Annotated in this window: 48 protein-coding genes; 14 read left to right on the forward strand and 34 right to left on the reverse strand. The window is 67.2% G+C overall.

The window, feature by feature from the left end:
- From ASC87_RS32080 to ASC87_RS22605, 7 genes are all read right to left on the reverse strand, one after another.
- Positions 1-119, reverse strand: a 119-nt coding sequence (locus ASC87_RS32080) for a carbohydrate porin (RefSeq protein ID WP_200954478.1), incomplete at its 3' end; no start/stop codon positions are given.
- A 452-nt stretch (positions 120-571) separates the two neighbouring features.
- Entirely contained in the window at positions 572-1,108 is a 537-nt protein-coding gene (locus ASC87_RS22580; protein ID WP_235582247.1) for a hypothetical protein, read from the reverse strand.
- 47 nt (positions 1,109-1,155) lie between these two features.
- Complete coding sequence (locus tag ASC87_RS22585; RefSeq protein WP_056667835.1) at positions 1,156-1,791, reverse strand: LysE family translocator; 636 nt, start codon at positions 1,789-1,791, stop codon at positions 1,156-1,158.
- A gap of 14 nt (positions 1,792-1,805) precedes the next feature.
- Positions 1,806-2,435: a LysE family translocator gene (locus ASC87_RS22590; protein ID WP_056667837.1), complete on the reverse strand. Its 630-nt coding sequence runs from the start codon at positions 2,433-2,435 to the stop codon at positions 1,806-1,808.
- A 16-nt stretch (positions 2,436-2,451) separates the two neighbouring features.
- Positions 2,452-2,904 carry a DUF2214 family protein gene (locus ASC87_RS22595; protein WP_056667841.1) on the reverse strand — a complete coding sequence of 151 codons (453 nt, stop codon included), beginning with the start codon at positions 2,902-2,904 and terminating at the stop codon, positions 2,452-2,454.
- Entirely contained in the window at positions 2,901-3,536 is a 636-nt protein-coding gene (locus ASC87_RS22600; RefSeq protein WP_056667844.1) for a glutathione S-transferase, read from the reverse strand. Before ASC87_RS22600 ends, ASC87_RS22595 begins: the two co-directional genes overlap by 4 nt.
- A gap of 73 nt (positions 3,537-3,609) precedes the next feature.
- The gene (locus tag ASC87_RS22605) at positions 3,610-4,011 is read right to left on the reverse strand and encodes a DUF488 domain-containing protein (RefSeq protein ID WP_056667847.1); all 402 of its coding nucleotides are present in this window, start codon (positions 4,009-4,011) and stop codon (positions 3,610-3,612) included.
- A 167-nt stretch (positions 4,012-4,178) separates the two neighbouring features.
- Here ASC87_RS22605 and dinB point away from each other — a divergent pair, with 167 nt between their 5' ends.
- A complete protein-coding gene (gene dinB / locus ASC87_RS22610; protein WP_255359225.1) occupies positions 4,179-5,414 on the forward strand; it encodes a DNA polymerase IV in 1,236 nt (411 codons plus the stop codon).
- A 72-nt stretch (positions 5,415-5,486) separates the two neighbouring features.
- The gene (locus ASC87_RS22615) at positions 5,487-6,629 is read left to right on the forward strand and encodes an alpha-hydroxy acid oxidase (protein WP_056667850.1); all 1,143 of its coding nucleotides are present in this window, start codon (positions 5,487-5,489) and stop codon (positions 6,627-6,629) included.
- Between the two features lie 57 nt (positions 6,630-6,686).
- Here ASC87_RS22615 and ASC87_RS22620 read toward each other — a convergent pair whose 3' ends face one another.
- Positions 6,687-7,601: a LysR family transcriptional regulator gene (locus ASC87_RS22620; RefSeq protein WP_369820783.1), complete on the reverse strand. Its 915-nt coding sequence runs from the start codon at positions 7,599-7,601 to the stop codon at positions 6,687-6,689.
- Positions 7,602-7,692: 91 nt separating this feature from the next.
- Here ASC87_RS22620 and ASC87_RS22625 point away from each other — a divergent pair, with 91 nt between their 5' ends.
- Positions 7,693-8,334: an NAD(P)-dependent oxidoreductase gene (locus ASC87_RS22625; RefSeq protein ID WP_056667853.1), complete on the forward strand. Its 642-nt coding sequence runs from the start codon at positions 7,693-7,695 to the stop codon at positions 8,332-8,334.
- A gap of 157 nt (positions 8,335-8,491) precedes the next feature.
- Here ASC87_RS22625 and ASC87_RS22630 read toward each other — a convergent pair whose 3' ends face one another.
- The 24 genes from ASC87_RS22630 to ASC87_RS22750 all read right to left on the reverse strand — a co-directional run bounded on the left by ASC87_RS22630 (position 8,492) and on the right by ASC87_RS22750 (position 34,206).
- Positions 8,492-9,517 carry a hypothetical protein gene (locus ASC87_RS22630; protein WP_157604233.1) on the reverse strand — a complete coding sequence of 342 codons (1,026 nt, stop codon included), beginning with the start codon at positions 9,515-9,517 and terminating at the stop codon, positions 8,492-8,494.
- 10 nt (positions 9,518-9,527) lie between these two features.
- A complete protein-coding gene (locus ASC87_RS22635; protein WP_082568854.1) occupies positions 9,528-10,538 on the reverse strand; it encodes an isopenicillin N synthase family oxygenase in 1,011 nt (336 codons plus the stop codon).
- 15 nt (positions 10,539-10,553) lie between these two features.
- A complete protein-coding gene (locus ASC87_RS22640) occupies positions 10,554-11,483 on the reverse strand; it encodes a polysaccharide deacetylase family protein (RefSeq protein WP_056667861.1) in 930 nt (309 codons plus the stop codon).
- A gap of 69 nt (positions 11,484-11,552) precedes the next feature.
- Entirely contained in the window at positions 11,553-12,632 is a 1,080-nt protein-coding gene (locus ASC87_RS31020) for a type III polyketide synthase (protein WP_082568855.1), read from the reverse strand.
- A 294-nt stretch (positions 12,633-12,926) separates the two neighbouring features.
- Entirely contained in the window at positions 12,927-13,805 is an 879-nt protein-coding gene (locus tag ASC87_RS22655; RefSeq protein WP_056667870.1) for a neutral zinc metallopeptidase, read from the reverse strand.
- A 95-nt stretch (positions 13,806-13,900) separates the two neighbouring features.
- The gene (locus ASC87_RS22660) at positions 13,901-14,440 is read right to left on the reverse strand and encodes a dCMP deaminase family protein (RefSeq protein WP_056667872.1); all 540 of its coding nucleotides are present in this window, start codon (positions 14,438-14,440) and stop codon (positions 13,901-13,903) included.
- Between the two features lie 168 nt (positions 14,441-14,608).
- Positions 14,609-15,481 (reverse strand): class I SAM-dependent methyltransferase, encoded by an 873-nt coding sequence (locus ASC87_RS22665; RefSeq protein ID WP_157604235.1) that lies wholly within the window; start codon positions 15,479-15,481, stop codon positions 14,609-14,611.
- A 49-nt stretch (positions 15,482-15,530) separates the two neighbouring features.
- On the reverse strand, positions 15,531-16,964 hold the full coding sequence (locus ASC87_RS22670; RefSeq protein WP_056667879.1) for an aminotransferase class I/II-fold pyridoxal phosphate-dependent enzyme: 1,434 nt from the start codon (positions 16,962-16,964) through the stop codon (positions 15,531-15,533).
- A gap of 11 nt (positions 16,965-16,975) precedes the next feature.
- On the reverse strand, positions 16,976-17,632 hold the full coding sequence (locus tag ASC87_RS22675; RefSeq protein WP_056667882.1) for an isoprenylcysteine carboxylmethyltransferase family protein: 657 nt from the start codon (positions 17,630-17,632) through the stop codon (positions 16,976-16,978).
- A gap of 48 nt (positions 17,633-17,680) precedes the next feature.
- Positions 17,681-18,769 carry an LLM class flavin-dependent oxidoreductase gene (locus tag ASC87_RS22680; protein WP_082568857.1) on the reverse strand — a complete coding sequence of 363 codons (1,089 nt, stop codon included), beginning with the start codon at positions 18,767-18,769 and terminating at the stop codon, positions 17,681-17,683.
- Between the two features lie 35 nt (positions 18,770-18,804).
- Complete coding sequence (locus ASC87_RS22685) at positions 18,805-19,698, reverse strand: hypothetical protein (protein ID WP_056667889.1); 894 nt, start codon at positions 19,696-19,698, stop codon at positions 18,805-18,807.
- The gene (locus ASC87_RS22690) at positions 19,695-20,900 is read right to left on the reverse strand and encodes a hypothetical protein (RefSeq protein WP_056667892.1); all 1,206 of its coding nucleotides are present in this window, start codon (positions 20,898-20,900) and stop codon (positions 19,695-19,697) included. The genes ASC87_RS22685 and ASC87_RS22690 overlap by 4 nt, the downstream gene beginning before the upstream one ends.
- Positions 20,897-22,330, reverse strand: coding sequence for an aldehyde dehydrogenase family protein (locus tag ASC87_RS22695; RefSeq protein WP_056667896.1), 1,434 nt, complete (start codon positions 22,328-22,330; stop codon positions 20,897-20,899). Before ASC87_RS22695 ends, ASC87_RS22690 begins: the two co-directional genes overlap by 4 nt.
- 136 nt (positions 22,331-22,466) lie before the next feature.
- Complete coding sequence (locus tag ASC87_RS22700; protein ID WP_082568864.1) at positions 22,467-23,846, reverse strand: cytochrome P450; 1,380 nt, start codon at positions 23,844-23,846, stop codon at positions 22,467-22,469.
- A 38-nt stretch (positions 23,847-23,884) separates the two neighbouring features.
- A complete protein-coding gene (locus ASC87_RS22705) occupies positions 23,885-25,288 on the reverse strand; it encodes an MATE family efflux transporter (RefSeq protein ID WP_056667899.1) in 1,404 nt (467 codons plus the stop codon).
- 53 nt (positions 25,289-25,341) lie between these two features.
- On the reverse strand, positions 25,342-26,331 hold the full coding sequence (locus tag ASC87_RS22710; RefSeq protein ID WP_056667902.1) for a methyltransferase: 990 nt from the start codon (positions 26,329-26,331) through the stop codon (positions 25,342-25,344).
- A gap of 28 nt (positions 26,332-26,359) precedes the next feature.
- A complete protein-coding gene (locus ASC87_RS22715) occupies positions 26,360-27,322 on the reverse strand; it encodes an SUMF1/EgtB/PvdO family nonheme iron enzyme (protein ID WP_056667905.1) in 963 nt (320 codons plus the stop codon).
- Positions 27,323-27,446: 124 nt separating this feature from the next.
- Positions 27,447-27,848: a VOC family protein gene (locus ASC87_RS22720; protein WP_056667908.1), complete on the reverse strand. Its 402-nt coding sequence runs from the start codon at positions 27,846-27,848 to the stop codon at positions 27,447-27,449.
- Complete coding sequence (locus ASC87_RS22725) at positions 27,845-28,870, reverse strand: DUF6687 family protein (protein ID WP_056667911.1); 1,026 nt, start codon at positions 28,868-28,870, stop codon at positions 27,845-27,847. Before ASC87_RS22725 ends, ASC87_RS22720 begins: the two co-directional genes overlap by 4 nt.
- The gene (locus ASC87_RS22730; protein ID WP_056667914.1) at positions 28,871-29,317 is read right to left on the reverse strand and encodes a glyoxalase/bleomycin resistance/extradiol dioxygenase family protein; all 447 of its coding nucleotides are present in this window, start codon (positions 29,315-29,317) and stop codon (positions 28,871-28,873) included.
- A gap of 132 nt (positions 29,318-29,449) precedes the next feature.
- Positions 29,450-29,989, reverse strand: a complete 540-nt coding sequence (locus ASC87_RS22735) for an NADPH-dependent FMN reductase (RefSeq protein WP_056667917.1) — start codon at positions 29,987-29,989, stop codon at positions 29,450-29,452.
- 60 nt (positions 29,990-30,049) lie between these two features.
- Complete coding sequence (locus ASC87_RS22740) at positions 30,050-31,744, reverse strand: WD40 repeat domain-containing protein (protein WP_056667921.1); 1,695 nt, start codon at positions 31,742-31,744, stop codon at positions 30,050-30,052.
- Positions 31,744-32,340: a GTP cyclohydrolase II RibA gene (gene ribA / locus ASC87_RS33345; protein WP_255359226.1), complete on the reverse strand. Its 597-nt coding sequence runs from the start codon at positions 32,338-32,340 to the stop codon at positions 31,744-31,746. The genes ASC87_RS22740 and ribA overlap by 1 nt, the downstream gene beginning before the upstream one ends.
- Before the next feature lie 450 nt (positions 32,341-32,790).
- Positions 32,791-34,206: a C13 family peptidase gene (locus tag ASC87_RS22750; protein WP_056667926.1), complete on the reverse strand. Its 1,416-nt coding sequence runs from the start codon at positions 34,204-34,206 to the stop codon at positions 32,791-32,793.
- 116 nt (positions 34,207-34,322) lie between these two features.
- Between ASC87_RS22750 and ASC87_RS22755 the strand changes: the two genes are divergently transcribed.
- Entirely contained in the window at positions 34,323-34,856 is a 534-nt protein-coding gene (locus tag ASC87_RS22755) for a DUF962 domain-containing protein (protein ID WP_200954476.1), read from the forward strand.
- 100 nt (positions 34,857-34,956) lie between these two features.
- Positions 34,957-36,498, forward strand: coding sequence for a M28 family peptidase (locus tag ASC87_RS22760; protein WP_157604239.1), 1,542 nt, complete (start codon positions 34,957-34,959; stop codon positions 36,496-36,498).
- A gap of 284 nt (positions 36,499-36,782) precedes the next feature.
- On the opposite strand, the gene apbC is transcribed toward ASC87_RS22760, so the two are convergent.
- Positions 36,783-37,874: an iron-sulfur cluster carrier protein ApbC gene (gene apbC, locus ASC87_RS22765; protein WP_056667934.1), complete on the reverse strand. Its 1,092-nt coding sequence runs from the start codon at positions 37,872-37,874 to the stop codon at positions 36,783-36,785.
- 113 nt (positions 37,875-37,987) lie between these two features.
- Between apbC and metG the strand changes: the two genes are divergently transcribed.
- The 3 genes from metG (at position 37,988) to ASC87_RS22780 (ending at position 42,748) form a co-directional block, all read left to right on the forward strand.
- Entirely contained in the window at positions 37,988-40,033 is a 2,046-nt protein-coding gene (metG, locus tag ASC87_RS22770; protein ID WP_056667969.1) for a methionine--tRNA ligase, read from the forward strand.
- A 10-nt stretch (positions 40,034-40,043) separates the two neighbouring features.
- A complete protein-coding gene (locus ASC87_RS22775) occupies positions 40,044-41,735 on the forward strand; it encodes a SulP family inorganic anion transporter (RefSeq protein ID WP_056667937.1) in 1,692 nt (563 codons plus the stop codon).
- A 116-nt stretch (positions 41,736-41,851) separates the two neighbouring features.
- Positions 41,852-42,748, forward strand: coding sequence for an amino acid ABC transporter substrate-binding protein (locus tag ASC87_RS22780; protein WP_056667940.1), 897 nt, complete (start codon positions 41,852-41,854; stop codon positions 42,746-42,748).
- Here the strand turns inward: ASC87_RS22780 and aqpZ are convergent.
- The gene (aqpZ, locus tag ASC87_RS22785) at positions 42,745-43,476 is read right to left on the reverse strand and encodes an aquaporin Z (RefSeq protein ID WP_056667943.1); all 732 of its coding nucleotides are present in this window, start codon (positions 43,474-43,476) and stop codon (positions 42,745-42,747) included. The two genes, ASC87_RS22780 and aqpZ, sit on opposite strands and share 4 nt — an antisense overlap.
- 143 nt (positions 43,477-43,619) lie before the next feature.
- On the opposite strand from aqpZ, the gene ASC87_RS22790 reads away from it, so the two are divergent.
- The 6 genes from ASC87_RS22790 to panC all read left to right on the forward strand — a co-directional run bounded on the left by ASC87_RS22790 (position 43,620) and on the right by panC (position 48,204).
- Positions 43,620-44,291, forward strand: a complete 672-nt coding sequence (locus ASC87_RS22790; RefSeq protein WP_056667945.1) for a hypothetical protein — start codon at positions 43,620-43,622, stop codon at positions 44,289-44,291.
- 122 nt (positions 44,292-44,413) lie between these two features.
- Positions 44,414-44,614 (forward strand): DUF3460 family protein, encoded by a 201-nt coding sequence (locus tag ASC87_RS22795; protein WP_056667948.1) that lies wholly within the window; start codon positions 44,414-44,416, stop codon positions 44,612-44,614.
- Positions 44,615-44,645: 31 nt separating this feature from the next.
- Entirely contained in the window at positions 44,646-45,482 is an 837-nt protein-coding gene (locus tag ASC87_RS22800; RefSeq protein ID WP_056667950.1) for a ScpA family protein, read from the forward strand.
- 68 nt (positions 45,483-45,550) lie between these two features.
- Complete coding sequence (bioB, locus tag ASC87_RS22805) at positions 45,551-46,546, forward strand: biotin synthase BioB (RefSeq protein WP_082568863.1); 996 nt, start codon at positions 45,551-45,553, stop codon at positions 46,544-46,546.
- Complete coding sequence (panB, locus tag ASC87_RS22810) at positions 46,543-47,361, forward strand: 3-methyl-2-oxobutanoate hydroxymethyltransferase (RefSeq protein WP_056667953.1); 819 nt, start codon at positions 46,543-46,545, stop codon at positions 47,359-47,361. Before bioB ends, panB begins: the two co-directional genes overlap by 4 nt.
- Before the next feature lie 9 nt (positions 47,362-47,370).
- Complete coding sequence (gene panC, locus ASC87_RS22815) at positions 47,371-48,204, forward strand: pantoate--beta-alanine ligase (protein WP_056667956.1); 834 nt, start codon at positions 47,371-47,373, stop codon at positions 48,202-48,204.
- The last annotated feature ends 396 nt before the right edge of the window (positions 48,205-48,600 follow it).

Genomic DNA, 48,600 nt, shown 5'->3' on the forward strand with positions numbered 1-48,600 from the left:
CCGAGACGCCACTTCGTGTCCGCGCCCGGCAGCTGGAAGCACACCTGGGTGCCGCCACGGGCGGTGACGCCCACGCCGGCGCGCATGTAGCCGGAGAAGTCGATCGCAGGGGCTGCCATCGCGGCGCTGCCGATGCCGGCCAGCCCCAGGGCAATGATGAGTCGGGTCTTGTTCAAGGTGGTTCCTCGTCGTGTGTGTGTGAGGTTGTTTTGTGCGCCACTCGCTGGATGCTGTGGACCGCGTCCTCACGATCACGCCACCACAATTCATCCAACCGACGAATTATTAATAACGCGTTAACCTTGATAACTTATCGTTAATGCCTAGGGGCAATTTCCAACGGGGCAGGAAGACCTGAAGTGGCGGAACGCCGCGCCTGTGATAAATGCAGGCCATGGTTTCGCTCGCTGCGGCCTGGCGGCCCAGCGGGCTGGCAAAGGCGTCCGCGGTGATGGCGCCCCGGGCTCGGGCCGGGCTGGCCGACAGGCATCCCATCTGTCGCGCCCACGTCCATGCCTCTTGACATGCCGCCGCGCCGCATCACGGGCGGCCGGCAAAATCGAACGGGGGTTCAGCCGGGCGCGCTGTGGATGCGGCCGAGCAGCACCTGGATGCCGGACCGCAGCAATTCCTTCACGGCCGGGTCCGACATGGCCGCCTCGTCGATCACGACGGTGAAGGTGACATAGGCGTCGTCGAGCCCGAGGCCGCCAGCGGTTTCCTGCACGCGCCCCCCGTCCTGCTCGGACACGACGGGCGGCTCGAGGTAGGCCACGCCACCGTTGCCCTCGACGGCGAACGTCTTCAAGCCCTTCTTGCCCGCCAGGTGTTCGATGAACTCGCGGCCCACCTTCGGGCGTTCCTTCACGTAGTCCTTCAGCGAGTGGTACGTGAAGCGCACCAGGAACTGCTCGGGGTTCGCAGGCGTGAGCACGAGCGTCTGGCCTTCGTCCTCGTATGCCTGGCGGTAGCCGTTGGGCACGTTCATGCGCCAGCCGGCGGATTCCTTGTCGGCCGCCTGGGCCTGGGGCATCCACGCCGTGCAGGCCAGCACCAGGGACATCATGCGCCGCACCCGCAGGAACCGGCTCAACCATCGATCCATCATCTTCGCCAATCCGCAGTTCATCCAGCCGCGATTGTGGCCCGGCCGCGTCAAGCCCTTGTTTCCGCGAAGGCGAGCCGCACGCCGAGGCCGATCAGCACGGCGCCCAACGACCGGGTGAGCCACGCCGCCACCCGGCGGTTGCTCGCCAGGGCCCGGGCGGCACGTGCCGCGAGCAGGGCGATGGCCACTTCGACGACCACGCTCACGGCGACGAGCAACAGCCCGAGGCCCAGGATCTGCCACGCGGGATCCCCGTGGCCCGGCCGCACGAACTGCGGCAGGAACGCGATGAAAAAGAGCGCCACCTTCGGGTTCAGCACGTCGATGAGCACCCCCTCGCGCCACGCCTGCCACGCGGTGGCGGGCGGCCGTGCCTCCGGGGCGGCCGGGTCACCCGACGCCGACGCCAATGCGCGCCAGCCGAGGTACACCAGGTACACCGCCCCCACGTACTTCAGCACGGTGAACGCCAGGGCCGAGGCCGCCAGCAGCGCCGACAGCCCGAGCGCCGCAGCCAGCGCATGGACCAGCGCGCCGGAACACACCCCGACCGCCGACGCCACGCCCACCCGCGGGCCCTGGTTCAGCGAACGCGACACGATGTACATCATGTCGGGACCGGGCGACACGTTGAGCGCCACCACCGCGCCGACGAACATCAGCCAGAACGACAGGTCGTGCATGGGCGCCCCCCAGGTCACGTGGCCGCGCGGCGCGCGAACGCGAGCGAGGCCGCCAGCGCCAGCAGCGCACCGCCGAACACGCGGTCGAGTGCACGCAGGCCGCCCCCGCCCAGCAAGCGCATCACCTTCGCGCCCGCGAACGCATAGCCGAGCATCACCACGACGTCGAGCACCACGAACACCGTACCCAGCGCGAGATACTGCGGCGCCTGCGCCAGGGACGGGTCGATGAACTGCGGGAAAAAGGCGGAGACGAACAGGTAGCCCTTCGGGTTCGTGACGGCCACGAGGAAGCTGCGGGCGAACAACTGGCGCGGCCGCGCCTCGCCCGCGTCGGCCGGCGCCTCGGGCAACTGCAGCGTGCGGTGCGAACGCAGCAGGCGCCAGCCCAGCCACGCCAGGTAGGCCGCGCCCACCCACTTGACCACCGAGAACCAGAACTCGGATGCGGCCAGCAAGGCCCCGAGACCCAGCGCGGATGCGGTGACCAGCACCACGTCGGACACCACGGCACCCGCCATGCCGGCAAGCGCGAGCCGCACGCCGTGCCGCGACCCGTTGCTCAGCGCCAGCAGCACCGTGGGGCCGGGCATCGCGATGGCGACGAAGGCGACGACGGCAAAGAGCAGCAGGGTCTGGACCATGGCAACACCTCGATTTTCAGGCGCCGATGCCCTTGGCCATCAGCGATGCACACACGAGGATGGCGAACAGCGCCATCAGCTCGATCTTCAGCAGCCGGGCGATCCACGCGTGTTGCGCCTCGGTCACCACGGGCGCGCGGCCGGCATTCAGGTCGTTCGACCAGCGGATGAATGCGACGGTGGGATAGATGGACAACAGGCCCACCAGCACGAACAGCGTCAGCTTCAGGTGGAAGAACGGGTTCGACAGGTAGTAGTCGAGGCCCTTCTCGAACCGCCAGGCCCGGATGCCCCCCGCCACGAGCAGCACCGTGGCGCTCAGCCCGTAGAGGCGGTCGAGCCGCTGCAGCTGGCGGGCCTGGGCCACCGTGGGCGCGCGGCTGAACACCAGCCATTCGCCCACCAGCGTGCCGAACACGCCGAACACGGCGGCGAAATGCAGGAAGGCGATGCCCGCGCTGGCGATCATGCCGCGCTCACCGTGCCGAGGCCATGCGGCGCGGCGCGAAAGGCCAGCAGCGTCTCGGCCTGGGCCGTGAACGCCACCAGCGCCGGGTAGTCGGCGGCAGGCACCACCTGCGGCACCATGGCCTGGATGAAGGTCCACGCAACGGCGGTGCTGATGCCGGCCTGGTCGATCGTGCCGGCCCCCGTCGCCAGCGGATGCCGGCGCAGCGCCGCATCCAGGCCAGCGCAGCCGTCGAGCAACTGACCGGTGATCCGGGCGAGCCAGGGGTCGTGCCGCTTCTCGGCAGGGCGCAACTCGTGCTCGTAGACGATCTGGATGCTCTTCTCGCACACCGCCAGCGCGAGGCCCACGGCATGCAGCGCGTGCTGGCGTTGCGGCAGCGTGGGCGGCAGCAGCGGGCGGGCCCCGGCGGCCAGCACCTGTGCGTAGTCGAGGATCAGCGTGGAGTCCATCAGCACCTCGCCGTCGTCGCAGACGAGCGTGGGGGCCTTCACCACCGGGTTGATGGCGCGGAACTGGTCGAACGTGCGGAACACCGACACCGCGTGGTGTTCGAACGGCAACCCCAGCAGCTGGAGCGACACGGCCACACGCCGGACGTACGGCGAATCGAGCATTCCGATCAGTTGCACAGACACCTCCGCTTGGACGAACGGCGAGTCTATGCGAACGCCCGGACCCGTGGGAACGTGTGGGCAGGCGCCGTCAAGGCGCGTCCGGTGGCGCGAGCGCTGCCCCCTTGTCCGCGAGCAGCGCGCGCAGCACCGACCGGTGGCAGCGGTTTTCGTGTTCGCAATAGCAGCCCACGGAGAAGTTGGCGCCCTGCGAGAGGGCCGCGAGCAGGTCGAGCGTGCGGTCGTTTTCGGGGGTGGCCATCTCCGCGCGGTACTTGCGCACGAAAGCGGCCCAGGCGGCGTCGGCGTCGGCGCCCTGCCCCAGCTTCATGGTGTCCACCGTGGGTGCGAGGTTCGGGTACCAGACGTCGTACCAGTCTTCCTCCGCGAACTTCACCTTCGGCACCCCGCGCGGCGGCCGCCGCACCGTGCCGATGCGTGTGCCTTCGTTGGCAGCCCGCGGGCTGCCCAGTTTCACGACTCGCACCACCAAGGAGGTCTCCCCATGTCGAACGAACAGGCCCCGAGGCTACCGCGGCCGGCGCGGCTGTAAACCCCCAGAAGGCTGGGGCCCGCCGCTCTGCCGCCCAGCCTCCTGGTTGTTTTTCCGGCCCCGGTCGCCGATACTGTATACCCATACAGCAACCACCCGGCATTGCCGTGACCGCCCCTGCCCCGCGCCGCCTCATCGCCCACCTCGACATGGACGCCTTCTACGCCTCCGTCGAGTTGCTGAGGTATCCCGACCTGCGAGGCCAGCCGGTGGTGATCGGTGGCGGCCGCGCCCAAACCCCGCAGGCCGGCCCCGACGGCACCCGCCGCTACGCCCGCCTGCGCGACTACACCGGCCGGGGCGTCGTCACCACCTCCACCTACGAGGCGCGGGCCCTCGGCGTGCACTCCGCCATGGGCATGATGAAAGCCGCGGCGCTGGCCCCCGACGCCATCCTGCTCCCGGTCGACTTCGACGAATACCGCAAGTACTCGCGTCTCTTCAAGGCTGCCGTGCGCGACGTGGCCCCGCTCGTCGAGGACCGTGGCATCGACGAGATCTACATCGACCTCACCGACATCCCCGGCGCCCTCCACGACGACGGGCGCGCCGCCGGCGAGGCGCTGCGCCAGGCGGTGTTCGCCGCCACCGGCCTCACCTGCTCGGTGGGCATCACGCCGAACAAGCTGCTGTCGAAGATCGCGTCCGAACTCGACAAACCCGATGGCCTCACGCTGCTCGATGAAGCCGACGTGCCCACCCGCATCTGGCCGCTGGCGGCGAAGAAGGTCAACGGCATCGGCCCGAAAGCCACCGAAAAGCTCGCGGCACTCGGCATCGTGACCATCGGCGACGTGGCCGCGGCCGACCCGGCCTTCCTCGTTGCGCAATTCGGCAAGAGCTACGGCGCGTGGCTGCACGCCGCGTCCCACGGCCGCGACGACCGGCCCGTGGTGCTCTACAGCGAACCCAAGTCCATCAGCCGGGAAACCACGTTCGAGCGCGACCTGCACGCGGTGCGCGACCGCCCGCAACTCACGGCGCTGTTCACGCAGCTGTGCGTGCAACTCGCCGCCGACCTGGAACGCAAGGGTTACGCGGCGAAGACCATCGGCCTGAAGCTTCGCTTCGACGATTTCCGCATCGTCACCCGCGACGTGACACTGCCCGCCCACACCTTCGACGCCCGCACCATCCGGCGGGCCGCCGGCGAATGCCTCAAGCGCGTGGCCCTGGACCGCCGCATGCGCCTGCTGGGGGTTCGCGCCGGCAACCTCGCGAGCCTCGGCGAACTGGTCAACCCCGCGGCCGCGCCGGCCGCGTGGGCCGCTCGCGAGCCGGAGCCCGTCTACCTGTCACCCATGCCGTTGTTCGACCGCACGTTCGATTGCACGCCCGACTGACCGCGCGCCGCCGGCAACGCGACCTCCCGCTGGCGTAGAGTGCAGTCCTCACCGCCCGAAGGACCGCTTCCCATGCCCGTCATCACGAACATCGAAGACCTGCGCCTGCTCGCGAAAAAGCGGGTGCCGCGCATGTTCTACGACTACGCCGATTCGGGCTCGTGGACCGAAAGCACCTACCGCGCGAACGAGGCCGACTTCCAGGCCATCAAGCTGCGCCAGCGCGTGGCGGTGAACATGGCAAACCGCTCCATCCGCAGCACGATGGTGGGCGAGGACGTGGCCATGCCGGTGGCGCTCGCACCCACCGGCCTCACCGGCATGCAACACGCCGACGGCGAAATCCTCGCGGCCCGCGCGGCGGAAGCGTTCGGTGTGCCGTTCACGCTGTCGACGATGAGCATCTGCTCCATCGAGGACGTGGCGGCGCGCACCACCAAGCCGTTCTGGCTGCAGCTCTACGTGATGCGCGACCGCGGTTTCATCGAACGCCTGATCGACCGCGCCAAGGCCGCCCGCTGCAGCGCGCTGATGCTCACGCTCGACCTGCAGATCCTCGGACAACGGCACAAGGACCTGAAAAACGGCCTGTCCGCGCCGCCCAAACCCACGCTCGCGAACCTCGTCAACCTCGCCACCAAACCGCGCTGGTGCTGGAACATGCTGAAGACCCCGCGGCGCAGCTTCGGCAACATCGTGGGCCATGCCACCGGCGTGGGCGACCTCTCGTCGCTCAGCTCATGGACCGCCGAGCAGTTCGACCCGGCACTGAGCTGGGCCGATGTGGAATGGATCAAGAAGCGCTGGGGCGGCAAGCTGATCCTCAAGGGAATCCTCGACGAAGAGGATGCGCGCCTCGCGGCCAACAGCGGTGCCGACGCGCTGATCGTGTCGAACCACGGCGGCCGCCAGCTCGACGGGGCCATGTCGTCCATCGCCGCGTTGCCCGGTATCGCCGAGGCCGTGGGCCAGGACATCGAGGTGTGGATGGACGGCGGCATCCGCTCGGGCCAGGACGTGCTGAAGGCGGTAGCCCTTGGCGCCAAGGGCACGCTGATCGGCCGCCCGTTCCTCTATGGCCTGGGCGCCATGGGCGAAGCGGGTGTCACCCGCTGTCTCGAACTCATCGCCCGAGAACTCGACCTGACCATGGCCTTCTGCGGCCACACCGACATCCGCCACGTGGGGCGCGACATCCTGCTGCGTCCGCGCTGACACGCCGGGCCGCCCCAAGTTCCTAGACCCCCACGGGGGCGGGTTGGGCGCAGCCTCTCACCGCGTCACGCCGGCCAAGGTGCTCACGTGGTCCGCCAGAGCCGCGATGGCGTGCCGCACTTTCGCCGGCTGGTTCTCGCGCTGCGGCGTGACGGCCCACACCGGGATGCGCGGCTGCTGCCACTCGGGCAACACCTGCACCAGGCGCCCTGCCCGGACGTCGTCGAACACGTCGGGCAAGGTCACCATCGCCAGGCCCAGGCCCGCGAGGCACATCTGCTGCAGGGTGAGCTGGTTGTTGCTGGTGATGCGCGGCTCCACGCGCAGCGTCTCCGGCTCGCCACCCGGGCCCGTGAGCGTGAACTGCAGCCCACCAGTACCGCGCGGGCCGGCCAGCCACTGGTGCCCCAGCAGGTCCACCGGCCGCTGCGGCACCCCGTGGCGGCGCAGGTGCTCGGGGGACGCGCAGATCACCCAGTCGAACTCGCACAGGCGCCGTGCGGCCCAGGTGGAATCGGCCAGCCGGCCCGCACGGATGGCGAGGTCGATGCGGGCGTCGATCAGGTCGATCATCGCGTCATCCACCACCAGGTGCAGCGTGAGCGCCGGGTGGCCGGCCAGCAACGGCGCCAGGCCGGGCGCCACATGCCGCGCGAAACCCACGGGCGCGGACATCCGCAGCTCACCCGACGGTGCATCGTGCGCGAGCGACAGCTGCTGGCGGGCAGACGAGGCGGCCGCCACCATGGCTTGGCAGTGTTCGGCGAACCGGGCGCCGGCGTCGGTGGCGCTCAGCTTGCGCGTGGACCGGTGCAGCAGCGTCACGCCACTCTGCTCCTCGAGCGCACGCACCTGCTGGCTGACCGCCGAGGTGCTGAGGCCCAGCAGCCGGCCTGCCGCACTCATCGAACCCTGTTCCACGACGGCCGCGAACACCGCCATCCGCTTGAAATCGTCCACTGTGAAGTCCACCTAAAGAAACTTGTTCGATTTGAACGACTTACGGGCTGATTGTGAAGCACGTATCGTCACACCATCAACTTTCCAACCAGGAGAAAACTTCATGAAGATCGCGCTCATCGGTGGCACCGGATTTGTCGGCACGGCGGTGCTGGAAGAGCTGCTGCAGCGGGGCCACCAGGTCACCGCGCTGGCCCGCGACCCCGCCAAGTACACCGCCCGCGAGGGATTGAAGGCCGTGACGGCCGACGTGCTCGACGCCGCCCAGGTGGCCGACGCCGTGCGGGGCCAGGACGCCGTGATCAGCGCCTACAACCCGGGCTGGACGGAGCCGGACATCTACAACGTGTTCCTGAAGGGCACGCGTGCCATCGTCGACGGCGTCAAGCGCGCCGGCACGAAGCGCCTGCTGGTGGTGGGTGGTGCCGGCAGCTTGTTCGTGGCCCCGGGCGTGCAGGGTGTGGACACACCGGCGTTCCCGGCCGAGTGGAAACAGGGCGCGCTGGCCGCACGCGACGCGCTGAACGAGATCCGCAACGAGACCACGCTCGACTGGACCTTCCTCTCGCCGGCCGCCATCCTGGAACCTGGCCCGCGCACCGGCACGTTCCGCCTCGGCGCCGACCAGTTGCTGATGAACGGCGATGCCCCGGCGAAGATCTCGGTGGCCGACCTGGCCGTCGCGATCGTCGATGAAATCGAGACGCCGAAGCACGTCCAAAAGCGCTTCACCGCGGCATATTGACCGGCCCCCCGGGCGGCGCTTCGCGCCGCCCCCACGGGGCACATGCGCCAGCTACGCATCGACAAGTTCGCTTGCGCCGAAGCGGCTCGCGCGGCTTGGCTCTCGTGTGCACACGGTACACGATCGATTCGGAACGCCTCGATCGTTCAGCGAATTGCTAACTCACCACACCGGCTGGCTCCAGGAGCGCCGCCAAATGCGGGCCCACGCGCCCGAGTTCATCGTGATTGATGAACCACACATTCATGTTGCGGTACATCGAGTGCCTGTCCGACTGGCCCTCCGGCACATCTTCGTCGCCACCAATCGTCACGTGCTTTTCCAGCATGCCGCCGGCCCTCATGCCCGCACAATGGTTGATGCGGTTAATCGCAACCAGCGCTGACCGGCTCTCTGCGAAAAGCACGTGTGTACGCTGCCGGTAGGCATCCAATTGCAACGCCAGGTGCAAGATGGCCGTCAAGCCGCGTTGGTTCTCGCCATCCGCGTGATGATTCTTGACAGCCCACGCCTTCTCCGCAAGCCTGAGCGTCCTGCCGTTGCGCATGGCGATGTTCTTGCGTTCGGAAGCGCACATCCCGTGGAGGCGCCCCGTGTCTTCCGAGCGCAAGGCCACGACGGTGTACTTTTCGGGGTCTCGCAACAGCACCGCGATTTCATCGCGGAAGGCGGATGGTTCTTCCTGCAGTGACGAAGAAATCATGGTGGCCAGATCTTGGTGGTCTGCGTCCAGCCGTTCTCCCTTCAGACGTTCCACACGAAAGCCTGCGGCCTTCACCTTCACCATGAGATCACGATCGCTTCCGCGCTTGGGTGCGTTGCGAACATCAAAGAGCATTTGCTGCTGTTGCAACACGACACTCGAATTGCTGAATCGAGTGGTCAGATTTCGTGCATAGGTGACCAGGCTGTAGCCGGCAAAATCGCTGCCCACCACGATGATCGATTCCAACCGATAGCAGAGCGACGCCGCGAGCGTGGCCGCGGAGAGCAGGAGGTTCTGGTTCGTGAGCGCCCTGACGACGATGCGCGTCGCACCATGGTGATCGGCAAAGTCATTGGCATGCGACAGCAGTTGGTGCAGCGTGACAGGATCGTCCACATACTCGGTTGAAAACTGGCGGACCCTTTCGTTGTCTCCGTCATAGTGAAGTGCAGTTTTTCCGATGCAACTCAACAGCATGGTCCGCCGCTCACTTCTTGTAGCTGAAGGTCGACTCGATGCGATCGAGGAAGTACTGGCCTGCAGTTGTCGGCCTGTAGCGCGCCGGGTTGCCTTCCGACACGCAAGTGGGCAAGACACTCAAGTCGGCATCGAAGTTGGGGTCAACGAAAAACGGCAGCGAATAGCGGTCGGCGCCTGAAGCATTGATCACGCGATGCGGGGTCGCTACCACTCGGTCATTTGACCAGCGCGCCAGCATGTCGCCGATGTTGATCAGAAGCGTGTTCTCGATCATCGGTGCCGAAATCCAGCGTCCTCGCCTGTTCTGAACCTGTAGTCCGCCCACTTCGTCCTGCGCCAGTATCGTGAGGCACCCGAAGTCGGTGTGCTCACCACACCCGACCTGGGAATAGTCGACCTTGCCGGATTGGGGCGGATAGTGCAGTGGCCGCAGCGTCGGCAGCGGCTTGTCGAACTTGGCGTCGAAGAAGGTGTCCGGCAGGCTGAGTGCAACGGCCATGGCCCGCATCAAGTGCAGCCCGAGATTCATGCATGCGTCAAAGTACTCGACCATGACATCCCGGAACCCGGGAAGCTGCTTGGGCCACTGATTGCCGCCCCTGAGCGGCAGGCCGAAGTCGGGGTCACTTGGCGAGAGCTCGCGCCCGATATGAAAACCTTCCTTGTAGTCACCTTCGCGGTAAACGGCCGGGTCGAAGTTCTCGCGCCCGATCTCGAAGTACCCTCTGTGGTTCTTCGAGTTCGTGATGTGAATCTGCGTCTTTCCGTCAATTGGCAGCGCGAAGAAACGCTGCATTTCTTGAAAGGCGCGGTCGATGAGGGTCGAAGGGATGCCGTGGTTGGCAATGTAGAAGAAGCCGATCTCGGCTGATGCAGCGCCAATTTGTTGCGCAATTTGCCCGCGCTCCTTGATGCTGCCATTCAAGAAGCGCCCGAAATCGATGACGTCGATCTCATCTGCCACCGATCCATCAGCGCGCAACCGGCTGTCGATCCACGAATCACGAGATGCCTGCACTTTTCAGCTCTCCTCTTAGAAGTTGAACGCGTACCGAGGTGCGTTGGGAACGTCCGACGAAACCGCGAACCTCTCGAAGTTCACGGACGTCCGGTGGTAGGTGGCCACATCCTGCGCGGTGGTGCACCAGACACCGGTGCTGTTCTCGCCGTCGGACTTGAGGATGCGTCGAAGGAGGTTGTCCAACATGGCCATTCGAGTGGCGGTTCCGCATACCCAAGGGTGCAAGGTGATCATCGCCAGACCACCGCTCGACAAGGTGGCCTGCCATTCGTCGAACCAGTGGTCCATGACATTCCTGGCGGGCCATGGCGGGCTCATGTCGCTTCCGTCGCCGATGAAGAGCATCGAAACCGCATCGTCGGTAGACCAGCTGACAGGTATTTCCGAGAGGCCCTCGAATGTGTAAGGGTGGTCGTAGCCCATCATCGAGCTGTCGTATTCGATGCCGTGCGCCATCAGGAGCCCTGGCATTTCCTCGGTGTATTGCCAACACGGTGAGCGATATCCCCGCGGCACCCGACCGGTTTGCTCCTTGAACACCCGGGTCGTTCGATCGAGAACCATCGCGTTCTCGTTCGGGCTCAGTTCGGCGACCGGTTCGTGAAAGTATCCATGCAGCCCGATCTCGTGGCCGTGAGACAGCAATGTCGGCAGCAGGCCCGGGTTCGATGCGGCGACCGCACCGGGTACGAAAAAGCTTGCTCGTACCTGGTGGTGCGCGAGGAGCTCGAGGATGCGCGGCATGCCCACTCGAAGGCCGAAGCGGCGCATTTCAAGTTCAGCGACGTTGCGAACATTGTTGTTCCGCGTGCGCCACAGCATGGGCGTCTCTTCATCCACGTCGATCGATATGACAAGCGCGCAGCGCTTCTTGTCCGGCCAGACATACGGCATGGGCGAGGCATGGCGCGGCTGCGCCATGCCCTCAAAGGTGGAAGGCATGGGTTTGAGCGATAAGAGAGGAAGAGGAGGACTGCGAAGGCGGCAGTACGGCGTTGGCGTGTGAGCGACTTACCAGCGCACCAGCACGAACTCGAAGTTGAATCCCGGGCCGTAGTTCACTGCCAGGCCATGGGTGCCCGGTGCCGGCCGCTGCTTATTCATGATGGTTTGCAGCAGCACCAGGAGGTTTGCGCTGGAGACGTTGCCGCAGCTTTGCAGGGTGCTGTGCATCAGGTCCGCAGTGGCTGCGGGCAGGTCCAATGCCTCGACCATCTTCGCGACCGTTTTCGGCCCGCCGGGGTGACATATCCAGGAACCAATATCGCTGAGCCGCAGGCGATGCGATGCCAGAAACGCTTCCGCTTCCCTTCGCACATGGGCCCCAATGAAGTCGGATATGTCGTGTGCCATGGTCGGGTGGTCTCCCTCGGAGAGGGAATCCACGCGTACCAGGGTATGGGTGTTCCTGAGCAGTACGGAGCGCGAAGCCAGGATGGATGGGCCGAGCATCTGCTCGTTTCTTGCGAGAGGATGGTTCGGGCCGACCAATACCGCTGCCGCGCCTGCATCTCCAAAGAGGCCTATATTGCTCTGCGCATTGATGCTGCAATCTTCCCAGCGCAAAAATAAACTGATGAGTTCAATTGCGCAAAAAACCACCACGCCACCCGGATACGCACGAAGATAATCGGCTGCACGAGAGATTCCCATCAGTCCGCCTGCGCATCCCAAACCAAGCAGCGGTGTGCGAATGACGTCGCTGCGCATCTCGAGGTCACTGATGATGCGGACATCTACCGTGGGGCAACTGATCACCGAAGACGAGGCCAGAATGACGTGGTCGACTTCGGTCGGTGCCAGGCCTGTTGCATCGAGGGCTCGAGCGACAACATTCCTGCCCAAGTCAGTCGCTATCGATGTCAGAGCTGAATGTTTGCTCTGCGCGTCGCGAAGTAAACGATAAGCATCCAGCGCAAGCGCAAAATGACGACCCTCGACGGCAACGCCTCGATGCAATTTTTCCAGGCGCGCCAACTCGGAAGGGGTCGAAAAGGGTTGATGCCTTTGCTTGACATATTCAATGAGTTCCCGCTTTGCGATGTGGCACCCGGGAAAAGCGGACTCTACGGAGGCAATACGAATTGTCATTTCTTCGCGTGATGACGCGGGGAGCGAATCTGATCAGAAGATTCTCTTTCATCAGAAATTAAGTGGAAACCCCTAACATCAAATGGCGCATGAACCACAGCGCCAGGCGTCGCCAATGGGCTTGGCCCGGCTCACGCAATATCGGCTCGGGCTGGCCGGTCATCGCCGAGCCGCTGGAGTTCTACACCTGCACACTCGACCACCGCAGCATGCCGCTCAAGGTGCGGCGCTTCACGCCAGCCTCAAGGAAACCGGGCCGCCCCGAGTTTCCTTGGACACCCCCACGGGGGGCCCTCAGAGCTGACGCGCCTCGAAGGTGTTGCACTGCTGCACGCTGCCTGTGCTCAAGCCCCGCTTGAACCACGTGACGCGCTGGGTGCTGGTGCCGTGGGTGAAGGTTTCGGGCTGCACGGTGCCCTGCGACTTGCGCTGCAGCGTGTCGTCGCCGATCTGGGACGCCGCGTTGAGCGCCTCCTCGACGTCACCTTCCTCGAGGATCTGGCGGGCGGCCTCCGCGTGGTGGGCCCACACGCCGGCGAAACAGTCGGCCTGCAGTTCGAGGCGCACGCTGAGCGCGTTCTGCTGCGCGGCACTGACCCGGCCGCGCGCGCTGTCCACCTTGTTCGTGATGCCCATCAGGTTCTGCACGTGGTGCCCCACCTCGTGGGCGATCACGTAGGCCTGGGCGAAGTCGCCCGGCGCGCCGAGCCGGTTGCGCATGGTCTCGTAGAAGCTCAGGTCGATGTAGACCTTCTGGTCTCCTGGGCAGTAGAACGGCCCCATGGCCGCCTCACCTCGGCCGCAGGCCGTGGGTTCCGCCCCGCGGAAGAGGCGCAGCTTCGGCTCGCGGTAGGTGCCGCCCAGCGCCTTGAATTGCTCGCGCCACACGTCCTCGGTGTCGGCCAGCACGGTGGAGACGAACCGGGCCATCTGGTCGTCGGCCGGCGGCTTGGTGGCCGGGGCCTGCTGCACCGCGCCCGGCTGCCCGCCGCCGCTCAGGAGGCCCAGCACCGTGAGCGGGTTGATGCCGAAGATCCAGCCGGCCACGAGCGCGACGGCGATGGTGCCGAGCCCGATGCCCCGCCCGCCGCCAAACGGCAAGCCGCCTCCGCGGCCTCCGCCCGCACGGGCGTCCTCGACGTTGTCGCTCTCGCGATTGCCTTCCCACTTCATGTCTGCTCCTCGGCGGGCGACCGCGTCAGGTGAACGGCCGGCTCATGCCGCCCATCTTCTTGTAGTCCTTTTCGACGGATTCGTCACGCGCGGCGTCACGGCACACCCCCAGGGCCGCCCGTGGTGCGATCGATGAACTGCGCGAGCTCCGAGGACCAGTCGGCCGACTGGGGCTCGATCTCCGACAGCGCCTCGACGGCGATGCCGGCATCGTTCAGCATCTTCGTGGCGGCCGCGTTGACCCGCACCTGATGCGACTTCTTCTCGAGGTAGATCACCTTGCGGATGCCGACCTGGATGATGGACTGCACGCACTTCGGGCACGGGAACTGGGTGGCGTAGATGGTGAAGCCGGTGAGCGGCAGCACCACGCAGTTCAGGATGGCGTTCATTTCCGCGTGCACGATGTAGCTGTGCCGCGACTGGTACGGGTCGCTGTCGTCGTCCATCCAGTAGGTGTGGTCCTCGTCCGTGCACCCCCGAGGCAGGCCGTTGTAGCCCACCCCGGCAATCTTGTTATCGGGGCTCACCACGCACGCGCCATTGCGCTTGCGGGAATCCTTCGATCTGGCGGACGCCAGCAGCGCGACACCCATGAACATCGAGTGCCAGCGGATCAACGAACTGTTTTCCATGCGCGTTCCGGGTTTCCTGGGGGTGACGGCGCTTCGTCCCGGCTCGCCGCGCGGCGAGCGTCCGGCGCATCACGGCCGGATTATCCCCGACGGCCGCACCACGGAGACAGCGGGCCGCCGGCAGGCCCTGGCGCACCGAAGGCCACGCACGGGCCTCCGGGCTGCCGGTCACTGCGCCTTGAAGGTGCCCGTGACAAACACGAAACACCCGGGCAATGGTTGGTCGCCGATCGGCGTGACGTCCTCGATGGCCAGACCTCCGGCCTCGAGCACCGGGATCACCTGGTCGAGCCGGGGCGCGGCCAGCGGCCGGACCGACCCATAGCCCGCCGCCGTGGGGTAGTCGAACTCGTCGCGCATGCGCTGCCACACCTTTTCATGGCCGTACTTCTGCTCCAGGTCCTGCTTCGCCCACGCCATCAGCCGGTCCAGTTCGACCTGGTCCACCACCCCGTCGGGCTGGGTGGCCCCCAGGATGGCGGAACAACGCAACGACGTGACCGTGGTGATGAACTCCTGGGCCCGGCGGGTTTCATCCGCGCCGCTTGCGCGGGCTTCAAACTCCTCCAGCAGGCGCTTGTAGTTGGGCGGAAACGGGTACTCGACGGGCGGCACGTGGAAGTGGCGCATCGACAGGATCCCGCCCGGCACCAGGTACTTGCGCACCACGGCCAGCGTGGCGAGCCAATCCGACGGGAACGACAGGAAGATGAACGATCCGTGCCCCAGGATGACGTCGAAGGCCTGATCGCAGGACCGCTGGTACACGCGCCAGTCACCGTTGATCGATTCGAACGCCCCCTCCACGAGCTCCTTGTAGGCAGCGAGGCCCACTGCCCGCAGTTCCATCACCACGACTCGCGCGGCGCCCAGTTGCAGCGCCATGTCGACCAGCTCCGGTGTCATCCCGAGGATGAGCACGCGGGGCTTGGCGAACCGCTTCTTGATCTGCGCCGTCATGTAGGCCAGGTCCGGCGCGCCGGGCCGGATCGGCTCCGTCGTCAGTTCCCAGGAATCCAGTGTGCGCTCGACAGAATCCATCTTTTTCTCCTTCACCTCGTTGTTGAACACCAAGAAACCACAGGCTCGCTCACGCGCCGGGCTGCAACGACCGCGCGGCCTCGTGAACGTCCGCAATGCCACTCTCCAACCGGTCGATGTGCGTCCGGAAGGACAAGAGGCACATCCGCAGCGCGTAGGTCTTCCGGACCACGCTCCCCATCAGGAAGATGTGGCCCCGCCGATTGATCTCCGCCAGCAGCCGCTCGTTGAGGCGTTGCAGTTCGGCCGGTGAACAGCCTGGGCGCACCAGGCGGAACGCCAGCACCGACAACGCCGGCTTGGCCACCAGCTCGATCCCGGGGATGCGCTGCAACGCCTCGGCCGCATGGGCAGCAAGCGCGAGCTTTTCCTCGAGGTTCGCCCGGAACGGCGCGATGCCGTGCAGCTTCAGTGGCAACCAGATGCGCAGCCCTCGCCACGCCCGGGTCTGCTCCATCGCGTGCGAGCAGAAATCGATGCAATCGGGGTCGTCCTGGAGGGGCCCGTAGAAGTCGGCGTCCACGGCATGGGCTTGTTTCAGGCCGCGCCCGTCACGGACGAGCAAGGCCCCCGTGCCATAGGGCAGGAAAAACGACTTGTGCGGATCGAGCGTGATGGAGTCACATTGGTCGAGCCCCGCCAGCAGCGCGCGCCCCTGCCCCGTCAGCACGAAAAACCCCCCATAGGCCGCATCGAGATGGCACCACAGGCGCTCGCGGCGCGCCAAGGCGCAGATGCCCGCCACGTCGTCGACGGCGCCGGTGTTGAACGTGCCGCCGGTGGCCACGACCAGGAACGGCAGGAACCCCGCAGCCCGGTCTTCGCGCACGAGCCGATCGAGGGCGTCGACATCCATCCGACCGTCCTCGCCCGTCGGGACTTCGCGGAATGCTTCGTTCGGCAATCCGCAGACCATCGCGGCCTTGCGAAGCGAAAAGTGCGACTGGTCCGACGCGTAGAACCTCGCCAGCCGCAGGTCCTGCCCGTGGAGCAGGCGCTGGCGGGCCGTGAACAGGGCCGTCAGGTTGGACATCGAACCGCCGCTCGTCAGGACCCCGCGTGACGTGGCGGGATACCCCACCATGTCAGCGAACCAGCGGATCACGTTGGACTCCAGCTGCACGGCTTCGGGTGCGGCGGCCCACCGCCCGACGAAGCGGTTCACGGTCCCCGCGATGAGGTCAGCCACCGCTGCCTGCGGAATGCCGCCGCCGCCGAAATAGCCGAGAAACCCCGGACTCGTCGTGTTGTATCCCGACGGGATGACACGAGAGAACAGCAGGTCCAGCACATCGTCGAGCGGGGCACCCACCTTGGGCATCGGTTCGTCGACCAACCGCGACACACCACCTTCGCGGCTCGCGGGCGACGATTCGATGCCATCGACGAAGACCTCCAGGCGTTGCGCCACACGATCGATCAACTCGCGCAGCTGCGCGCCGCCGAGTTCCAGCGCCTTGTTCTCGTGGTTCGTGGGCTCCAATCCGGCTCTCCTCAAAAGACACCGGGCACGAGCCGCCACCGCACCGCCGCCATGTAGTCGCGGTACGCCGTCTCATGGCGAAGGAACGATTCCTCGGCGAAGACCTTGAGCACCCACAGCACCACCCCTGACAGGCCCAGCACGAAGCTCGTCACCGAGGCGTGATCCAGGAAGTTCACGACCAGCAGGATCACGAGGCTCGTGTAGACCGGGTGACGCACGAAGCGGAACGGGCCGGTGGTGACGATGCCGCGGAGCGCCGGCACGAAGCCGAAGTTGAGCCCCATGGTAGCCCGGGCCCAGACCATCAAGCTCATGCCCACTACGGCCATCGTGTTGTTGAGCCAATGTGGCGTGAGCGGCGGTGCCGCGTCCGTCATCAGCAAGGCGTAGAGGGCGATGTGCCCGCTCGCCGCGACGGTCAACAACCAGAACCAGGGGTTGGACGTCACCTTGGCCGGCACGCGCCGGAACAAGACCTGCACGTTGAGGACGATGACCGCTGCAAACAGCAGCGTGAGCGCGAGGCCCAGGTCCTTCCTGATCGCGATGATGGACGAGTTCGTCATCCATGCCACGAGCACGAGCGCCATCAGCTTGTCACCCAGTTGGGACCGGGTGAATCGCTGGAACCAGGAGGGGCGGGGAGAATCCAGCAGTGCACTCATCGGGTAATCCTTCATGTTCTGTTGCGCGGGTGGGCGGCATCGGCGGGCTCAGCGCCCGAACTTGCTCCGCGGTGTCAGCACGCGGGGAATCACTTCCTCCTTGAAGACCTGCATCGACTCGAGCACCGGCCCGCGCTTGCCGCTGACCGATTCGAACCCGCAGATGAAGTGGCTGACACCCGTGATCTCGGCCGTCTTGTTCAGCTTGTCGACGCACTCCTGCACCGACCCGATGGGGTTGATCCGGAAGTTGTTCTCGACGCGTTCGGCCACCGGGTACTTGCCGGCGATCGCCTGCTTTTCCCATTCGCGGGCGAACCATTCGTAGCCACGCATCTTGAGGTTCTCGGGCGCGAAGATGGTGCTGGCACGAACGAACTCGTCCTGCCACCAGATCAACCGGTCGCGAGACGCGTCCATCACCGCCTGCGTGGTGGGCCCCACGCCGGCGAGGCAGGAGATCGCGTGGTCGATCTTCCCGGGGTCGAACCCATGGTCTGCGGCCACCGATGCGTAGAGCTCGATCTGGTTGAGCTTCGCCTGGTCGTCGAGGATGAACGTCAGCATCATCGGCAAGCCCCGCGCGGCCGCCCATTCGATCGTCGACGGCGACTGCGCCGCGACGTAGATGGGTGGGTGAGGTGTCGTCAGCGGGCGCGGGTACACCTCGACTTCGTCGAACTGGACGAACCGCCCGTCGAACTTGCAGCTGCGCGAGCCCCAGGCCATCTGCATGACCTCCACCCACTCCTCCATGATCTCCCGGCTGTGTTCCATGTTGACGCCGAAGACCTTGAAGTCCTTCACCCACAGCCCGCGCCCGATGCCGAAGAGGAACCGGCCACCACTCATGTTGTCGAGCAACGCGACCTCCTCGGCCAGCCGCAACGGGTGCTCCAGCGGAACGATGCTGATGCCCGTGCCGACCTTGATGCGTGTCGTCTGCCCCAGCACGTAGGCGGCCATCGTCATCGGCGAGCCGCAGGTCCCGTACCCCGTGAAGTGGTGCTCGAGCACCCAGGCTTCGTCATAGCCCAGCGTGTCGGCCGCTCTCCCGTAGGCCAGCGCATCCTGGATCACTTCCTCGTGGTTCTCGTCCGGCATGGCCGCCGCGATCAACCAAACTCCCCATTTCATGATGGAACCCTTTCGTAGTGGTGATGGCGGAACAATCACGCCGCGTGATTCGGCGAATGGCGCTGGATGCGGCGTTCGTTCAATGCCTGGTCCATCAACGCTTCGAACGGGGGCACCCGGGCGCTGTCCTTCACGCCTTCGGCCGAGAGGAGTTCCTCCACCGTGCGGGTCAGGAACGTGCGGGCCACGGACGCGTCGCGGCTCAAGTCATGGGGCGCCCGATCCAGCGTGAGCAACTTGCGGGGACCGGCGCTGCCTTCGGAAAAGGCCCGGTGCACGTCGGCAGGGTCCACCCACGCGTCATCGCTGCCGATGAAGTTCACGAGGGGCTTGCGGACGCGCCGGAGCGAGCGAATGCAGCCGTCCAGGGACCACCAGTCGTGCGCATGGGCGTCCGCCACGAAGTTGCGGCCGATCTTCTTGCGCTCGTGCACGATGCACTCCGGAAGATCCTTGGCAGCGTATTGCGAGAAGTCGTCGCCGAAGACCCTCTTCAGCGTCTCGCGCACGTGGGTGACCCCCACCGCGGTGACCACGAGGCCCACGCGATCGCTCTGCGCCGCCAGTTCGAACGCGACACGCGCCGTCAGGCTCGTCGCCACCACGGCCACCTGCTGGCGACCCGTGCGGGTGCACATCCAGTCAACGGCCGCCTGGAGGCTCTGCAGGCTGTCCGACAGCGTGAAGTCCCACATGTCGCCCTCGCTCAACCCGACATGGTTGACGGGGTCGTAGCGGCACACGGCAAAGCCGTTGTGCGCGCAGTACATGGCGACCGACACCAGATGGTGCATGCGCAACGCAAAGCCGGCCCCGATGACGATCGGTGTCGGGTGCACGGGCCCGCTGGCGCGCGCCAGCGTCCACAGTGCCACCCGCCGCCCGTCCTTCGTGCGGGCCTCGTGGCGTTCGAAGGTCAGCTCGCTCATCGTGTGCCTTCTTCCAAAGGGGCGCGTCCCGCCGCGTGCGCGTCGAGCGCCAGGGAACACCCCCGCGCCGACACACGCGTCACCCGGCGTAGCACGTCCACCGTGGCGCCGGTGCGTCCGCAGCCGCAGGGGCCTTCGTGGACACGTCCGACGTCATCCGTGACCAGGAACGAGGGGTAACTCGACGCCGAGGCATCGAGGTATGACAGCAGACCCACCGTGCCCGGCGCCTGGACGGCGAGGTGATCCGGGTCACGGGTGGTCGCGTACACCCAGGGCGGCACGTGCTTCCGGTGGGCCGAACACTCGAAGAACACGGTGTTGAGCTCCACCTGGTTGAACACGTCCCGCACCTGGCCCGGCGCGGCCAGGCCGAAGGCCGCGCGGACGCGTGCATCGAACACGTCCCGCGCGATCTGCTGGCCCGACAGCCGCTTCCAGCCGCCGGCCGTCACCACGGTCAGGCGGTTCCCCGCCTGCACGCGGCCCGGCTGGTTGCCCAGCACCTGCACCAGTTCCATCACACGAAACGGCGGGCCCACGACGGCCACGTGCCCTTCGTCGCGACGCAGCAGCTCGGCGATGCGGTCGATCGCGCCGCCCACGTCGAGCGCTCCATCCACCACGTGGTGGGTGGTGGGGTGGAGCAGCTCAATGAGGCTCATCACGTAGAGGAACCAGATGTCACCCGCCTCCTTCCGGCTCGGCCCGAGGTGCACCACGTCGACGTCATCCTCGTGCCACGATTCGATCAACCCGATGCCGGCCCGCACGGACCCCAGCAGGCGTTCGACGGACACAAGGTCCCGCCCCACCCGGCTCTGGCCCCCCTGGGTGCCGCTGCTGAGGCTCCACTTGACCACCTCGTCGGGCGCGACGCTGAGAATGGTGCGGCCCTTGAATGCCGCCGTCGGGATCACCGGGATGGTGTCCAGGCTGGCGTGCGGCCCCGCGCCGCATCGTTCGGCAAACGCCGCGTAAGGCGCACACCCGGCGAGGTGCCTGGCCAGGGCGGCGCGCACGTGGGTTTCGCGCAGGACGCGCTGCCGCGCGAGCGGGAGGCCGAACGGATCGGCCCCGAACACGAGGCAGTCGAGGCTGCTGGTGGCATTCAGCACTTCATGCTCGACACGGTGTTCGAGCAGGTCGGTGGCGCTGGCGCTGGCGGTCGCGGTGGTGGCGTCGGTATCGGCAAGGCTCACGGGATGAACTCCTGGAAACGGTTCTCTTCGAGGAAGGTCGTCTGGTCGATCCGGACGGCGATGCCCTTGACATTCACCCGGGACGGCAACTCCATCGAGACGAAGCGGACGAGCCGCTGGAGAGGGAAGACACCGTCGTGGGCGCCCCCCACGCGGAACACGTTGTTGAGGCCCAGCTCGACCACACGCGCAGCCCCGCGCACCACGCAGACGTCGCGCAAGGCGACCGCAAGCGACTCGGGATAGACCGCGACCGTCTGGACGTCCGGCCCGATGAAATCGGCAACGTCGGCGGCGGCATCCACTTCGTGCAGGTACAGCGTGCGGCCGAGCGGGTGGTGATCGATCGGGTGCGACGGGGACACCACGACGGACCAGCTGCGCTCGGCACCTTGCAGCACCACGTCTCCCGCAAACGACGAATGCAGGTTCGCCAGCGCCCCCCCTGCGCGTTCATCGAAATCGTGGACCCCTTTGGGCAGGAGCTGCGCGTAGTTCCGGAACGCCGCCTCGATCTCCTCGACGAACGGCGCGATGGGGCCTTCGATGAAGGCGTTTTGCACCGAAAAGCATGCGCGCTGGTCGTACATCGCGACGTCGTGGGCCAGCGCACGGGCGGCGTCCCGGCGGTTCGCGTCGCGGCCGATGACCGCGAGGCTGCGGCGCGGTCCGAACAACATCACCTCGGCGGTCGGCGAAGCGCTTTGCCGGGCCCACGCGATGGCCGCGTCGCCACCCCATGCGCACACCACGTCGGCGTCCTGCACCAGGCTGCGGTGATGGGCGGCCTCCTGCCCGCCGGCCCAGTGCACGACACTCAGGGCCTTCGTCACCGGGTGATCGGCATCGACATCGGCGAAGCTCAGCGCCAGGGCGATCGGGGTCATCGGATCGTCGGACGACGCCTTCACGACGGAAACGTTCTTCGTGACCACCGCACGGAGGATCGACACGACCGAGGTCAACGACACGTTCCCGGGGACGAGGTGCAGCACCCGACCCCGCGGCAACGCCCGCACCAGGGCCTCTTCGCGCGGCACCCAGCTGTCGAGCATCTGCCATGCACCCAGTTCCGCGGCGAGGGTGTCGTAGAGGCGGTAGTGCGACGACAGGAAGAGCGCAATCCAGTTGGCCTCCGTCTCGGCCATCCGTTCCGAATAGCCGACGCACTGGCAGAGGTAGCGTTCGTACAGGCGGCGCCGCGCATACTCGCGCGATTTCCAGTTGTGCCCGACGTTGTGGAGGAAGGACACGATCTCGTGGATCGGAACGTCCACGAGCCGGTCCCGGGGCTCGGCCACGAGCCGCGCCACGGTGGCCTCGTCGAGGAAGGGGATGGCGATCGCCTTCCCGGTCCGGGACGTGAGCGCGTTGTCGACTCCATTGGTGGAATCGACGCGCTCGCCGGCGATCACGAGCGGCAGTCGCACGGCCAGCCCTCCTCGGCGCGCGGGTGTTCCAGCAGGATCCGGACGTCAACACGCATGGTCGACCCTCCTTCAATGTTCGATGGCAAGGCCCTGCGGTCAGCCCACGGGCCGACGAAGGGATGAGGTGCGCGAGGCTCTACGGCCTCGCGGAGATGCGAATGGGCAGCCCGTCGCGTGGCCGGGGAATGGGCCAGTACTGCCACTCGGGACGATGCCCGGGTTCGATTCCCAAGTCCGCCCTGGACAGCAGCTGGTGGATGAAGCACTTGGCCTGCATGTACGCGAACTGCAGCCCGATGCACATGTGTGCGCCGCCCCCGAACGGCACGAACGCGTACCGATGCCGCTCGCGTGACGCGGCGGCCGTGAAGCGGAGCGGGTTGAAGACTTCCGGGTCGGGCCAGACGTCGGCCATTCGGTGGGTGTACAGCGGGTTCACATTGACGTTGGTGCCGGCGGGCAGGCGGAACCCGCCGAACTCGGTGTCGCGCACGGCGCGCCGCGGGATCGACGGGATGGGTGGCATCAGCCGCAGGGCCTCCTTGAAGGCCATCTCGGTCAACGGCATCTCGTCCAGCCGGTCGAACGGCAGGGGCTCGCCTCGCGCCAGGCCCAGCGCCAGCACCTCGTCGCGGAGCTGGTGCTGCCACGCCGGCTGGTCCACGAGAAAGTAGACCAGCGACGTGAGCGACGAGGCCAGCGTGTCGTGGCCGGCCAGCAGCAGGAAGCTCGTGTGGTCGACGATCTCCTCCGGTGTCATCAACGCGCCGTCATCGGTGACCGCCTGGCACAGGTGCGTGAAGATGTCCTCGCCGCCGCTCGCGCGCCGCGCCTCGATCTGCCGGCCGAGGTAGTCGATCATGAACTTCCGGCCATTCACGCCGCGCCGCATGCGCGTGCCCGGGAGCGGCTTGCGCACGAACGAGACCGACGCCGCGATCATGTCCATCATGGCCCGCTGCACGGCCTCGAGCTGCGGGCCGGCGCTGTCCCCGAGGAACGAGACGGCCGCCAGGTCGAGCGACAGGCGCTTGATCGCGGGGTACACGCGCAGGTGCGGCGCGCCGGCAAGCCATCCGGCTACGCACCGGCCGATGCCTTGGTCGAACGCGTTGAGGTACGACCGCATCGGGCCGGTCTTGAACGCGGCCGACATCGCCTTGCGGTGCAGCCGGTGCTCGTCGAAGTCGAGCAGCATCAGGCCACGCGGGAACAGCAGTTCGAGCACCGGGTTCCATCCCATGCGTGACGAAAAGACCTTGTCCGGGTCTGACAGCACGAATTGGTTCGCGTCCGGCCCGAGCAGCGAGATCATGCTGCGCCCGAACGAGAAGCTGCGGTACACCGGCCCGTGCTGCGCGGCGCTGCGCTCCACCGCCCCTTTCGGATCGGCCAGCAGTCGCAAGGTGCCGCCCACCAGCGGCCAGCCGTCGGACCCGGGGATGTGGTCGAGCGCGCCGCGCGGGAAGTCCGGCAAGTCGGGGGTCGGTGCGCGCGTCAGCGCGGAGGAGGTCATCAGTCGCTCCATGCGGTTGGCGTGTTCGAGCATGGACGTCAGGCCCGCGGTAGGGGGCGGCCCCACGGCGCCTTGATCACCGCCATCGACGCCGTCACGGCGCCCAGGCACACGATGCCGGCCGCCACGATGCTGAAGAGCGTGGGCAGGTCCGCGCCGAACCGGGTGACGGCCAGCCCGCCGGCCAGGATCACGATGACCATGCGCAACGTGCCCGCCAGGATGGGCCACAACACCCACCGTGCCCCCTGGCCCGCGAAGTAGAGTGTCATGCCCAGGCCGATGGCACCGTAGAACGGGGCGACGGTCTGCAGGTACCGCGTGCCCAGCGCGAGCACGATGGGCTCGCTGCTGAACAGCCCCAGCCACGCCTGCGGATTGAGGGCCACCGCGAGGCCGATCAGTTCCGTGGCGACAAAGCCCATGCCCGCGCCGATCCACGCGATCTGCCGGGCCCGTGCCATCTGTCCCGCCCCCACGTTGACACCCACCATGGTCAGCACGGCGGAACCGAGGCCGAACAGCAGCGGGACCAGCACGTATTCGATCCGGGAACCGATGCCGTACCCTGCGATGGCCTCGGCGCCAAAGCCGCCCACCAGTGCGGTCACGCACACCACGGTGAGGTTGATCTGGACGGTGCCGGCGGCCGACAGCAGGCCCACACCGAGAATGTCCTTGATCCACCGGAACTCCAGCCGGGACGGCGTCAGCTTCAACGGGCTGCGCGACGACCGGAGGTACATCACCAGGGCGAGGCCCGCGCAAACGTAGTAGATGACGAACGCGAGCCCTCCCCCCAGGATTTCCAGGCGCGGGATGGGGCCCCAGCCAAAGATGAATGCGGGCGACAGCGGAATGAGGAAGGCGGCGCTCGCCAGCGTGACCCAGGCCGGCACCTTGAAATCCCCGGCGCCGCGCAGCGCGGCCGACAGCAGCGCGACGATCCAGATGGGCACCGCGCCGGCGAACACCACGTTGGAGTACGTCACTGCAGCGGCCAGGCCTTCGCCTTGTCCGCCCATGGCACGGTACAAGGCGGTGCCGCCGGCCACGGCGGCCACGGTGAAGAGCAGGCCGAACACCAGCGCCAGCACGAAGGCGTGCCAGAGCAGCGCCTCCGCGTCCGCGCGGCGCCGGGCCCCGAGCGCGCGGGAGATGGCCGACGCCACGCCGCCACCGATGCCGCCGTTGGACATCATCTGCATCAGCATGAGCACGGGGAACACCATCACGACCCCGGCCAGTGCGCTCGTCCCGAGCCGGCCGAGGAAATACGTTTCAGCCACCCCGACCAGCACCTGGACCACGAGCACGATCAACGTGGGCACCGCCAGGCGAAGGATCGTCGGCGCGATAGGCCCTGCAAGGATGCCCGGAGGTACTTCGGGGCGAGACGGCATGGCCGCCGGAGGAAGTTGCTGCTGCAGCGCGTCAGTCATGGGGACCTTTCGCAATCGAGGTTCAGAAGCGGCGCGGAGCGGGACGGCAGGCGTCAATGCGCGCGCGCGCCGTCGTTCCGCTTGCCCAGGAGAACGACGTAGCGGCCCGTCGGGTCGAGCGGCCACTCGCTGACCGAAAAACCCAGGTCCCCCATGCGCTGGGCGATCCACGGCGAAGCATGCAGCCCGCCGCGCGCGGTGTTCAGCATCATGTGCATCGAGAACCCCGCAGCCGGTGCCGGTGTCACGCCGTCGGCATGGAGCAACTGGGTCGCGAGGAGCAAGGTGCCTCCCGGTGCCAGGACACCGGCGGCAAGCGCCAGCACGTCCGAGACCATCTCGGGCTCGAAGTAGTGCAGGCAATCGTTGAGCATCACGAGGTCAGCCTTCACCCCGTCGTAGCTCGCGGGCACCGTGATGTCCTTCGTGTGGAACGCGCACCGTTCGGCGCAACCGTATTCATCGAACGTTTCCCTGGCCAGGCGCTGCGCACCGGGCAGGTCCCACACTTCCCCGGTGAGCTCCGAATCAGCGTGGGCCATCGCCGCGAGGTACGTGCCATGGCTTCCGGCCATGTCGATGACATGCTTGCGGCCCTTCGGGATCGGCAGGGCCAGCAGCGCGGGCACGTTGGCGCGGGCCAGGTTGCGCATGGCCGAGTGGAAGGCGTCGTTGGCAGCCGCATCGGTCCGCAGCCGCTGCTCCTGGTGCCATGGCAACACGTCCTGCGTGGAGAGAACGTCGCCGATGCGGGTCCAGGTGTCCCACTGGAGCCGCTGGTGTTCGATGACACCGCCCATGTACCCGGGCCGCGACTTGACGAGGCACTCGTCGGCCACCGGGGTGTTGAGGTACTGCCCGCGCGTGTCCTTCGTGAGCAGGCCGATCGCGACCAGGGCATTCAGGAAGATGGCCGTCTTGCGGCTCACCCATCCCATGTGCCCGGCCAGGTCCGGCGCGGCACACGGCGTGGTGGTCCACTCGAAGACACCGCTCGCATGCGCGAACTGGAGCAGGGCCGAATCGTGAAATTGATCGGCCATCCGGAACAGATCTCCGATGCCAAGTCGCTCATGTTCCATCGTGAAAGTCCTCTGCCAATCGAAACGAAATCGGGTAAAGCGCCACGCCAACCGGCCCGTGGCGCCGCTGGCAGCGCGCCAGGTCCTGGAAGCGGGTGAACGCGCCGCCGCGGCAAACCCGGTAGCCGCGCTGGGCGGCCACGTGCGCCAGGTCGTCGGTGACGGTCCGCCCTCCGGCGTACGGGGCATACGCGTCCGCGGTCCATTCCTCCACATTGCCAGCGAGGTCGAGCGCACCGAAGCACGACGCCCCCTTGGGAAAGCAGCCCACCGGGGTCGACATGAGCAGGCCGCTCTCGAGGGTGTTGGCGCAGTCCGCCGCGAACTCGCCCCACGGAAAGCTCAGGCCATCCAGGCCGGCCGCGGCGTACTCCCACTCGGCCTCGCTCGGCAGCCGGAAGCGCCGCCCGGTGGCGGCGGACAACCAGGCGGCGTAGGCCTGCGCCGCCGCGTCGCTCACGGTGTAGACGGGGTGGTTCGACAACGCGGGATGGAACCGGCCGAAAGCCCATGAGGTGGGCACCTCGCCATGCCCGGTGTCACGGAGGAACGCCGCGAACTCCGCGTTGGTGACAAGGTACTTGCCCAGGCGGTACGGTTTCAGCGCGACGGTGTGCCTCGGCACTTCCTTGTCGATCCACTCACGCTTGACGCCCTGGTCGCGATACCGCTGCACCACGGCATCGACCCGTTCCTCGGGCAACCCGATGGCGGCCAGGCCACCGGGCACGGTGACCATCGCCGGGTCCATCGTGCGAATGCGCGGATCGCCGATCACGCCCAGCAGCAGCCCGGCGGCGAGACGCGATTCGACGGGCTGTTCGAGCCCCTCGACAATGCGCGCCAGCGCGGCGGGTGAGCTGCCCAGCAGGGCTGCGCCGGCAGACGCCAGGGACTCGGCCTCCGGCACCGCGTAGGTGTCCGGCAAGCCCATGGCGGCCCGTTCGCTCATCGTGCGAATCTCTTCGACGATCCCGGAAAATGCCTCTAGTACCTTCACGCCATGCCACCTTCTGCAGGGAAGACTGTTTCGGGGTTGCCGGTGTCGCGCACTGGCGCGGGCTCTGCGGCGACGCTCACACCGCGGTGTAGACCTCGATCTCCCAGTCGTCGGGATCGCGGAAGTACAAGGCGGTGCGCTTGCCATCGGGTGTCGTGTAGACGATGGGCTCCGGGTTGTTTCCCTTGGTGAGGGGCACGCCGTGCAGCTTGAGCTTCTCGGCAAACGCGAGCACCGCGTCGAGGCTGGCCTTCAGCCCGAAATGGAAGCTCGGATTCAGGTGGATCTCGTCCGCCTGTTCCAGGAAGAAGTCGAATCCCCCGGCATCGAACACCATCTTGGCGGGGCCGAGGTTCATCACGTACGTGAACCCCAGCACCTCGGTGTAGAAGCGTGCGGACCGCGCCAGGTCGCGGGTCAGGACGTTGATGTGATTGATCACCAGGGCGGGCCCGGGGAGGCTCTGGGTCGCGGTCATGGGCGCTCCTTCGGCAGGTACGGGTTCCACGCGGGCGGCGCATCCGACAGGAATGCCATCAGGCTCGCCTGGAAGCGACCCACGGGGATGCGGCTTTCCGCCGCACCGTCGAGCCGCAACCGAGGTGTCAGTGCGTCGACACCGTCGAACACCCAGGTGCCTGCCGCCTCCTCGGCCGACAGGCGCGCCGCCAATGGACCCAGGTCGACCCGCGGGAGCGGCCTGCAGGATTTGTACTGCACCCAGGACTCGTACCGGTACTCCACCTCGTAGTTCCTTCCCGTCACATAGAGGATCCGCAGGCGCGAGGTGGCGTTGTAGATGGCCATCGGGTGGTATGCGAGCTGGCGCACCTGGGCAAACCGGTGGACGCGGGCGCGCACCGCGTCGGGCGGCAACGTCACCACGGCGAGGTCGAGGGATGGCACCTCGTCGATGCGGATGGCACCGGAACGCAGCGCCAGCTCGGTGGCGTCCAGCACCCGTTCTTCTTCTTGCCAGAGGTGCGCGTACCGGTCCGGATGATCGAGGAGCGTGGGCAGGTGGCCCAGCAGTTCCGTGTACAGCCCGGCCACACGCGTGCCCTCGGGCTGCGCGAAGAACTCCGGACCCAGGGGCGACCGCTCGGGATCTGCATACGCCGACACGACGAATGCACACCGCGCGGCCTCGCGCGTGCGCCAGGTGCCGAAGTCGCCGGCCGATGCGAAGTCACAGACCAGCCCTCGGCGCGCCAGCGCCTCCCGGGGCTGCGTGACCACGAACAGGCTGGCAAGGCCGTCCTCGTCGAAATGGTCGCTGGTGACCGCGTCCGCCACGACGTGGAACGCCGGTTGGTCCAGGTAGTGGAACGCGATCTGCGTCGACAGGTCGTCCATCAGTGGCGCAGGCGTGCCACTGCCAGGCCAGTGCGACAGCGTGATCAGCGACCCCGGCCGCGGGGCGCCGTCGACGACGACGCAGGGACGGTCACCGAGGTCATCGGACGGCACGTAGATCGGGGTGGTGGCGGGCAAGGTCATTCAGGCCGCCTGCACGGTCAAGGGTTGGTAGTCACGGTCGGGAGAACTGATCCGGACGTAGTAGCCATCGGGGTCGATCACCCGGAAATCGCGGGCTCCCCAGGGCTGCACCACCAGCGGCTCGATGCGGGTGCCACATTCGTGCACAGCGCGCTGGTAGCAGGCGTCCAGTTCGGCATCGGCCACATAGAAGCAAAACTCCACGCCGATGCCCCGTTCGGCCGCCGTGCCGGCACGGCGCAGGTGGTGCTGCGGCGCCAGCAGCGACAGCAAACCCAGACCGATCATCGCGGGGCCATTCCACACCGGCGCGTGGCGGAGCCGCTGGCCCTCGAGCGTCACCTCGCGCGTCTCCCCCACTGCAAAGCCGAACACCCGCCGATAGAAATCGATCGACGCATCGAGGTCCGACACGAAAAGCTCGATCTTCTGGCCGATGATGGTCATGACGTCGCTCCCTTTCTCGCGCCGGCAGGCACTGCGCTCGGCAGGCCCGCGGCCTTTTCTGTGGTGTGCCCCGGGCCGCGGCGGTGCCGCGGCCCGGGTCTCGTTCGATTGGCCTCCGCCGGTGCCCTGGTGTCAAGCCCGGTGGGCACGGGCCATGGCGAAGTCCTTGAGCTCCGACACCATGTCCGCGACACGCTGGCGAAGGTCATCGGTAGGACCGGCCTCGGTGACGTCGTCATTCGTGAGGCTGACGTGCGTGGGTGTAGACCAGCCGTTCAAGGCCCGCACCACGGTGCGCATCTGGTCGCAAGCCACCGCAGCGCCCCGGGCGCCGCCACCGGCGGCCAGCAGGCCCACGGGCATCTGGACGAACGCCTCCACGGTGAGGTGGTCCAGGGCGTTTTTCAGCAGCCCGCTGAAAGTGCCGTGGTAGACCGGCGTGGCGAGGATCACGCCGCTCGCGTTCGCCAGGCCCGCACGCAGCCGGGCGGTCTGGCTGCCCTCGGGCGGCGCGGCGTACTCGGTGACGTCGTGCAGGCTGCGATAGTCCTCTCGCAGGTCGATCAGGCCGAATTCCAACCCGGCGGCACGCACCTGGTCGGCCACCACCAGCACGCCGTGGCGGGTCAGGGAATCGGCCGAGCCGCTGCCCAGGATACTGACGATCTTCATGCGGATCCTCGAATTGAAAGGGATGTGCCGGCACACGCCGCAGGCGTGCGCACCACGCGGTCAGGCCGAGGCATGCACATGGATCTCGTACACCCGGCTGCCGTAGGATCCGGCCAGGAAACACCCGCGGGCGGCGTCGAAACAGAGCGACGAGATGCCCGTGGACGTGGGGCGTGTGAGCCGGATCCAGGCCGACTTGTCCACGTCGTACACCGCCACGGCACCGAAGTAGGAGCCGGACGCCACGTACCGGCCGTCGTTGGACGCGGCCACGCACTTGATGGACCGGTCGTGAGGTGTTGCCAGCACATCCGCGCGCGTGCCGTTCCACAACCGCAGCTTGTGGTCGCGGCTGACGCTGACGAATCGCCCGCCGGGCAATGCAGCGCAGCCGTTGGCGATGCGGTCATGGGCCTCATCGACGCGCGCGAGCTCCGTCAGGTCGTCGACGGAGAACCACGAGGCGCCGGCATCGGCGCACACGGAGAAGATCTGCCCGCCCGAGACCGCCACACCCTTCACGGCGTTGGCATGGAGGCGCAACGTGGCGACGTGGGTCACGCGCCCATCTCCGGCCACCGAAAACACCAGCCCTTCCCCGGTGTACGCACCCACCACCACGTGGGGCACGCCGCGGCGCTCGAAGGCCGCCCCACAGTTCAACGGCGATCGATGCTGGTGCAGCAGATCGCCGTTCAGGGCGTCCATGACACGGCCCATCTGCCCCCCCGTGAACACACGGGAACCGACCGGCGTGAGGAAGTTGCAGAGGCTACCCAGTTCCGTGGAGGGTTGGTCGTCGATGCCGAGGATGCCGCCGTCGCCGATGGTCAGCCGGCGACCATTCACCACGGCCACCGCGTTGACCCCGGGCGTCGGCTGCACGCCGTCGAGGTCCCAGGTGTCCGAACCCAGGTGGTACAGCGCGTACGACGAGCCGAATGTCGCGAAGGCCAGCGTCTCTCCATCCAGGAATGCGCATGAACGCGGCCAGATGGCGGCCGGCAGGCTGGACTGGGCCACGAGCGACAGCTGCCCATTCCGCGTGGACCAGACGCGCAGCGTCCGGTCATAGCTCAGGCTCACGAGCAGGTGCTCGCCGGCCTCGTGGACCAGGCGCTTGATGCCCGCGTCATGCGCCGGGTACGCCCGGGTCACGCCCTTGTCGATGACGACGATCTGGCCTTCGTCGTTGCCTGCATAGATCACACCGTTCGGGGTGATCGCGATGGTGTCGGTCTCGATGCCCCCCAGGTCGATGTCGTCGACCATGCCGGCGGTGGCCATGCTCCAGCGCTTGATGGTGCCGTCGTCGCTGGACGAGATCAACTCGTCGCCGTTCCCCGACCACGCCACGGAAATGACATCGGCAGTGTGGCCTTCGAAGCTGACTTTCAGCGTGCCGTCGAACCCGTAGACGCGGACACGGTGGTCCCGCGAGGCGGTGGCGATCAGCTCCGCATCAGGATGGAACACCGACATCTCGACATCGTCCACCTGGTCTGACAGCACCGACAGCAACTTCAGCCCGGGCACGGACCACAACCGCGACGTGTGGTCGCTGGAAGACGTCACGAGGTGGCGGCCGTCGGGACTGAACGCCACCTGGTTGGCCAGGTGGTCGTGGACCGCGCAACTCAGCGGGGTCTTGCGGCTCGCATCCCAAAGGATGATCTGGTTGTCGTACCCCGCGGTGGCGACCAGCCGACCCTGGTACGCAGCGACACCACTGATGGGCGAACGGTGAGCAATCATCAGAGGGCTCCCTCGGTGCTGAGATCGATGGTATGTCGAGTATGTTTCACCTTCGCCTCGAGATACTGCCTGTTGTGCGGACTGATGAATACACCAGTGGGCACCAGCGCATCCACGTCAATACCAGCCATGACCAGCTGGGCGCGTTTGTCAGGATTATTACTCAAGAGCGTTATCCTCCTGATTCGCAACGCGTTGAGCATGTCGGCCGCCATGCCGTAATCACGTTCGTCGTCACCGCGCCCGAGCGCCCGGTTTGCCGAGTAGGTATCGTGCTCCTTGTCCTGGAGCAGATAGGCATCGAGTTTCCGGTAAAACCCGATACCCCGCCCCTCCTGACGAAGGTAAAGCAGGTATCCGCCCGAATCGTGCAGGCGGACAAGTGCCTCGTTGAGTTGCGGCCCGCAGTCGCAGCGGGCAGAGCCAAGGACATCACCCGTGACACACTCCGAGTGCAGGCGCACGAGGGGGGCGTCAGGGCACGGCTTGCCAAGCTTCACCGCAAAATGCTCGCCGGCGTCCCGCAGCTTCGTGAAGCTGTAGATTTCCGATCGCGCCGTGCGACCATCGGAGAGCACCAGCGGCACCTTGACCACCGCGCGAACGAGCGCCTGCCCGGACGGAGTTTCCGCCGAGTATCCTTTCGCCGTTCTCGCATGGCCCACACCCTCGTCCGGGCGAATTTTATCGCGCCCATCTTCTGCGTCGCTATTTTTCACATTCCCCCCAAGGTGGCGCGGAATATTTGACTTGGCACCACCCTTTTCTGGCTGGCAGGCCCAGTGTATGAAGATGTGCTGGGAATCACCTATCCCTAGCTTGACGGGAATGCAAGGCAACATTCCGACTGACGCAACGGCGGTGAATATCAGATCAGTTGGTGGCCGGAAGTCGGCATTCCGTTTGACGGGACAATTTTTCATCGCCTCGACATATTCGCTGCGCGCGCGGCACGGCGCAGCGGCCCGCGCGAGGCGGGCACTGCGATCGCGGGTGGCCGTCAGGAGGCGGCCGTGCCGGTCAGCCAGGAGGTGGCGACGCGCGCCTCACGGGGTGGCCGTCGCGCGGCCTTCGAGCCTGCGCACCAGCGCATCCAGGCGGGGCCGGATGTCCGGGCTCACCCAGATCTGCGGGCTCGACGGCCCATCGGTCTTGCCGGCCTCTTTCTCGCGCCGGTCGATCACCGGCAGCGCAGCGGCATGTGCGGCCTCGAACGAACGCGTCTGGCGCAACTGTTCGTCGTAGACCGCCCGGCCGAAGAAGGTCAGTTCCGACTTGCGGCCACAACCGTACGACGTGTGGGTGGCATCGGCCGCCGTCATCACGAGGGTGCCGGGCGCCTGCAGCGGCGGGATCCACGAGCCCGAAAAACACGCCGAGATGGAGATCACGCTGTAGCGTACGCCCGCGTCGTCGAGCCACTGGCGCACCTGCTGCGGCGTGACGTCGTCGACCGACAGCGGGAAAAACCGCGCCGCCAGGTGCCCTTCCCGGGCGCCGTGGGAGGTGAGGTGGATGAACAGGATGTCCTCGTCGCGGTCCATCCGCTCGGCCATGCGGCCGATGGCGCGCTGCAGGTTCAGCGGCGTGGCCCAAGGCACGTCACCCATCGTGGTGCGGTGGTTCTGCAGGTTCAGCAGGCGGCCGTCGGTGTCGAACCGCTCGCGCAGCACACCGCCCACCATCTTCACCTCCCGGCTGAAGACGTCTTCTTCCGCGTACGGGGCAAAGGTGATGGCGTACAGCTCGGTCACGCCGGGGCGCTGGGGCAGCACGCCGTCGAGCGCCGCCACCAGGTGGCGGGACTGCGACTCCATCACCTCCTGGGTCAGCTTCGGCGGGCGCGGCAGGTCGTCGCCGGCCTCGCCCGGTTCGGGTGCACTCGGGTACCACGGGCTCGACGGCGGAAACCACACGCCGGCAGCGCCGTAGGCCAGCAGCACCCCGATGACCGCCAGGCGGGTGCGGCGCCGCGGCGCCAGGCGGGCGGCCAGCACCGAAGCGGCCACGAACTGCCACAGGAGGCCTGCGCCGAGCACCACCCATGGCATCTTGTCGGCGTGCGCCGGTGCCGGCGGGAACCCGAACCGCCCGAGGGCCACATGGCCCACCCCGACGGGCACCCCGATGGCGATCGACTGCACGAGGAACCAGGACAGTGCAGTGGCCGCATCCGGCGTGGTGCTGCCGTCGCGGCCGCGACGCGTGGCCAGCCAGCCCGCCAGCACCAGCAGCACCGTGGACAGCCAGCCAGTGCCCCAGGCCCAGTACACGGGGTCGGCCGGGCCGTCGATCTGCAGCCGGGCCAGGCCCGTGCCCATCAGCACGCCGGCCGCCACCAGGCCCAGCACCATCCCGGGGCCGGCGGCCCCGCCACCCCACCGCGGGTTCATGAACACCACGGTTCGCAGCCCCTCGCGCAACACCTGCCCCACCCCCGCCGCCCTCGCCAGCCCGGTCATGTCGTTCCTCCCGTGGCCATCGTACCGCCTGAGGAAACCCCGAAGGCGACTCGCCCGCGTGCAAGCGCAGAATGGAACTACAGCCGCCGTGCCCATCCGCGGCCGGAGACCTTGTCATGAGCCAAGCCCGCACCTCCATCGAACTCCTGTCCCAATACGCCGTCTACCACCGCGACCAGCGCAACATCGCCACCCACTTCATCGGTGTCCCGATGATCGTGTTCGGCATCGGCGTGCTGCTGGCCCGCGCCCGCTTCGACGTGAGCGGGGTCGCGTTCAGCGCGGCTTGGCTGGCGTTTGCACTGTCGGCCATCTGGTACCTGACCCGCCGAGGGCAGTTCGTGCTCAGCATGGCCGTCACCGCGGCCGTGGGCGTGCTGATCGCCGCCGCACACGGCGTGTCGGACGGCAGCGTGGGCGGTTGGCTGGCCTGGGGCGTGGGCAGCTTCCTCGTGGGCTGGGTCGTCCAGTTCATCGGCCACTACTACGAAGGCCGCAAGCCCGCCTTCGTCGACGACCTGGTGGGCCTGCTCGTGGGGCCCATGTTCGTCACCGCCGAAGCCTTGTTCGAGCTCGGCTGGAACAAGCCGCTGCTCGCCGAGATCGAGCGCCGCGCCGGCCCGACCCACCTGCGCAACCTGGTGATGTGATCCCCGCAGCTGCGCGCAAGGCACACCGTTTGCTCTCCCTGACGGCCCGGTTCGGGCACACCACGAGCGGTAGGCGCTCGACTTCGTCAGGGAGACGGAATTGCTACAACAACTTCACTTTCAATCAGCTCGGGCCCGCCGGGCCCTTCTCGGTGTCACGGCGGCCGCGGCCGCCCTGGTGATGGCCGCCTGCGGCGGCGGGGACGACGACGTCGTTTCCCCCAGCTGCTCTTCGCAGGTCAATGACACCCAGGAGAAGCTCCAGGCCTGCGTGACCCTCGACGGGGTCAAGGCGCACCTGACCGAGCTCGACAAGATCGCCAAGGCCAACAACGGCAACCGGGAGTCAGGCACCGCCGGCTTCAACGCGTCGGCAGACTACGCCGTCAGCGTGTTCACGGCCGCCGGCTACACCGTGAGCCGCAAGGAATTCACCTTCGTGGCGTTCACCGACAACGGCGGCAGCGTGCTGCAGCAGACGGCACCGGCGCCGACGGCCGACATCGCGCACGCCGTGATGTCGTACTCCGGGTCTGGCGACGTCACCGGCGCCGTCACGGTGGCCGCCAACCAGGGCTGCGATGCCACCGATTTCGCCGGCTTCCCGGCCAACGGCATCGCGCTGGTCGTCCGGGGCGCGTGCACGTTCGAGGCCAAGGCCACGAACGCCATCGCGGCGGGCGCCATCGGCGTGGTGGTCTACAACAACACCGATGGTGACCTGAACGGCACGCTCGGCGACACCTTCACGGCCGACGTGCCGGTGCTGTCGGTGACCCAGGCACTCGGCACCCAGCTCGCCGCCACCGCCGGGCTGTCGCTGCGCCTGAAGGCCGACACCCTGCGCGACTCCAACACCACCTACAACATCATCGCCGACAGCGTAGGCGGGGATGCCAACTCGGTGGTGATGGTGGGGGCTCACCTCGACTCGGTGGCCGAGGGCGCCGGCATCAACGACAACGGCACGGGCTCGGCCGCCATCCTGGAAATCGCCAAGCAACTCGCCAAGGTGACCCCGACGAACCGGCTGCGCTTCGCGCTGTGGGGCGGAGAGGAGTCCGGTCTGCTCGGGTCCACGAACTACGTGGAAAGCCTGACCGACGAGGAACGCGGCAAGATCGCGCTTTACCTGAACTTCGACATGATCGGTTCGCCGAACGCCGGCTACTTCATCTACGACGGCGACAACTCTGACAACACCGGCGAAGGCCCCGGCCCGGCCGGCTCCGACGCCATCGAGAAGACCTTCGAGGCCTTCTACACGGCCCGTGGCAAGGCGTTCAAGGGTACCGACTTCGACGGGCGGTCCGACTACGGCCCGTTCATCGAAAACGGCATCCCGGCCGGCGGACTGTTCACCGGGGCGGAAGACCTGAAGACCGCTGACGAGGTCACGCTCTGGGGCGGCACGGCCGGTGTGGCGTTCGACAAGTGCTACCACTCGGCGTGCGATGACCTCACCAACCTCGACCTCGCCGCGCTGGACCTGAACGCCGACGCCGCGGCCTACGCCACGCTGCAATACGCGTTCAACCTCGATGGCGTGGTCGCAGCCCGCCAGCGGGTGGGTCCGCTGGGTGTCAGCACGTACAAGGCGCCTGCTGACATGCGGCCGAAGCACCTGCCGAAACTGAAGTAGGCCCCCTACGGCGCTTCGCGCCGGTCCCCCCATGGGGGAGCCCGCGGTCGCCCGGGGGACCCGGGCTCGGCGGTAGCTTGATCTTCGGCTTCGCTTCGCTCGCCTCCTGCCTGGCGTTCGCGATTCGGGGCCTTGCTCGCTGCGCGTCGCTCGCCTGCCACCTTGGTCGTTCCGGCGAAAGCCGGGACCCACTGTGTCCAGGCGCTGCGGCGCTCCGCACCGGTCGCCCGGGCTTGCTTGTGGAAACGGGGCCCTCGGGCCCCGTTTTCCTTGTTCTCGTGGGTTCAGGTGTCCTTGGACACCGTGATGGTCGGGAACTTGGCGGAGAAGTCTTTCGTGCGCTGGGCGATCTTGACGGCGATCTCGCGTGCCATGTGCTTGTAGAGCCCGGCGATCTCGCCGTCGGGCGACGACACCACCGTGGGCGCGCCCGCGTCGGCCTGCACGCGGATGCCGAGGTCGAGCGGCAGCGAACCGAGGTAGTCCATGCCGTACTCGGCGGCCATGCGGCGCCCGCCGTCCTGGCCGAAGATGTGCTCCACGTGGCCGCACTGCGAGCACACGTGCATGGCCATGTTCTCCACCACGCCGAGGATGGGCACGCCCACCTTCTCGAACATCTTCACGCCGCGCTTGGCATCGATCAACGCGATGTCCTGCGGGGTGGTGACGATGACCGCGCCGGTGAGCGGCACCCGCTGGGCAAGCGTGAGCTGGATGTCACCCGTGCCCGGGGGCATGTCGATGAGCAGGTAGTCGAGGTCCTGCCAGTTGGTCTGGCGCAGCAACTGGTCGAGGGCCTGGGTGGCCATGGGACCGCGCCAGATCATCGCGTTGTCGGGTTCCACGAGGAAGCCGATGGAGATCACCTGCACGCCATGGTTGCGCATGGGCTCCATGGTCTTGCCGTCAGTGCTTTCCGGACGGCCGGACAACCCCATCATGGTGGGCAGGCTCGGACCGTAGATGTCGGCATCGAGCAGGCCCACCGACGCGCCCTCGGCGGCCAGCGCCAATGCCAGGTTGACGGCCGTGGTGCTCTTGCCCACGCCGCCCTTGCCCGACGCCACCGCGATGATGTTCTTGACGTTCGGCAGCAGCTGCACGCCGCGCTGCACGGCATGCGACACGATGCGCGAGACCACGTCCACCGACACCTGCCCCACGCCCGGCACCGAACGCACCGCCGCCTCGAGCTGTGCCGACAACCCCGCCACGAGGCTCTTGCCCGGGTACCCGAGCTCCACCTGGAAGGACACGTCGGCCCCGGCCATCCGCAGGTTCTTCAGCTGACGGGTGCTGACGAAGTCCTTGCCGGTGTGCGGGTCGAGGACGGTCTGGATCGCGGCGGTCACCGCCTGTTCACTGAGGGCCATGGGGGGAAACGGGGGTTGCGGAAAGGACAAGCAGCCCAGTCTAGCGCCTCGAGGTCCCCGCTGCCGGCGCCATGCCGCCTAGAATCAAGGCCTTCGCGCCGATCCTGATCACCATGACCCGCAAGCTCTTCGTCACCACCGCCCTGCCGTACGCCAACGCCCCGTTCCACATCGGCCACATGATGGAGTACATCCAGGCCGACATCTGGGTGCGTTTCCTGCGGATGCAGGGGCACGAAGTGCACTTCGTGGGGGCCGACGATGCCCACGGCGCACCGATCATGATTGCCGCCGAAAAGGCCGGCAAGACGCCCCAGGCCTTCGTGGGCGAGATCGCCGCCGGCCGCAAGCAGTACCTCGACGGTTTCCGCATCGCGTTCGACAACTGGCATTCCACCGACGGCCCCGAGAACCATGAGCTCGCGCAAGACATCTACCGCGCACTGCGTGACGCCGGGCTGATCGCCGAGCGCACCATCGAGCAGTTCTACGACCCGGTCAAGGGCATGTTCCTGCCCGACCGCTACATCAAGGGCGAGTGCCCGAAATGTGGCGCGAAGGACCAGTACGGCGACAACTGCGAGGTGTGTGGTGCGGTGTACCAGCCCACGGACCTGAAGAACCCGTTCTCGGCCCTGAGCGGCGCCACGCCCGAGCTGCGCCAGAGCAAGCACTACTTCTTCCAGCTGTCGTCGCCGCGGTGCATCGACTTCCTGAAGGAATGGACCCACGCACCCGGCCGCCTGCAACCCGAGGTGCTCAACAAGATCCGCGAGTGGTTCAGCGTCGACGAGAACGGCAAGGCCGGCCTGTCCGACTGGGACATCAGCCGCGACGCCCCGTACTTCGGCATCCGCATCCCCGACACCGACGACAAGTACTTCTACGTGTGGCTCGACGCCCCGGTGGGTTACCTCGCGTCGCTGAAGAACTACTTCGGCAAGACCGGCCGCGACTTCGACGCGTTCTTCCGCGACCCGTCGGTCGAGCAGGTGCACTTCATCGGCAAGGACATCACGTACTTCCACACCCTCTTCTGGCCCGCGATGCTGCACTTCAGCGGCCGCAAGACCCCCGACCGCGTCAACGTGCACGGTTTCATCACCGTCAACGGCGGCGAGAAGATGAGCAAGAGCCGCGGCACCGGCATCTCGCCGCTGAAGTACCTGGAACTCGGCCTGGACCCCGAGTGGCTGCGCTATTACATCGCCGCGAAGCTGAACGCCCGCAACGAAGACATCGACTTCAACCCCGATGACTTCATCGCCCGGGTCAACAGCGACCTCGTGGGCAAGTACGTCAACATCGCCAGCCGCGCCGCCGGGTTCCTGACCAAGCGCTTCGGCGGCAAGCTGTCGGCCGAGGTGGGGGTCGAAGGGCGCATGCTGCTCGACGCCCTGCGCGCCCACTGCCCCGAGATCGAGCGCCTCTACGACGAACGCGAGTTCGGCAAGGCGTTGCGCGAGGTGATGCTGCTGGCCGACAAGGTCAACGAGTACGTCGACCAGAACAAGCCGTGGGAGCTGGCCAGGAAGGAAGGCCAGGATGCCGTGCTGCACGACGTCTGCACGGTCTGCATCGAGGCCTTCCGCCTGCTCACGCTGTACCTGAAGCCGGTGCTGCCGGGCATTGCCGCCCATGTCGAGTCGTTCCTGCGCGTGGCCCCGCTGACGTTCGCCGATGCGGCCCGCGCGCTCGGCGCCCACACCATCGGTGCCTACGAGCACCTGATGCAGCGGGTGGACCCCAAACTCCTCGACGCACTGTTCGAGCCGCCGGTGGTGGAAGTGCCGCCGCCAGGCGGTGAACCCCTGGCCGCCGAAATCAAGATCGACGACTTCGCGAAGGTGGACCTGCGCATCGCCAAGATCGTCGACTGCCAGCACGTGGAAGGTTCCGACAAGCTGCTGCGCCTCACGCTCGACGCCGGCGAAGGCCGGCTGCGCAACGTGTTCAGCGGCATCAAGTCGGCGTACCAGCCGGAGCAACTGGTGGGCAAGTTCACCGTGATGGTGGCCAACCTGGCGCCGCGCAAGATGAAGTTCGGCATCAGCGAGGGCATGGTACTTGCGGCGTCGCATGCCGATGAAAAGCAGAATCCCGGCATCTTCGTTCTCGAACCAGGCGCGGGCGCCACGCCCGGCATGCGAGTGCGCTAGCCCGCACACGATGGAACCGCGGCGAATCTTCGGCATCCCGCTCGCGCGGTTCCGGCCGCGTCTGCTGCAGTCCCTCGGCGGCTACAACCGCCAGCGTTTCGCCAGCGACACCATCGCCGGCCTGACCGTCGGTGTGGTGGCGCTGCCGCTTGCGATGGCCTTTGCCATCGCGTCCGGTGTCAAGCCCGAACAAGGGCTCATCACCGCCATCGTCGCGGGGTTCCTGATCTCGGCGCTGGGCGGGTCGTCGGTGCAGATCGGCGGGCCGGCGGGTGCGTTCATCGTGGTCGTCTACGGCATCGTGCAGCGCTACGGCCTCACGAACCTCCTCATCTCCACGGCCCTGGCGGGTGTGCTGCTGTTCGCGATGGGCGCGCTGCGGCTCGGGGCGCTGGTGCGCTACATGCCCGTGGGCATCATCATCGGGTTCACGAACGGCATCGCGGTGCTGATCGCGCTGTCCCAGGTGAAGGACTTGCTGGGCCTGAACATCGAGAAGATGCCGGCCGACTTCTTCTCCCAGGTCGGTGCCATCGCGGGCAACCTCGACGGGTTCAACCCGTTCGCGCTCGCGCTCGGGGCCGCGTGCCTGGGCATCCTCTTCCTGTGGCCGCGCCTGTTCGGCGCCGGATCGGTGATTCCGTCCCAGTTGCTCGAAGGCCGCACGCTGCGCACCGCCGCGCGCGTCCCGGGGCCGCTCGTCGCCCTCGTGGCGCTCACGCTGGCCAGCCTGTGGCTCGCGCTGCCGGTGGACACCATCGGCACGCGCTTCGGCGGCATCCCGCAAGGGCTGCCCACGCTCGCGCTGCCTCCCTTCAGCTGGGCCAGCGCCCAGCAACTGTTCGTGCCCACGCTGACCATCGCGCTGCTCGGGGCGGTGGAGTCGCTCCTGTGCGCCCGCATCGCCGACAACCTCAGCACCCAACCTCGCCACGACCCCAACCAGGAGCTGATGGCCCAGGGCATCGCCAACATGGCCGTACCGCTGTTCGGCGGCATCCCGGCCACCGGCACCATCGCCCGCACCGTGACCAACCTGCGCGCCGGCGCCACGAGCCCGGTGGCCGGCATCGTGCACGCGCTGACGCTCCTCATGGTCGTGCTCGTGGCCGCGCCGCTCGCCGAACACATCCCGTTGCCGGTGCTGGCCGGCATCCTGTTGTTCGTGGCCTGGAACATGGGCGAATGGCACGAATTCCGGCGCCTGCGCCAGTTCAACACCCAGTACCGGCTGATCATGGTCGGCACGTTTTTCCTGACGGTCGTGGTCGACCTGACCGTGGCCGTGCAGGTGGGCCTGGTGCTCGCCTGCGTGTTCTTCATCTACCGGATGAGCGCCCTCTTCCGGGTCGAACCAGCGGGCGGGCCGGCCGGGGTGGCCGTGTTCCGGTTGTACGGCGCGCTCTTTTTCGGTGCCGTCGCCAAAGTGGAGGCGGTGGCCGAAGCGGTGCCGGCCGACGCTCGGGTGGTGGTGCTCGAGATGCACCAGCTTGTGTCGATGGACACCTCGGGGCTCGACGCGTTGCAGCAACTGCACCGCACCCTCGCCCGCCAGGGCGTGGCCCTCGTGCTGTGCGAACTGAACGACCAACCGCTCAGCCTGGTGCGGCGCAGCGGATTCGATGCCCTGCTGGGCGAGGGGCGCGTGGCGCCGGACTTGGCCCAGGCCTTGCAGCAAGCGGCGCGGCTTGCACCGGCGTGAACCACCGCACGCCGGGGGCACACGACAAGACTAGGGTTAACACCTAGAATTGCATCCACCACCGAAAGCGCGGCCGCGGGCCGAGTTTTCTGCCCGACCGTTGACCCGAGATCACGATGAACCGTAGTACCGCCTGGCTGCTGCCGCTGGCCCTCTCCCTTGCCCTCCCCGCGTTCGCCGAGGCGCCCGCCGACACCCTGACCCGCGTTCGCGAGACGCGCACCATCACCCTCGGCGTGCGCGAAGCATCCCGGCCCTTCTCGTTCCAGAACGAGCAGAAGCAATCGGTGGGCTACTCCGTGGACCTGTGCCTCGCCGCCGTCGACGAGATCAAGCGCACGCTGAAGTTGCCCGAACTGAAGGTCAACTACAAGGTGGTGAGCGGCTCCGAGCGCATCCCGAAGCTGGAATCGGGCGAGATCGACCTCGAGTGCGGATCGACGACCAACACGAAGGCACGCCAGGAAAAGGTGGCGTTCAGCTACACGATCTTCGTGGCCGGCATCCGCGTGCTGGTGCCCAAAGGCACGAAGGTCGATTCCGTGAAGGATCTGGCCGGCCTGCCGGTGGCCCTCAGCAAGGGCACCACGTCGGAGAAGCTCTTCAACCAGCTGAACGCCAGCGACGTGAAGATGCAGCTGCAGACCTACGCCAACAACACCGAAGCCTACAAGGCGCTGAAGGACGGCAAGGTGCGCGCGTTCCCGCAGGACGACTCGCTGCTGCTGGGCCTCGCGTCCTATGACAACGCGCTGGACACGCTGGGCCTGAGCAGCGTGGCGCTGTCGGTGGAGCCGTACGCCATCATGATGCGCAAGGGTGACACCGCCCTCGGCGCCGTGGTGGACCGCAGCCTGAGCCGCCTGTACACCAGCGGCGAGATCGACGCGCTCTACAAGAAGTGGTTCTCGACGGAGCGCCTGACGATCCAGATGAGCAAGCTCACCCGCGACAGCTTCACCCGCCCGAACAAGGAAGCGGGCGTGGCGATGCTGCTGGGTTACTCCATCTAACTCACCACGGCCGGGCCGGCAGGCCTGGCCGTGTGGGCGGCGGATTCCTCGCTACCGATGAACCGGTACACCCCCGCCCCGAGCAGCGCCCCGGCGATGGGCGCCAGCCAGAACAGCCACAGCTGCCCCACGGCCCAGTCTCCGACGAACACGGCGACACCGGTGCTGCGGGCCGGGTTCACCGAGGTGTTGGTGACGGGGATGCTGATCAGGTGGATCAGTGTCAGCGCCAGTCCGATCGCGATGGGCGCAAAGCCCGCGGGTGCCCGCTTGTCGGTGGCCCCCAGGATCACGACCAGGAAAAAGAGCGTCATCACGACCTCGCACACGAGCGCAGCGGCCAGTGAGTAGCCGCCCGGCGAATGCGCGCCGTAGCCGTTCGAGGCGAACCCCTTCGTGACGTCGAAGCCGGGGGCTCCGCTCGCGATCACGTACAGCACCGCCCCGGCAGCGATGCCGCCGAGCACCTGCGCGGCGATGTAGGGCAGCAGCTTCGACGCCGGGAAACGCCCGCCCGCCCACAAGCCGATGGACACGGCCGGGTTCAGGTGGCACCCCGAAATGTGCCCGATGGCAAAGGCCATGGTCAGCACCGTGAGCCCGAAGGCAAGCGAGACCCCGTGCAGGCCGATGCCCACGTTGGGAAACGCCGCGGCCAGCACCGCGCTGCCACAGCCACCGAGCACCAGCCAGAAGGTGCCAAAGAATTCCGCGCCATACGCTTTCATCCGTCTCTCCCAGAAGGTTGTAGAACGCCCGCGGGCAGGCCCTTGTGCAAACTTCTTGGTCGGACCCCGTCGGACGGACGCCAGCATGCGCTATGCTTTTCGACAAAACAAGTCGATACATTCAACTTCAGGGAAGATTCGCCGTGGGATTTCTGGACGACCTCAAACGTCAAGCTGCTGCACTGAACGGCCAAAGCTCGATCGATGCCGCCGCCCTGGCGCGCAACGCCGCGCTCGTGGAAGCAGCCTGCAAGACAACACTTCACTACTTCATGGAGCTGGCGCCGCAGCTCAACGTGCTGCAGCTCAAGCCCCGCGTGCGCTTCTCGCTGGACAGCCGTACCCCGCTCGACGGCCTGGCCCGCGGTGGCTTCACGGTCGACTCCCGGCAGCAGCGCCTGCGCGACCAGCCGGTCTTCGACCACGTGGTGATGCACGGCATGCAGGTCAGCGGCCAGACGATGACCATGACGAAGGACTTCCCGCCCGAGATCGAACGCCTCGAGGGCCGGCTGCGCCAGGCCGGCATCTCGCCCAGCGTCGACACCGTGCGCGACCCCGACAACAACCGCCTGCAGCACGTGAAGTTCAAGTTCCTGGCCGACATCATCGTGGCCGTGAAACTCGTGCCCGACCACGACAACGGCCGCGTGCGCTTCCAGATGTCCAACCTCGACGCCATCGAATCGGTCTCCGCCGAGTTCCCGGCGCACGCCGTGACCACCGGCCTGCTCGACGAACTGGCCCGCTGGCTCACCGGTGAACCCCACCAGTTCCTGAAGCAGGGCGAAAACGTCAAGCGGGTCGAGGCCTGAGAGACCCTGCCCCGGCGAAAGCCGGGGCGCCCGCGGGCTGCAGGTTCCGTCATTCGCCGGGATGACCGCCGTGCGAGGTAAAATCGAACGATTGTTTCAGTGCCCGCCGGGCGCCCATCACCATGCCGTTGTTCTGGAAGCCCTACAAGTCCGACGTGACGTCGTTCATCGAGACCCTCAAGGCGCAAAAGCCCACGCTGGAAGCCGAGCAGCGGCAAGGCCGTGCGCTCCTGTGGGACCGCCCGGTCGATGCCGGCACGGAGTCCGAATACCGCGCCGCCAACGTCGCGCAGCAGCCCTACGTCTACCAGACCAAGCGCTGACCGCGGCCCACCGCCCCGCCGTTCCGTGACGATGGACACCGACCTGTCCCGGTCGCCCCGCGACACGATCTCGCCCAGCGTGGTCGACAACGTCGCGGTGGCCCGCCTGTATGGCGAACCGCTGTTCGCGATGCCGACGGACCTGTACATCCCGCCGGATGCGCTGGAGGTGTTCCTCGAGGCCTTCGAGGGCCCGCTCGACCTGCTGCTGTACCTGATCCGCAAGCAGAACTTCAACATCCTCGACATCCCGCTCGCGAGCGTGACCGTCCAGTACCTGGCCTACGTCGAGCAGATCCGCAAGACCAACCTCGAGCTGGCAAGCGAGTACCTGCTGATGGCGGCGATGTTGATCGAGATCAAGTCGCGCATGCTGCTGCCGCCCAAGAAGGCGGCCGAGGGCGCGGAAGCGGAAGACCCGCGGGCCGAACTCGTGCGCCGGCTGCTCGAGTACGAGCAGATGAAACTCGCCGCCGCCCGGATCGATGCCATGCCCGTGATGGGACGCGACTTCCTGCGCGCCCAGGTGGCCGTGGAACAGTCTCTCACCATCCGGTTTCCCGACGTCGAGGCCGACGAACTCCGCATCGCGTGGCTCGACATCCTCAAGCGCGCCAAGCTCAACCAGCACCACACGATCACCCGCGAACAGCTGAGCGTGCGCGAACACATGAGCATCGTGCTCAAGCGGCTGCAGGGCCGCCGCTTCGCCACGTTCGAGGACCTGTTCGACGTCACCCGCGGCCCGCAGGTGCTCGTCGTCACGTTCATCGCGATGCTCGAACTTTCCCGCGAACACCTGCTCGAAGTCACACAAGCCGAGGCGTTCGCACCCATCTATGTCCGACTGGCCTACCAGCCGGCCTGACTCCCCTCCCACCCTGTGCGCCGCGCTTGGCTAGACTGCGCGGTGCACCCGTTCCGAAGGTCCGAGACATGCAAGAAACCGCCGTCCGCATCCACCCCCGCACTGCCGCCGTGCCGACCGCGCCGCAGGCCACCGAACGCTGGTCCGTCGAAGCCATCGAGGCGCTGTTCGACCTGCCCTTTCCCGAATTGATGTTCCGTGCGCAGTCGGTGCACCGCGAGAACTTCGACCCAACCAACGTGCAACTGTCCACGCTGCTGTCCATCAAGACCGGCGGCTGCCCCGAAGACTGCTCCTACTGCCCGCAGGCCGCCCGCTACGACACGGGTGTGGAAGCCAGCAAGCTGATGGGGGCCGACGCGGTGCTCGACGCCGCCCGTGCCGCCCAGGCCGCCGGTGCCACCCGTTTCTGCATGGGCGCCGCCTGGCGCAGTCCGAAGGACCGTGACGTCGAGAAGGTCGCCGAACTGATCGCCGCGGTGAAGAACCTGGGGCTCGAGACCTGCGCCACGCTCGGCATGCTCGACGAAGGCCACGCCGAACAACTGCGCGATGCCGGCCTCGACTACTACAACCACAACATCGACACCGCCCCGGACAAGTACACCGACATCATCGGCACCCGCCAGTTCGAAGACCGCATCGACACGCTCAACAAGGTGCGCACCGCCGGCGTGAAGGTGTGCAGCGGGGGCATCGTGGGCCTCGGCGAAACGCGCACGCAGCGTGCCGGCCTGATCGCCGCGCTGGCCAACCTCGACCCGTACCCCGAGTCGGTGCCCATCAACAACCTCGTGCAGGTGGAAGGCACGCCGCTGCACGGCGCCGCCAAGCTCGACCCGCTCGAGTTCGTGCGCACCATCGCCGTGGCGCGCATCACGATGCCGTTGTCGCGCGTGCGCCTGTCGGCCGGCCGCCAGGAACTCGGCGAAGCCATCCAGGCCATGTGTTTCATGGCCGGCGCCAACTCCATCTTCTACGGCGACAAGCTGCTGACCACCGGCAACCCGGCCTTCACGGCCGACCGTTCCCTCCTCGACAAACTCGGGATGACCACGTCATGAACGAAGCCGCCGCGACCCGCAAACCCGTCACGCTTCACCGCCTGCGCGAAATGCAGGCCGCCGGCGAGCCCATTGCCATGCTCACCTGCTACGACGCCTCGTTCGCGCGGGTGCTCGACCATGCGGGCGTCGACTGCCTCCTGATCGGCGACTCGCTGGGCATGGTGATCCAGGGCGAAACCAGCACGCTGCCCGTCACGCTCGACGAAATGGCGTACCACACGCGGGTGGTGGCCCGGGCCAACCGCACGGCCTGGGTCATCGGCGACCTGCCGTTCGGCACGTACCAGGAATCGCCCAGCCAGGCCATGCGCAGCGCCACCGTGTTGATGCAGGCCGGCGCGCAGATGGTCAAGCTCGAAGGCGGCGGCTGGACAGCCGACACCGTGCGGTTCCTGGTGGACCGCGGCGTGCCGGTGTGCGCGCACCTAGGGCTCACGCCGCAGACCGTGCACGCGCTCGGCGGCTACCGCATCCAGGGGCGCACCGATGACGCCGTGGCCACGCTCGTGCGCCATGCCAAGGAACTGTCCGATGCGGGCGCCGCCATGTGCGTGCTCGAACTGGTGACGGCCGCGGCCGCACGCGAGGTCACGAAAAGCGTGGCCATGGCCACCATCGGCATCGGTGGCGGGGTGGACTGCTCGGGCCAGGTGCTGGTCCTGCACGACATGCTGGGCATCACCCACGGCAAGCTGCCTCGCTTCGTGCGCAACTTCATGGAAGGTGCGCCCTCCATCGCCGAGGCGGTGTCGCGGTACGTCACCGACGTGAAGGCCCGCCGCTTCCCCGACGACAAGCTCCACGCCTACTGATACCCCGCCATGCAGGTCCTCCACACGATCGACGCGCTGCGGGCCGCGCTGCCCGGCCCGGGCACCTGTGCCTTCGTGCCTACCATGGGCAACCTGCACGACGGCCATCTGGCCCTCGTGCGCCAGGCCCGTGCGCACGGCCTGCCGGTGGTCGTCAGCATCTTCGTGAACCGCCTGCAGTTCGCGCCCCACGAAGACTTCGACACCTACCCCCGCACACTGGAACGTGATGCCGAGTTGTTGCGTGGCGCGGGCGCCGACCTCGTGTTCGCGCCGAAGGAAACCGAGCTGTACCCGCAGCCGCAGACCTTCAAGGTCGCCCCCGACCCCGCCCTCGCCGACATCCTCGAGGGGCACTTCCGCCCGGGCTTCTTCACTGGCGTGTGCACGGTGGTGATGAAGCTGTTCCAGGTGGTGCAGCCGCGTGTCGCGGTGTTTGGCAAGAAGGACTACCAGCAGTTGATGGTCATCCGCGAGATGGTGCGCCAGTTCGCGCTGCCCGTCACCGTGGAAGGCGCCGACACCACCCGCGCTGCCGACGGCCTGGCGCTGTCGTCACGCAACGGTTACCTGAGCACCGCCGAACGCGAGCAGGCCATCGCCCTGTCCCGAGCGCTGCGCCTCATCGCCGACCGCGTGCGCCTCGACCCCCAGGCCCTTGCCGCCGCCGAAGCCGAAGCCACCGCGGACCTCAAGGCCCAGGGCTGGGCGCCCGACTACCTCACCGTGCGCCGGCGAGACAACTTGCTGGCACCTCAGCCCGGCGAACTGTCGGCCCCTCTGGTCGTCCTGGGCGCCGCGCGCCTTGGCACCACCCGCCTGATCGACAACCTCGAGTTCTGAGTCCTCGGCATGGGCGCTGCGTGCCGGTTGGCACCGTTGCCTGCTGTTCGCAGCGGGTTGAGGTTTTTCTCTGGCGAGGCCGCGCCGGGTCTCGGCCCGGCAGCCGAGTTACCTTGTCTGTCGCGCCCAGAAAGGTAACCCAAAGATGCGCTCGAACACCAGCTTCCCGGACCTTTGCCCGGGCGCTCCGAGTGGCCAATCCCCCGCGCGACCACTGTCTCCAGCGGCACCGTTACCTATCCCGCGCGGATGCCGTGCCGGCTCATTTCGCCTCGCTGCGCATCGGCTCAATGGACTGGATAGGGGTAGGGAATGGCATCAGCCATCCCCTCCCTCCGAACTGTACGTGCGGTTTTCCCGCATACAGCTCTCCAGTCGGTGGTTACTTCATCGAGA

Origin of the sequence: Rhizobacter sp. Root1221 (genome assembly GCF_001425785.1) — a bacterium.
In the GTDB taxonomy this organism is placed as follows: Bacteria; Pseudomonadota; Gammaproteobacteria; order Burkholderiales; family Burkholderiaceae_C; genus Rhizobacter.

What these genes read in the sequence shown, in the direction of transcription:
- ASC87_RS22580 (WP_235582247.1), bottom strand. Translation starts at nt 1,108, where the DNA reads ATGATGGATCGATGGTTGAGCCGGTTCCTGCGGGTGCGGCGCATGATG.
- ASC87_RS22585 (WP_056667835.1), bottom strand. Translation starts at nt 1,791, where the DNA reads ATGCACGACCTGTCGTTCTGGCTGATGTTCGTCGGCGCGGTGGTGGCG.
- ASC87_RS22590 (WP_056667837.1), bottom strand. Translation starts at nt 2,435, where the DNA reads ATGGTCCAGACCCTGCTGCTCTTTGCCGTCGTCGCCTTCGTCGCCATC.
- ASC87_RS22595 (WP_056667841.1), bottom strand. Translation starts at nt 2,904, where the DNA reads ATGATCGCCAGCGCGGGCATCGCCTTCCTGCATTTCGCCGCCGTGTTC.
- ASC87_RS22615 (WP_056667850.1), top strand. Translation starts at nt 5,487, where the DNA reads ATGCCCGTCATCACGAACATCGAAGACCTGCGCCTGCTCGCGAAAAAG.
- ASC87_RS22625 (WP_056667853.1), top strand. Translation starts at nt 7,693, where the DNA reads ATGAAGATCGCGCTCATCGGTGGCACCGGATTTGTCGGCACGGCGGTG.
- ASC87_RS22630 (WP_157604233.1), bottom strand. Translation starts at nt 9,517, where the DNA reads ATGCTGTTGAGTTGCATCGGAAAAACTGCACTTCACTATGACGGAGAC.
- ASC87_RS22640 (WP_056667861.1), bottom strand. Translation starts at nt 11,483, where the DNA reads ATGCCTTCCACCTTTGAGGGCATGGCGCAGCCGCGCCATGCCTCGCCC.
- ASC87_RS31020 (WP_082568855.1), bottom strand. Translation starts at nt 12,632, where the DNA reads ATGACAATTCGTATTGCCTCCGTAGAGTCCGCTTTTCCCGGGTGCCAC.
- ASC87_RS22655 (WP_056667870.1), bottom strand. Translation starts at nt 13,805, where the DNA reads ATGAAGTGGGAAGGCAATCGCGAGAGCGACAACGTCGAGGACGCCCGT.
- ASC87_RS22660 (WP_056667872.1), bottom strand. Translation starts at nt 14,440, where the DNA reads ATGGAAAACAGTTCGTTGATCCGCTGGCACTCGATGTTCATGGGTGTC.
- ASC87_RS22665 (WP_157604235.1), bottom strand. Translation starts at nt 15,481, where the DNA reads ATGGATTCTGTCGAGCGCACACTGGATTCCTGGGAACTGACGACGGAG.
- ASC87_RS22675 (WP_056667882.1), bottom strand. Translation starts at nt 17,632, where the DNA reads ATGAGTGCACTGCTGGATTCTCCCCGCCCCTCCTGGTTCCAGCGATTC.
- ASC87_RS22680 (WP_082568857.1), bottom strand. Translation starts at nt 18,769, where the DNA reads ATGAAATGGGGAGTTTGGTTGATCGCGGCGGCCATGCCGGACGAGAAC.
- ASC87_RS22685 (WP_056667889.1), bottom strand. Translation starts at nt 19,698, where the DNA reads ATGAGCGAGCTGACCTTCGAACGCCACGAGGCCCGCACGAAGGACGGG.
- ASC87_RS22700 (WP_082568864.1), bottom strand. Translation starts at nt 23,846, where the DNA reads ATGACCTCCTCCGCGCTGACGCGCGCACCGACCCCCGACTTGCCGGAC.
- ASC87_RS22705 (WP_056667899.1), bottom strand. Translation starts at nt 25,288, where the DNA reads ATGACTGACGCGCTGCAGCAGCAACTTCCTCCGGCGGCCATGCCGTCT.
- ASC87_RS22710 (WP_056667902.1), bottom strand. Translation starts at nt 26,331, where the DNA reads ATGGCCGATCAATTTCACGATTCGGCCCTGCTCCAGTTCGCGCATGCG.
- ASC87_RS22715 (WP_056667905.1), bottom strand. Translation starts at nt 27,322, where the DNA reads ATGAGCGAACGGGCCGCCATGGGCTTGCCGGACACCTACGCGGTGCCG.
- ASC87_RS22720 (WP_056667908.1), bottom strand. Translation starts at nt 27,848, where the DNA reads ATGACCGCGACCCAGAGCCTCCCCGGGCCCGCCCTGGTGATCAATCAC.
- ASC87_RS22725 (WP_056667911.1), bottom strand. Translation starts at nt 28,870, where the DNA reads ATGACCTTGCCCGCCACCACCCCGATCTACGTGCCGTCCGATGACCTC.
- ASC87_RS22730 (WP_056667914.1), bottom strand. Translation starts at nt 29,317, where the DNA reads ATGACCATCATCGGCCAGAAGATCGAGCTTTTCGTGTCGGACCTCGAT.
- ASC87_RS22735 (WP_056667917.1), bottom strand. Translation starts at nt 29,989, where the DNA reads ATGAAGATCGTCAGTATCCTGGGCAGCGGCTCGGCCGATTCCCTGACC.
- ASC87_RS22740 (WP_056667921.1), bottom strand. Translation starts at nt 31,744, where the DNA reads ATGATTGCTCACCGTTCGCCCATCAGTGGTGTCGCTGCGTACCAGGGT.
- ASC87_RS22750 (WP_056667926.1), bottom strand. Translation starts at nt 34,206, where the DNA reads ATGACCGGGCTGGCGAGGGCGGCGGGGGTGGGGCAGGTGTTGCGCGAG.
- ASC87_RS22755 (WP_200954476.1), top strand. Translation starts at nt 34,323, where the DNA reads ATGAGCCAAGCCCGCACCTCCATCGAACTCCTGTCCCAATACGCCGTC.
- apbC (WP_056667934.1), bottom strand. Translation starts at nt 37,874, where the DNA reads ATGGCCCTCAGTGAACAGGCGGTGACCGCCGCGATCCAGACCGTCCTC.
- metG (WP_056667969.1), top strand. Translation starts at nt 37,988, where the DNA reads ATGACCCGCAAGCTCTTCGTCACCACCGCCCTGCCGTACGCCAACGCC.
- ASC87_RS22775 (WP_056667937.1), top strand. Translation starts at nt 40,044, where the DNA reads ATGGAACCGCGGCGAATCTTCGGCATCCCGCTCGCGCGGTTCCGGCCG.
- ASC87_RS22780 (WP_056667940.1), top strand. Translation starts at nt 41,852, where the DNA reads ATGAACCGTAGTACCGCCTGGCTGCTGCCGCTGGCCCTCTCCCTTGCC.
- aqpZ (WP_056667943.1), bottom strand. Translation starts at nt 43,476, where the DNA reads ATGAAAGCGTATGGCGCGGAATTCTTTGGCACCTTCTGGCTGGTGCTC.
- ASC87_RS22795 (WP_056667948.1), top strand. Translation starts at nt 44,414, where the DNA reads ATGCCGTTGTTCTGGAAGCCCTACAAGTCCGACGTGACGTCGTTCATC.
- ASC87_RS22800 (WP_056667950.1), top strand. Translation starts at nt 44,646, where the DNA reads ATGGACACCGACCTGTCCCGGTCGCCCCGCGACACGATCTCGCCCAGC.
- bioB (WP_082568863.1), top strand. Translation starts at nt 45,551, where the DNA reads ATGCAAGAAACCGCCGTCCGCATCCACCCCCGCACTGCCGCCGTGCCG.
- panB (WP_056667953.1), top strand. Translation starts at nt 46,543, where the DNA reads ATGAACGAAGCCGCCGCGACCCGCAAACCCGTCACGCTTCACCGCCTG.
- panC (WP_056667956.1), top strand. Translation starts at nt 47,371, where the DNA reads ATGCAGGTCCTCCACACGATCGACGCGCTGCGGGCCGCGCTGCCCGGC.